Genomic DNA, 57671 nt, shown 5'->3' on the forward strand with positions numbered 1-57671 from the left:
TCCTCTTCGACCAGTTGATCTAGCAATACAAATTCGGCTTGGTGCTGAGAAGAATTTCTAGTGTGGAACATGAGAAAAACACCTTCCTTTAGTGGACTTTTCTCTATTATAAAATGAGGAGATGTAAATTTTAAGAAAAAAATAAAGCTGTCGAGATTTTCTCGACAGCCTGACTACTCTTTTAAAAGAGTAGTTTACATCATTACATAAACAGGATAAATAAAATCAGACCTAGGATAATTCGGTATATCGCAAAAGGCACCAGTTTGATTTTATTGATCAATTTTAGGAAGAATCGAACAACAAAGAGAGCTACAATAAACGCACTCACAAAGCCGACAATAAAAAATGGAAGCATATCTGTTGTTAAATATTCGGCATTTTTCACGAGTGTTAAGAAACTTGCTCCCGCCATAATCGGCATCGCCATGATAAACGTAAAGTCAGCTGCAGCTCGGTGGTTCAGACCAAGAATAACGCCGCCTGCGATGGTAGAACCTGAACGCGAGAAGCCAGGCCATAATGCCAAACATTGAAACAGCCCGATATAAAGTGCCTGTTTGTACGTCATGTTGTCCACAGAGCTTGTTTCTGTTTTACGTTTATTGATCCAGTCAGCGATAAGCATCAGCACCGCCCCTAAAATCAAACCGACAGCGACCGTTCTGACGTCAAACAAATATTTATCAATATAATCTTCAAATAAGAATCCTAAAATGACGGCTGGGACGAGTCCAACAGCAATTTGAGCAATGGTCAGCTTATGTCCACTGCGCTTTTGTTCTTCTGTGATATTTTTCTTTAAGCCTAACAAGTTCAAAATACGATCTTTGAACACGATCATTACAGCTAGAATAGAGCCTAACTGGATCACGACTTTAAATGTGTTTGCTGCCTCTGGCGTAATAATTTCCTTCGATTTTAACCAAAGATCATCGACAATGATCATGTGCCCTGTAGATGAGACAGGTGCATACTCTGTTAACCCCTCGACAATTCCTAAAACCAGTGCCACGAATAAATCCCATAAATTCATGATTTTCTTTCCTTTCAATTCTGATCTTTTGAACAGGCAAACCATCTATGTCCACATAAAGATAAGCTTTCTGTTTCGAAAGCTCGTCTTTATGATACTATATTTTTTTCAAAAAAAGATTATGACATCAAACCTTTTCTTCTTTATACAAATTGGATCGCATTTTGAACCAATCAAATAAGTGGGTCGTGATGACTTTCAGAACGGCGTACGTCGGAATAGCGACAATGATGCCGATCACGCTGAACAATTTACCAGCTGTTAAAAGAACAAAAATGATGGTAACCGGATGGATATGAAGGTTTTTCCCCATGACCTGCGGAGAAATGAATTTCCCTTCAATCAGCTGGACAACCGTCCAAACAATGATCAATTTTAACAGCATAATTGGTGACGTGACAAGGGCAATCACAATCGCTGGTGTAATGGCAATCGTTGGGCCCAGATAAGGAACGACACTTGTACATGAGGCAATGAGGGCCAGCAGTAAGGCGTAGTCTAAACCGATAATCATGTATCCAATTAAGAGAAGAACACCGATACAGAAGCTGACAATGATCTGCCCGCGAATATATGAGCTAAGGCGATGATTCATTTCATGCAGCACGATATGTGTATGATCTCTTAGCTTATTCGGAATAAATTTCAAGAAATAGTCCGGCAATTTTTTGCCGTCTTTTAATAGGTAAAATAGAATGAATGGGACTGTGACAATCGAGATAATGATTTCAGTCAGCGCACCCAAAAATGTCCCTACACCGGTGAAGGTGCTTTCCAAAATACTTGTCGCTTGGGTTGACGCTTTACTGGCTAATTCAGACACATTAAAGTTCATCGTATTTTGCACTTGATTAATGAAGTTGCTGCCTGTTAATTGTCTAATTTGATCTTCTACCGTATCGACGTATTTCGGAAGGTTATGAAACAAACTCATGGTTTGCGCTTGTAAGAAAGGAATAATGGACACAATGGTCACTGTCATAACGCCAATAATGACAAGATATAAAAGCAAAATCGAATAGATCCGCTTGATTCTAAATCTCTCTAACAAGTTGACAACCGGATTTAATAAATAATACACAACCCCCGTTAGAATAATCGGTAAGGCAATGGTTTTGACGAGTACAATGAGCGGTATGAAAATAAAAGATGTTTTCATGAAAACAAGGATATTCAATCCGATTAATAGCAGGACGAGTAAAAAGAGAACAAACTTGTTATCAAGAAAGAATTTTCTAAATCGACTGCTCCACATTTGCATAGAATTCATATCGTTCCTCCAAACACGGGCTATTTTTTAGTAAATTGTACACTACTTGATCATGATATGGTGATCATTGTTTTAGCTTTTTTTCCAATATTGCAATGGACATTGCCCATAAAATCAGAATCGGTTGTCCAATGAGCCTCATCCATAGCATGGCTCGTTCTGTGCTCTCTTGACCTGGAAATGGAATCCCCTCTCGCGCCGCAAATAGGTTTGCTGGGAAAATGAGTACAAGATAGACAGCAATCCCTTTTGCTGCCGCAATCCTGACGTTTGGCAGAAGCAGTAGAACTGCCAGCAGCCATTCCAAGCAAGCAGTAGCATAGACCATCACATAGGGAAATGGCCAGCCATTCAACATGCGGGCAAAGCCGCCTGGCTCTATCACATGAAAAACACCGGCTGCTATGAATAAAAGCGCAAAGACGTATGTACTTCCTATATGCAGGATGCGCTTCATGTTCGTTTCCTCCTCTCCCTTCTTTCTGAGTATTACCCGAATGAAGGAAGAAACTACCCACTTTTCGTACATTTATATCCTTTATGTAAGACGCATCAGCCTAGATAAAGGTTTCATCCGCTTTTCAATAAAAAGAATATTCTTTCATACAAACGCTTTCAAAGCATGTATAATCAGAGAAAAGCAGAAGGAGGGAATGACATGATTCGATTTGCTGTCATCGGAACGAACTGGATTACAGATCGCTTCTTACAGGCTGGTGAAGGAATTACGGATTTTACATGCACAGCCGTCTATTCACGTTCCGCTGAAAAAGGACAGGCATTTGCAGAAAAGTACGGAATTGATACGGTCTTTACCAGCTTACAGAAAATGGCGGAAAGTGATGCGTTTGATGCTGTATATATTGCAAGCCCAAACGCCCTTCACAAAGAGCAAGCCATGTTGATGATGGAGCATCAAAAGCATGTTTTATGCGAAAAGCCGTTAGCCTCCCATCGAAAAGAAGCTGAACAGATGATTGCCGCAGCGAAAAAACATCAAGTTTGTTTAATGGAAGCAATGAAAACAACATTTCTACCAAATTTTCTTCAAATCAAACAGCACCTGGATCAACTAGGTCCTATTCGGCAAGTGGTCGCCCATTACTGTAAATATTCCTCAAGATACGACGCCTACCGAGACGGTGAGATTCCAAACGCCTTTAAGCCGGAATTATCTAATGGCTCTTTAATGGATATCGGTGTGTATCTCGTCTTTCCAGCCATTTATTTATTTGGCCTGCCAAATCAAATCACAGCGAGAGGCTATAAGCTTTCTTCTGGGGTGGATGGGAGCGGCTCATTACTTTTACAGTATGACGGGCATCAAGCACTTCTTTTTCATTCAAAAATCTCAACGTCCCACTTATCTGCTGAAATTCAAGGAGAAGATGCCACAATGGTCATTGATCAATTCCACCGTCCTTCTCGTATCACGATCCATGATCGTCATGGACATCAAACCGACATCTCTCTCAAAGATGATCAGCCAGCCATGTATTATGAAATTGATCATTTTATTGAGTGTATTCAGCAAGGAAAGGGACAGTCTCCGGTCAATGCATTTGCCTTATCTGTTCAAACCATATCCGTCATGGACGAAGCGAGAAGGCAAATGGGCATTACGTATCCTGCCGACAGACACACTTAATGGGGCATGAGATGATGAACAAAGGGCGACAATGATGTTTATTTTCGCCCTTTGTTTTTCGTTCAGTGTGAAGACAATTATTTTGCCGCTAATACATCCGCAAATGCTTTCACATATGGCGGAAGATCCGGTGGACGTCTGCTTGAAACGAGATGTTCATCTGTGACAACTGCTTCATCAAACCAGTCCGCACCAGCATTCGTCATATCATCTTTAATACCAGGTGTACTTGTCACTTTTTTGCCTTGCAGGATTCCGGCTGAAATCAGCACCCAGCCAGCATGGCAAATTTGTCCGATTGGTTTGCCTTTCGCATCAAACGTACGGACAATATCTAATACTTCTGGATATCGGCGCAGTTTATCAGGCGCCCATCCGCCTGGAACGAGCACAGCATCATAATCGTCAGCTTGAATGGAATAAAAATCTGCATCGGATACGGCAGGCACTCCATACTTGCCGATGTACTCATGATCTGCTTTTTCTCCTACGAGATGGACGGTTGCGCCCTCCTCTCTTAAACGTAGAACTGGATACCATAGCTCTAAATCTTCAAAATCATCACTCACAAACGCAATGACCTTCTTATCTGATAAACGCATAACATCTCTCCTTTTCTTCCGATTTCCTCTATTGTACGAGATCATCTCTTAAAAAGAAAAGCGGTTCCCCTTGAGGAGAACCACTTTCATTATTCATTGATCTTGAATTTTTTAATTAAATCTCGCAGCTCTTCCGCCATTTGGGAAAGAGTCGTAGAGGAAGAACTAATCTCTTCCATAGAAGCGAGCTGCTCTTCAGCAGATGCCGCGATATCTTGGATGCTTGCTGAACTCTCTCTCGATACATCTGCAATGTCATTGACTGCTCGAGAAATTTGCTCAGATCCTTTTGAAAGCTCGCGTACCGTTGTATTCATTTCATTAATTCTTGTTGCGATTTCCGCTGTTTGCTGGTTAATTTGTGAGAAGCTTTCTTTCGTTTGGTCTGTAATAGAAAGACCATTTTTCACTTCTTCATTCACCGATTTGAACATATTTTGAGATGTTTCAATTTCAGATACAATTTCTTTCACGAGCTTTTCAATCTCTTTTGCTGAATCTGATGATTGAACCGCTAGTTTACGTACTTCTTCTGCGACAACCGAGAAGCCTCTGCCTGACTCGCCTGCACGTGCTGCTTCGATGGCTGCATTAAGTGCGAGTAAATTCGTTTGATCTGCAATGCCGTTAATCACACCTAGGATGTTTGTGATATCTTTTGATTTATGCTCTAGTCCGTTGATCACACCTTCAGCTTCTTTCACTGAATGGTCGATTGTTTTCATTTGGCCAACTGTTTGCTCCACAAGCTGTCCGCCTGTTTCCGCTACTGTTTTTGATTGAACAGATGACGCCGTGATCACATCAGAGGTTTGTGCGACTTCGTTCAGTCCTTCATTCATTTGTTTCAAATGGGCCGCACTTTGTTCAACCATTTCGCTTTGATTTTCGTTACCGTTTGAGAATGTTTCAATAGATGATGTAATATGTTCTGTTGCCTTTGTTGTTTGACCTGCGCTTGCCGTCAGTTCTTCAGATGATGAAGCCACGTTTTCAACAGATGTTTGTACGGCTTGAATGACATCTCTTAGTGACTCACTCATTTCATTAAAGCTTGTGCCAAGCTGTCCAATTTCATCTTGTGACCTGACGTCAATTTTTTCTGTCAAATCTCCCTCACTGATCTTCTTCGAAGATGAGACAAGCATGGAAAGTGGTTTTGTAATCGAACGGATGATAAAGAAGATAAGAATACCGCCAATGATGAGGGCGCCGGCTAAAATAATGGTGGCCATGTTAAAGACTGGCTGCGCAGCTTCTTCTACTTCACTTACAAACATTGTACCGACAATCTTCCAGCCAGTTGCCTTATTTGTGGTGAACTCCATTTGCTTTTCTTTTCCTTCAAACATATAACTCATAGATCCTTTATCTTGTGAATAGAGTTTTTCTAACCACTCACCAGATAATTTGGACCCAGCTTTTTTCGTTGGATGGGCAACAAAGGTACGATCAGGGCTTCCGATAAAGGCATAGCCTTGTTTACCAATGTTAATACTATTTGACTCTTTCACTAGATTCGCAATGTCTAGGTTCATCGCAATGACACCTGATCCGTCCTCTAGTTTTTTAGAGATTGTCACAACAAGAGTACCGGTTGATGCGGTTGGGTACGGAGCTGAAACAGACAGCTCACCGTTTTTCGCCCAGCCATCTTTATACCAATCTCGCTCAGTTGCGACATAGTCAGCAGGCATTTTTTTATGAGGATATCTTGAAAATACTTTGCCATCACTTGAAGCGACAAAAATGCCTTCTGTGTCATCATTCATACTCATGAACTGCTCAAAGCGTCCTTGAATATCAGTCGTTCCTTTTTGCTTGAGTTTTTTCTTCGTGATCCATTGACTAAAGAAATCGGCCGCGTCTGTTTTCACTTTCACAACCTTCGTAATATTTTTATCTAGCTGCTCTACATTTTCCTTTGCGCTTTGCATGATTTGATCATTTAAGGAGGTGCTCGCAGTATGATATGACGAGTATGCCAATACAATGATTGGGCATAAGAGAATAAATAAGAAAGAGAATACGAGCTTTTTTGAAATAGATGGCTTTCGGAAATACTGTATGAATTTCATAAAAAAGAAAACTCCTTTTAGTAAGATAGTATATATATCGGAAGTACTACTAGGTTGTTTACTTTTTTAACTTATTAAAGTCTAAATAAGTCCAAAATACCCAATTTATATGCAGTGAAAGGAAAAACACCTGACGCCAAAACGTCAGGTGTTTCACTACATCTCTTACATTTTAAATTGTTTAATGAGCTCTCTTAATTCTTCTGCCATCTGTGATAAAGTGGCAGAGGATGAGCTGATTTCTTCCATTGATGCCAGCTGTTCTTCTGCAGAAGCCGCAATATCTTGGAAGCCTGCAGAGCTTTCTCGTGAAAGCTCTTTGATCTGATTGACCGCATGTGAAATATCGTTCGAGCCATGTGAAAGCTCTTTGGCTGATCCGTTCATTTGTTTCATTTGTTCAGTCAATTCAGATGTTTTATGGGTGATTTTCTCAAAACTCACTTTTGTTTCATCTGTCATGTTTAATCCAGACTGAACTTCACCCGCTACTTGTTTAAACATTTTTTGTGATTTTTCAATTTCCTCTACAATCTCGTTCGTCAGGCTTTCAATTTCTTTTGAAGAGCTTCCTGATTGCTCTGCCAGCTTGCGAACTTCTTCTGCGACAACAGAGAAGCCTCTGCCTGCCTCACCTGCTCGTGCGGCTTCTATCGCTGCATTTAAGGCAAGAAGGTTCGTTTGGTCTGCGATGCCGTTGATGACACCTAGAATGTTTGTAATGTCCTTTGATTTCTGCTCTAAGCCTGCAATGACAAGCTCTGCTTCTTTCACTGCCTGCTCAATCGTCTGCATTTGACCTGCTGTTTTTTGAACGAGTTCTCCACCAGCCTGAGCGGTTTTGCTAGATTCGATCGACGATTCCCTCATATGAGAGGTGGTGTCGACCATGTGCGATAAGCTGCGATCCATTTCGTTGAGCTGGACTGAGCTTTTTTCAATCATATCATTTTGATGTTCAGTGCTGTTTGAGAACTGTTCAATAGATGATGTAATATGCTCGGTCGCTTGAGCTGTCTGTCCCGCACTTGCCGTTAATTCTTCAGATGAGGCCGCCACATTTTCAATTGAATTCTGGACGGCTTGGATGACTTGTTTCAGCTTTGCAGACATATCATTAAAGCTCTGCGCAAGCTTGCCGATTTCATCGTGAGTACGTACCTCAATATGCTGGGTAAGGTCTCCCTGACTGATTTTCTCAGCCGATTCAGAGAGCTCTATCAGTGGTTTTCGAATGGATTTAATAATAAAATAAATCGCCATACCGCCTACGACAATTGCAGCTGCAAGTATGATCATTGTTAAGTCGAGCACTGGCTGTGCGGCTTCCTTTACTTCGTTGACATACATCGTCCCGGCAATCTTCCAGCCTGTCGCTTCATTTGTATCAAAAAACATTTGCTTCGGCTGTCCGTTTTATGGGCAACATAACGCTTATCTGACGTGGCGACAAAGGCATAGCCTTCTTGGCCAATTTTGATGCTGTTTGTATCTTTTACGACAGTGTTCAATCGCATATTGACCCCAATCACACCAGAACCATCTGCTAATTGTTCTGATATTGTAATGAGCAGGTCATCAGATGACTTATCTATAAAAGGATCTGAAATGATGGGTTTCTCATCTCCCATCGATTGTTGAAACCATGGCTCATTTTTGATGCTCTTTGCACTGCCTTTATGGATCTTGGAATATTCTGTTAGTTTACCATTTTGATCTGCAACAAATACTTCCACCACATCTTCATCAGTTTCCGATAGTTGCTCTAATTTCACCTTGAGTAAATCTTTGTTTTTAGAGGCCAATTCATTCTTTTTCACCGATTTGGATAAGTATGACACAATGTCAATTTTAGGCTGTACATCTTTATTAATGAGTTCGTTTAATTGCTTAACACTATTTGCAGCACTAGACATAATCTCATCATTGAGAGACTTGGATGCCACCTCATAAGAAAATGCTGCCAATACGAGAATTGGCACTAGGAGAATCGCTAAGAATGCAGTAATTAATTTCTTCGACATCGTCAAGTGCTTAAAAAAGTTGATTTTTTTCATTACCCTACTCCTTTTGATTTATGATTTGTGATCTTCCTCCTCCATTCTTAGGTAATATGAATCAATTTTCAAGGTCCAATGTTCCGAAAAACATCAAAATAAGTATAATAGCCTATTTCTTTTGGTTTATTCAATTTAAAAAAGCCTCCTAGCTGGAGGCTCTTTTCATCATGTCTATTCGACTTTAAATTTGCTAATCAAATCACGCAATTCTTCTGCCATAGAAGAGAGTGTGGCAGAGGACGAGCTGATTTCTTCCATTGACGCCAGTTGCTCTTCTGCTGAGGCGGCAATGTCTTGAATATTTGCGGAGCTTTCTCGTGATACGTCTGCGATCTCACGGACAGCCTCTGAAACATGTGCAGAGCCCTTTGAAAGCTGGACCACTGTTTGATTCATCGTTTGAAGCTGATCTGAAATTTCTTTTGTCATTTCGAAAATATTGTGGAAGCTTCCTCTCGTTTGTTCAGTGAAGCTTAAGCCTGATTGAACTTCTCGATTCACCGCAGTGAATACTTCCTGTGATACATCGATGTCTTGAACAATTTCTTTGATCAAATTCTCTATTTCTTTCGCTGAATTGGCAGATTGAACAGCAAGTTTCCTTACTTCCTCTGCTACAACGGAGAAGCCTCGACCGGATTCCCCAGCTCTTGCTGCCTCAATCGCTGCATTTAGTGCAAGTAAATTCGTTTGATCGGCGATTCCATTGATGACACCGAGAATTTGTGTAATGTCTTTTGATTTACTTTCCAGTGCACTAATGACATTCTCTGCTTTTTTCACTGACTGATCAATGACATTCATTTGAGAAGCAGTTTTTTCAACAAGCTGTCCGCCTTCCCCTGCGATATCTGTTGATTTGATCGATGAAGCGGTAATCGATTCAGCAGATTCATTCATGTGCTGAAGGCCTCGGTTCATTTCCTCTAACTCGTCTGAGCTCAATTCCACTTTATCATTTTGGCTTTCATTTCCGCTGGAGAATTGTTCAATGGCTAATGTGATATGCTCTGTTGCTTTACTTGTTTGTCCTGCGCTGGCGGTCAGTTCTTCTGATGAAGAAGCGACATTTTCGACTGAGGTTTGAACAGCACCAATGAGTGATCTTAATGAGTCAATCATCGTATTAAAGCCTTTACCAACTTGTCCAATTTCGTCATCTGATTGGATCTGAAGCTTATCACGCAAATCACCATTGCTGACTTTTTTCGAGAAGCGGGCAAGGTTGGATAATCTCTTTGATATAGAGCGGACGATAAAGAAGATGAGGGTTCCTGCTACGATAAGTGTCACACTGAACACGATAATGGCTGTATGGAAAACTGGCTTTGCCGCATCTTCTACCTCTGATACGAGCATCGTTCCACCGATTTTCCAGCCGGTTAATTCATTGGTCACATACGCAACCTTTTTATCTGTTCCTTTGAGCGAGTAGCTGCCGCTTCCTTCTTTGTTTTTAAAAATAATATTCGCTAGATTTTCGTTGACTTGACTTCCTGGCTTTTGGGTTGGATCTGCTAGAACGGTTTTATCCTTTTCCATGATGAAGGCATAGCCTTTTTGTCCAATTTTGATTTCTTTTAATTTTTGAAGCAGGCTGTCAATTTCCATATCAAGCCCGATGACACCTGAACCATCTTTCATTTTTTGAGCAATGGTGATGACCATTTTACCTGTGGATGCTGCTACGTATGGTTTTGTGATGACTTGTTTGCCGCTTTCTGCATTGAGCGCCTCTTGATACCATGGCCGCTCTCTTGGATCGTAGCCATCAGGCATCTTTTGAACTGGGTATTGCATGAACAATCCCTTTTCAGAGCCTGCATAGATAGCAGAAACATCTTTTTCATTAATTTTTCCATATTGCTGCAATTCTTTAATGGTCGCATTTCTATTTTTTTCTTGAAGATTAGAAGCTTTGAGAGAGTCTGTAAACAGTGTCACAGCATCTGCTTTGTTTCCAATATTCTCATTGATTAAAGTATCAAATGCATTGACCTGACTCATAGCACTGCCCATAATCTGTTTGTCTAGCTCTGTCTTTGATGTGAAAAACGCACTAATTGTCAGTGCGACGGTTGGTAGGATAAGGACTACCAAAAAGGCAATGATTAATTTTTTTGAAATGGATGGTTTTTTGAACCATTGGATCATTTTTCCCATTTTATCTTTCCCCCTTTACTTCTCTAAAGTTATTATCGGATAAAAGGTATATTTTTAGAGACTGGAAATGACGTTTAAAAATAAAAAAATACCCAGACAATTCTGGATATTTTTTTATCGTTTTTTAATTGATTTTAAATTGACTTGTTAACTCTTTTAGTTCCTCTGCCATATTTGCAAGTGTCACAGAAGAGGACGTAATTTCTTCCATAGATGCCAGCTGCTGTTCAGCAGAAGCAGCAATGTCTTGAATGTTCGCTCCGCTTTCCCTTGAGACTTGACGAATCTCCTGCATGGCTTGTGACACAAGCTTTGAACCGCTCGATAGGTCAATCGCCGTATCGTTTAATTGGGTCAGTTTTTTCGACATTCCTTCTGCCGCCTCATAAATGTTCTGGAAGCTTTCTTTTGCCTCTTCTGTCATGCCGAGTCCTGCATTTACTTCTCGATTGACCGTTTTGAACATATCTTGAGATTTAGCAATTTCTAACACAATTTCTTGGATCAGCTTTTCAATTTCTTTCGCTGAATCTGCGGATTGGACAGCTAGTTTTCTCACTTCCTCTGCAACGACGGAGAAGCCGCGCCCCGATTCACCTGCTCTTGCTGCTTCGATTGCTGCATTAAGCGCAAGTAAATTCGTTTGATCCGCAATGCCGTTAATCACATTTAAAATACTCGTAATATCTTTAGATTTGTATTCTAATTCTTTCATGACTTGTTCTGCTTCTTGTACAGATGTATCGATATGTTTCATTTGGTTGGCTGTGCTTTCAACAATGCGGCCGCCTTGACCAGCAGCCTCTGTCGATTGAAGTGAGACAGCAGCCACTTCTGATGAGGTATGTGACATGCCTTGTAATCCTTCATTCATCGCCACAAGCTGATTCGTACTAGATTCGAATTTCTCGTTTTGCGCTTCATTTCCATTTGAAAATTGTTCAATCGACATCGTGATATGCTCTGTTGCTTGACTCGTTTGGCTGGCACTTGCGGTCAGCTCCTCTGAAGCAGAAGCCACATTGTCGACAGAATGTTGTACAGCTCGGATGACTTCGCGAAGGGATTCACTCATCTTGCTAAAGCTTCTTGTCAGATCCCCTATTTCATCCTTCGATTTGGTTTCAAGAGTTTCGGTTAAATCGCCTTCACTCACTTTGTTTGAGAAATCAACCAGCTTTCTAAGCCCAATTGTGATGGAGCGAACGATGAAAAAGATTGCGATGCCGCCAAGGATAAATGAAGAAATTAAAAGAATAATGGCAGAATTCCAAACTGGCAGTGCTGCTTCTTCTGTTTCTGATACAAACATCGTTCCAGCAATTTTCCAACCTGTTAAATCATTCGTGACAAAAACGAGACGCTTTTGCTCTCCTTTATTCTCATAAGTTGCATTTCCTTCTTTGCCGCTGTAAAGGATAGATGAAATATTTTCTGTGACCTTAGAGCCTGATTTTTCTTCTGGATGAGCCACAATTTGTTTGTTTTTATTTGCAATAATTGGATAGCCTTCTCGTCCAATTTTAATTTCCTTTATTTTATCAACAATGTCCTGAACATCGATATCGATCCCGATGGCTCCCGACCCGTCCTTCAGGCGCTGAGCGATCGTGACAACCATGCCATTTGTTGTAGCAGAGATGTATGGATTGGTGACAACAGGTTCACCTTTTTCATCCTGCATTGCTTGTTGATACCAATCGCGTGTTGTTGGATCATAGCCTTTTGGCATGTCTACTTTAGGAAACTGAACGAAATCACGCTTTTTACTTGCTGCATAAAAACCAACTACGTCTTCTTCATTGATTTTGCTGTATATCTCAAAATGCTCATAAAGTTCATGCTGGTTTTTCTTTTTAAAGTCGTTTGCAGTGGACGTTTCGGTAAAGAGTTTCACCGCGTTTTCTTTGTTCAAAAGCTTTTGCTCGATCAAGTCATTCAGCTCATTGACTCTTGCATTCGCTCCGTACATGATTTCATGATCTAATTCTTGTTTGGCAATCTGATATGAAATCGCACTTAGTGTAATGATTGGTAAGACGAGAACAAGTGTGAATGAAATAATCAGTCTCTTTGAAATCGATGGTTTTTTCAACCATTTTATTGCACTTTTCATGGTTTTCCTCCTTTTAAACGTTATGTTTTATATCGGACAACTTCATATTATTTTCATGTTTTTCAAATAAAAAGGATGCTTTTTTGTTTATTTTCACTAATTGATTCCTTGCCCAAGCATCGCGCATACGCTAATACAAAAGGGGGCGATTTTCATATGATTATCCTTTCAGGACAGCCAGTGACAAATGATCAGCTGGCATCGTTTCAGCTAGAGGGACAAAAGCGAATCATTTTGATGCAGTTACAAGCTTCAAATGATACGTTCCGCTATAGGCAAGCATCAGATTTGTTATTTGAGGTGACCTTAAGATCGAACATTATGAATGCCGCAAGAGATTTGCATAAAAGTGGTGCCTCATTTGCCGTCTTTCAAAGGTCTCGTGCAAATGACGCATTTTGGCGTGTATCAGAGGCAGGAGCACTAGAACTGCGCTATCAAGTTGAACCATCTAGAGGGATCAAAGACATTTTTGAAAATGGCTCAAAATATGCGTTTGAATGTGCAACGGCGATAGTCATTGTATTTTATATGGGGGTCCTGCAAACGGTAGGAGACGAGAAGTTCAATCGAAGGCTTCGAAGTTTAACACTGTATGACTGGCATTATGATACATTGTCGATTTATACAGAACGTGGAAATGACTTTATTTACGGAGATTGTTTATATTTCGAGAATCCGGAGTTTAGCTATCAGCAGTCACAATGGCGCGGGGAAAATGTCATTTACTTAGGAGAAGATCAATATTACGGACATGGGCTTGGCATTTTAACAGCAGCAGAAATGATCGACAAATTAAACAACAGAAGGCGGCCAGGTGCTGTTCAATCCGCTTATTTATTGCCGCAGACCACCCGGATGGATGTCATTTATCTCAGGCAAATGTTCGGCAGCTAAAAAAGGCCTCTTGTCTATTGGTTATGACAAGGGGCCTTTGTATGCCTTGCGTTTGCGATAATCTTGGAGCGTGCCAAGCATCGTGTTCGCAAGGATCTCCATTTCTTCTAGATCGTTTCTTGTGACCGGAGGGTCGTGGCGGCTCCATTTCACGTAACGAACAAAATAGTAATGACGAATGGGGGTAAGGACGGCAGGAGAGTGCGGAAAATCATCAAATACAAATTCGATTTGTCCTTTTTTCCGGTACGAATGTTTTAAGATGTCTATCCTGTCACACCCCCCTCATGAATTTATGTCTGCGTGAGTTCGTGCATGATGTCTTCAACGGTTAAAATTGAATGAATGCGGCCAACGCCCTGTCCTGCCCAAAGAGCCATTTGCTCAGGGTTTCCCGCAGCGGCTGCCGCTTTTCGCATAGGCGTTGTCCATCCATGCTGTACTGGATAGGGAAGAACCTTATCTTCATGCGGCTTTTCTGCCTCCATCCACTGATTCACAATGCCTCTTGCTCTTTTCCCAGAAAAAAGCCTTGTGACCTTTGTTTCACTGCCTTCTGCCTGTAAAATGGCCTTTTTGTACACTTCCGCTGCAGCGCTTTCCTGACTGGCTAAAAATCGTGTACCGATTTGAACGGCATCCGCTCCAAGCTCCAGGGCTGCTTTCACACCTGCTCGATTCGTGATGCCCCCTGCGGCGATCAAAGGCACATGACATATCTGTTTGACGTCAGAAATCAGACTGATCAATCCCTGCAAGGCATCTCCTTTTGATGGTAAAAAGGTGCCGCGGTGTCCCCCTGCTTCACTTCCTTGCAGGACAATGGCATCCATTCCTTTTTCCTCTAAAAGCAGTGCTTCCTCTTTTGTTGTGGCCGTTCCGATTAAAAAGATCCCCTTTTGTTTTAAGCGATGAATCGTTTGTTCATCTGGACAGGCGAATGTAAATGAAAGGATTGGCACATCTTCTTCTTGAAGAATGTTGATTTTCTGTTCAAAATCACCCCATAATTCCTCTTCGCTAGGCATCATATGCGTTTTTGGTAATACAGGCAGCCGCTTTTTCCAAAATGCCACATCCTCTTGTTTTATATCTGGAATTGGTTCTGGCACAAAGACATTGACCTGAAATGGACGGGATGTGAGCTGTTTGACCTGTCTGATTTGCTGTCTCATGTTTTCAGGCTGCACATAACCACTTGCTAAGCTGCCAAGCCCCCCATACTGCGAAACAGCTGCTGCGAGCTGTGGCGTCACGGCGCCTCCTGCCATTGGCGCCTGGATGATCCCATGTTTGATTTGAAGTAACGCTGTGAATTCCCCCATCTATTTCCCCACCTCACTTGTTTGATGACACCTGAACATAAAAATGCCGATGCCTTGGCCCGTCAAACTCACAGAAATATATTCCCTGCCATGTTCCAAGCACAAGATCACCGTAATTGATGAGAACATGCTGAGATGCGCCCATATAACTGGCTTTCATGTGTGCTGCTGTATTTCCTTCCATGTGCCGATCCTTTGGATGTTCCCACGGAAAGACTTCGTCAAGCCGGCGCAGCATATCTCGTTTGACATCTGGGTCCGCATTTTCATTAATAGTGATCCCTGCTGTCGTATGTGGACAATAGACAATGACGGTTCCGTTTTGGATGCCGGTTTCCCGGACATATTGATGGACTTCGTGCGTGACGTCTATCATGTCATCGCGTCTGTCTGTTTGTAAATCGATTTTTTTCATATGAGCTGCTCCTTTTTGTCATTTCTATAAAACCATACCCTTTTTATGTGAAACAAATCTCTGACAATAGGCAGACGATCCCCTCACCTAAAGTTTACCAAGCAAAAAAACCTCGTCAAGAGCTCCGAGGTTTTTAGAAAAAGTGAATCTTTTTTATTTCAATGGTACGAATATGATGGTCTTCTGCCTCTAAGATTTTAAATTCACAGCCTTCTGCTTCAATCGTATCTCCAATCTCAATATCGAATTTATGCGTCATCATCCAGCCAGCAATCGTATCGACATCATCATTTTCAATGGCTAAATCCAATAAATCGTTTACTTCATCAATCAAGGCTTTCCCATCCATCACATAGTGGAAGTCCCCTTTTTTGACAATATGCGGAGTCTCATCCTGGTCATATTCGTCCCGAATCTCTCCCACAATTTCCTCTAATATGTCTTCTACTGTGACGAGTCCCGCTGTTCCGCCGTATTCGTCTACAAGCATCGACATATGGATCCGTTCCTTTTGCATCAAAATAAGCAATTCTTGAACAGGGGTACTTTCAATCACCCGAATCACCGGACGCATTAAGTCTTCAATGGAAACCTCTTGATTCAGGAAGCTTGCTTTAAATACATCTTTGCTGTTGATGACACCAATCACGTGATCTTTGTCTTCTTTGATGACAGGATAGCGTGTGTACCTTTCGTTCAGCATATAATGCGTGATATCCTCAAGCGTCTGCTCAATGTCGATGGCTGAGATTTCTGTGCGAGGAATCATGATCTCTCTCGCCACTCGGTTATCAAATTCAAATATTTTATTCACATATTTATATTCAGATTGGTTGATCTCGCCCTTCTCGTAGCTTTCAGATAAAATGAGACGCAATTCTTCCTCACTAATCGCCACTTCATGTTCTTTGACAGAATGAAAACCAAATAATTTCACAATGCCTCGCGCAGCCCCATTTAATGCTTTAATAAACGGGTACATGACTTTATAGAAAAAAATCAGTGGTTTTGCTGTCACAAGACTGACGGCCTCTGCCTTTTGAATGGCAATCGTTTTAGGCGCCAGTTCTCCAACGACGACATGTAAAAACGTAATGATCACAAATGCGATGATAAACGATAAGATGTCTGTCAATGCGGAATGAAGCTCTAATTTTTCAAAAAGCGGATGCAGGAAATGCTCCACCGTCGGCTCTCCTAACCACCCTAAGCCTAATGCAGTGATGGTAATCCCCAGCTGACAAGCGGATAAATATTCGTCGAGATTTGAAATGAGTTTTTGAACATGGATGGCTCTCTTATCACCGCTTTCGATCAGCTGATTGATTTTGGAGCCTCTAATTTTCACAATCGCAAATTCAGTGACAACAAAAAATGCTGTCGCAGCAATGAGTAATATGACTAAAAATACGTTTAAAATGTACAAAAAAACCCTTACCTAACATTGGTAAGGGCTCACCTCCTCTGGCGTCAATTAATCATTACGGCCATTTAGGAAGATCATTACAAAACGAAGCAATTCAAACAGGGAGACAAGAGCTGCTGCTACGTACGTTAGAGCTGCAGCATTTAATACCTTGTTCACACCTCTTTCTTCACTGCTTCTAATGATTCCTTCTGAAACAATGATATCTTTTGCACGAGAACTTGCATTAAACTCGACAGGCAATGTGACAAGCTGAAAGAACACAGCCGCTGAAAACAAAATGATCCCAAGCCCGATTAAGTTAAGGCTGCCTAGCAATAATCCACCCAGAAATAAAAGCGGGGCAACACCAGATGCAAAGTTCACGACAGGGAATATCTTATGTCTCAAGACAAGCGCACCATAGGATTCCTGATGCTGCAAGGCATGTCCGACCTCGTGTGATGCGACTGAAATGGCCGAAATCGAATGGCCGTAGTACACTGGTTCAGATAAACGAACCACACGCTGCGTCGGGTCGTAATGATCAGTCAAAGTTCCTCTTACCGGTTCAACAGGCACGTCGTATAACCCGTTGCGATCTAAAATATATCGAGCGGTTTCAGCGCCTGTTTTCATACTGGCTGCCTCGACCTTTGAATACTTTTCAAAATTATTCTTCACTTTAAATTGTGCCCAAAATGACAATCCCAATGCGGCAAATGTTAAAAAATAAAAAAACAGCATGCTCATCAGCTTCCTTTTTATTTTATATATTTATTTACAATTTTAATGACTTTTATGTAACGTGTACAGCAAAAAGCACTAGGTCTTTTTAAGGGGGAGGACAGCGCCAATGAAAAAGAAGAACACACCTAAGCATGCTGTATAAAAGGTCACCGTTCCGTATAGGTCTTGAAAAAAACGCAGCCACGAGAAATCATTCATGAAATGATTCACAGCATTTAAGTCAAACACAAGCAAGATCACAGCAGATGACAAAAAGTGGGCGCCGATAAAAAGAAGTACGGTCTTTTGAACGAACGACATTCGAATCCCTCCTTCTCCTCTCTTATTTTAAGATATGGGATCTATTTCAATACATGACGAAGATGAAAAAATGTTCCTCAATCGGGCATACTGACATTAGCAGTCTCCTGAAAGGAAGAGTCCGATGAAATCAAACCGTATCTTTATCGCTTGGCTAAGGTGGCCTCTTTATCTTCGCATTGCCATCATCATTTGTTTCATACTTCTCTTTTTTGGTCAATTAATCGTTTTAGTTGAACCAAAGCAGTACCATACGATCTTTGATGGGATCTGGTGGGCGCTCATTACTATCTCTACTGTTGGATACGGTGATTTTGTGCCGCAAACCATGCCTGGACAAGTGGCTGGTATGGCTCTCATTTTTATCGGTGCAAGCTTTGTCACGGCTTACTTCGCCACGCTTGCTGCCGCTGTGTTTAGCAAGCAGCACCATTATGTAGAGGGGAAAGTTACTTTTAAGGGAAAAGGGCACCTGATTATCGTCGGCTGGAATGAGAAAACGAGCAAACTGCTTCAATCGTTTCAAACGATTGATCCAGCCATGCCGATTGTACTGATTGATGACTCCTTGAAGGAAGGGCCTCTTTTAGAAAATGTTCATTTTATTAAAGGACATGGTACGGAAGATGTCACACTTCGCAAAGCCAATATTACAGGCGCAGATACACTCATGATTACCGCAGATCAGCATGAAAATGAATTGACAGCCGATATGCAGAGTGTCTTAACATTGCTCGCAGCAAAAGGATTAAATCCTTCGTTATACTGCCTAATTGAGATTTTAACAGATCGTTACGTGAAAAATGCCGAGCGTGCTGGAGCCAATCAAGTCATCCATACATCTGATGCTGTGAATCATTTAATGGTCGAACATTTTCTTTTAAAGGAACAGCTCATGACGTTAAAGAAAAAACGAAATATGACACTGCATAAACATGTCACCATCATTCCTGTACCAGCTTCATTAGCGGGAGAAACGTTCTTAACAGTGCTCCATCACTTTCTAGAGCATCATGTGATCATCGTAGGCGTACAAAAAAAAGAAGGACCCATGATGAATCCTCCCTTTGGATATGAGCTTCATCCAGAGGATGAGCTGATCAGCCTTTAAAGCAGTGCATCTTCTAATTCCTTGACGAGTGAAAAGCCAACTTCGGTATAAGCTTTAGACACATCTCCATCTTTCTCTTTTGGTTCTTGGAATTGGTTAAAGGATGCTCCCACATTTCCAACCATCGCATGGTCATCTAATTTGTCTTGATATACATGCTTTAAGAGAAATGGATGTCCCACTTTCACCACAACACCTGGCTGATCCAGCTGTCCTTTCTCGGCTGTAAAAGGAACTCTGAGAAAGGTATAGCCATCACGGTTATCAATTTTATAATCAAAATACCCGTGATCATAATCCCAATTGCCATTAATGACGTAGCCGAGCGGCTTCATGGTTTCTTCCAAATGATATAGTGAAAAGCTTTCACCAGTCAGCCTGGATGGTACATGAATCATACGAAACCCTCCTTTTTGCTTAGGGTTCGTTAAAGAGAGGAATTCATGCATCTTCCTTTCGTCATTTGCACATTGTTTGTAAAAGCGGCATCGAATAAGCTTTGATTGAAAGATGGATTGGTCTCATTCGCACTGCCAGCGCCTTCTGTATCCTTCACAGCACTCATCGGACAAATGCGTCCAACATTGCCAAAGTTGACGATCGCCTGACCAGAAATATCGTGAATATAAATATGATTCGTTCTCATCGATTCTTCACTCTCCTCCACTCATTATTCTATGTACAAAGCATGGGGAAGCTTACACATGAACCATAAGAAAACAAAAAAGGCACACCTTTATCAAAAGGTGTCCCTTGTCGTTCTTATGATTGTTTTAGACGACTTTCAAGCTCTGCCTTTTTCTCTTCGAAGCCCGGTTTTCCTAATAAAGCAAACATATTCACTTTATAAGCTTCTACACCAGGCTGATCGAATGGGTTGACGCCTAGTAAATAACCAGACATCGCACATGCTTTCTCGAAGAAGTACACGAGATATCCGAATGTATAAGCATCCATCTCAGGAATGGTGACAATCAGGTTCGGTACTTTCCCATCAGTATGGGCAAGCATTGTCCCTTCAAATGCTTTTTTATTGACGAAATCGACCGTTTTTCCTGCTAGATAGTTTAAGCCATCAAGGTCTTGTTCTTCTGTTTCAATTACAAGCTCATGTCGAGGCTTGTCTACATTCACGATTGTTTCAAACAAGTCTCTTCTTCCCTCTTGCACATATTGACCAAGTGAATGAAGATCGGTTGAGAAGTTGGCAGAAGAAGGATAGATCCCTTTTTCATCTTTCCCTTCACTTTCGCCGAATAATTGCTTCCACCATTCTGCGAAATATTGTAGGCCTGGCTCATAGTTAATCAGCATTTCAATTGTTCTGCCTTTATTGTAAAGGACATTACGGACTACAGCATATTGATAAGCCGCATTTTCTGACAGCTCAGATGAAGCGAAGTCTTCGCTTGCTTTCGCAGCACCTTCCATCATTTGATCAATGTCTGCTCCACTCACAGCGATTGGCAATAGACCAACTGCCGTTAAAACGGAATAACGCCCACCTACATCATCAGGGATGATAAATGATTCATAGCCTTCTTCGTTTGCTAATGTTTTGAGTGCCCCGCGTGCTTTGTCAGTTGTCGCATAAATACGTTTTTTCGCTTCTTCAGCACCATATTTCTCAATGAGGAGCTTTTTAAAGATGCGGAACGCAATGGCTGGCTCTGTTGTTGTTCCAGATTTTGAGATTACGTTAACGGAGAAGTCTGCATCTTCCAGCAGATCCATCACATCTGTTAAATAAGAAGAACTGATGTTGTTACCAATGAAAATGATTTGCGGTGTCTTGCGTTTGCCTTTTGGTAAAGTGTTATAGAAAGAATGGTTCAAAAATTCAATCGCCGCACGTGCGCCAAGATAAGAGCCGCCGATTCCTACAACGAGTAAAACATCAGAATCAGACTTAATCTTTTCTGCACTTTTTTTAATACAGGCAAATTCTTCGCGATCATATTGCTTAGGCAAGTCAACCCAGCCTAAATAATCACTGCCTGCACCCGTTTGCTCATGAATATTATGATGGGCTACCTTCACAAAATCTTTTAAATATGTAAGCTCATGTTCTTGAAAGAAAGGTAACGCTTTCGAGTAGTCAAATTGAATATGTGTCATCGCTTGTAAGCCCTCCATTACGTTAGTTCTGTCTCTTTCACTTTAGCGGAACTAGCTATTGAAATCAAGTGATCGTCACTGGTGCAGCAAAAAGCCGCTGCTCATGAAGAGAAGCGGCAATCCGAATTATAAAGAGGCTTTCAAAATAGATAGAATGTCATCACGGTTTAATTTCATAAAGTTACCAAAACCACCGTATTCCATTTCTTTCGCTGCAATGTCGGCAATTGTGTCTAGTTGCTCTTCACCAATGTCATAATCAGCTAAACGGCTTGGTGCACCTAGGCTTGTCCAGAAGGCTGACAGCTTATCGATTCCTTCTAATGCGATGTCACGATCTGATTTTCCTTCTGTCTCGATGTCAAACATGCTCAGCATGAGATGTTTAAAACGTTCCACATTATGATCGAGTGTATGGCGCATCCAATTTGGGAAGAGGATCGCAAGTCCACCTGCATGCGGAATGTCATAAACAGCCGATACAGCATGCTCAATCGTATGAGACGCCCAGTCGCCAAAGTAGCCCATTTGCAGCGTACCATTTAAAGCAATGGTTCCTGCATAAAGAATGGTTTCGCGATGCTCATAGTTTTGTAAGTCTTCAAGCAGTTTTGGTGCTGTCTCGATCACCGTTTGAAGAACAGCAAAACACATCCGATCCTGTAAAGGTGTGTTTTTTACATTATGGAAGTATTGCTCGAAGACATGGCTCATCATATCGACCATTCCATAAACAGTCTGGTTTTCTGGGACAGAATACGTATGCTCAGGGTCTAGAATAGAAAAGGCAGGGTGAGTTACTGAACTGCCCCACACATATTTTTCATTCGTTTCCCAGTTTGTGATCACAGAGTCTGGGTTCATTTCTGAACCTGTCGCCGCAAGCGTCAGCACTGTGCCAAACGGCAATGCTTTTTGAGCAGTTGTTTTCTTTGAGATAATATCCCAAACATCACCTTCATACTCTGCTCCAGCTGCAATCGCTTTTGTACAATCGATGACACTTCCGCCTCCAACTGCTAATAAGAAATCAATTTTTTCCTTTTGGCAAATGTCGATTCCCTTTTTCACTGTTGTGAGGCGAGGGTTCGGTTCAACGCCAGACAGCTCAAATACTTCAGCTTCTGCTTCATTTAACGCGCTGATGACATTGTCATAAAGACCATTTTTCTTAATACTGCCTCCGCCATATACAAGTAACACTCGTTTCCCATAACGAGCAAGTTCGCTTTTGAGTCCTTCTAGTTGTCCTTTTCCAAACATTAATTTCGTTGGATTATAGTAAATAAAGTTCTCCATCTATTACAACATCTCCTTATGACGAATATATCCAAAAACATGAAAGACTACTGTAACATAAGTACACGTCGAACTCAAAAAAAGATAACTGCTCGAAAGCAGCTATCTTAGATTGCTGACAAAGGGCTAAAATGAAGTTTATTTTAGTCCTTTGTCTTCTTTTCAGCGTGATAGAAAACCTTTGCAGTCTAGGAAGAACGAGCACTGGCGCGGAGCGAATTTGACATTCGTGAGCACCAGCGCGCAGGACTGACAACGAATGCGAGGGTTTGTCTACACGCTGAGATAACTGCTCGTAAGCAGCTATCTTTTGTTGTTCGATTATAAAGAAGCGTTCAAAATGGCTAGTACATCTTCTTTGTTTAGCTTTTTAAATTGACCAAATTCACCGCGTGCCATTGCACGGTCTGCAATTAAATCAATTTTCTCATCGTTGATATCATAATCAGCTAAACGGCTTGGTGCACCTAGGCTCGTCCAGAAAGCAGACAGTTTTTCGATACCTTCTAAGCCTACTTCTTCGTCTGTTTTGCCCGCAGGGTCCACATCGAATACACGCACCGCTAATTGCTTAAAGCGGGCTGGATTTTCTTGAATGACATGCTTCATCCAGTTCGGGAACAAGATCGCAAGTCCGCCTGCATGAGGAATATCATAGACAGCAGATACTGCATGCTCAATATTGTGAGATGCCCAGTCACCACGTGCGCCCATTGAAAGCATTCCATTTAGTGCAATTGTACCAGTGAATAAGATGGTTTCACGCAGCTCATAGTTCTCTAGATCGTTGATCAACTTCGGCGCCGTTTCAATGACGGTACGTAGAAGTCCTTCACACAGACGATCTTGATAAGGTGTATTTTCAGTGTGATGGAAATATTGTTCAAACACGTGTGACATCATGTCGACCATTCCATAAATCGTGTGATTTTTCGGAACAGTGAATGTGTTTACTGGATCAAGAATAGAGAATTTAGGGAAGACTGCTGGACTGCCCCAGCCATATTTCTCATTTGTTTCCCAGTTTGTGATGACGGATCCAGAGTTCATTTCAGAGCCTGTTGCGGCAAGTGTTAAAACCGTACCGAATGGGATGGCTTCCATTGGGACATGCTTTCGAGTGACGATATCCCAAGCATCTCCATCGTACTTCGCACCAGCTGCGATCGCTTTCGTTGCATCAATGACACTTCCGCCGCCGACTGCCAAAATAAAATCAACTTGGTTCTCTTTGCAAAGCTCAACCCCTTTTCTTACAGTTGTTAAGCGCGGGTTCGGCTCAACCCCAGCAAGTTCAGTGATTGCAGCTCCTGATTCTTTTAAAATGCTGACAACTTGATCATAAAGGCCGTTTCGTTTAATACTGCCTCCACCATATACGAGCAATACGTTTTTTCCGTAGTGTTTGAGTTCATCTGAAAGGGCTGAAACTTCTCCCTTTCCAAACATTAATTTCGTTGGGTTCCAATAAGTAAATCGATCCATGTGATCTCCTCCTCGCGCTACATTATGCGCCTCAATCATTCCAAAAGTAAAGTAATTTGCTTTAATCCATTTTCTTACGCATAGTTTGGCTAAAAATCTGCAAAATATAAATGTATTGATGCTGTAGCGAAAGGAGGAATCACGATGAGTGCTATTCAGCGTATTGCCCTCGTGCTCACGATTATCGGTGCTATTAACTGGGGACTAATCGGCTTTTTTCAATTTGACTTAGTAGCAGCGATCTTTGGCGGACAAGGTTCTGCATTATCACGTATTATTTATGGTCTTGTTGGAATTGCAGGTCTTGTTAACCTTGGTCTGTTGTTCAAGCCAAGCGAAGAAGCTGTTCGCCGTGACGAGCCGAATCCAGAGGTTCGCTAAACAAAAAGACATAAAAAAGGCTGCCCATGAGGCAGCCTAAGGCACCGTTTGAAGCGGTGCTTTTTTTATTTCTTGATTAAGTCTTTACGGTTAGATTGCTCAATCCACTCTTCAAGTTTATCTTTAAGTGTATTGAAACCTTGTGGCGTAGCAGCTTCTTCTTTCACTTGCTGTGGTCTTTGTTTCTTTGGTTTACTTTCTTTTCTTTCAGGTGCTTCTTGTGTAGCACGGATAGAAAGGCTGATTTTACCAGCTTTTTCATCAACAGAAAGAACTTTCACTTGAACTTCGTCACCAATTGAAAGATGCTCGTTGATGTCTTTTACGAAGCCATGCGTTACTTCAGAAATATGCACAAGTCCTTGAGTTTCTTCATCTAATGCAACAAACGCACCATACGCTTGTAATCCTGTTACTTTACCAGTGTAAACACTGCCTACTTCAAACTTTGTCGCCATGATAACAACTCCTAAATAAATGTTTTAATATTCGTTTATACGCAATTAAAAACTATATCATAGAACGGCCAGTTACGCAAAATATTTTTTAAAAGGGTTTAGATGATATCAAAAGGGGGAATACCTGAAAACAAGAATGCTTTCTAGTATTCCCCCCTAATTTGAGAGGCATGAATCCATATGGACTCATGCCTTTTTTTATTTTAAAATGACCGGTGCTTCTTTTTTCACTTGTCTATCCTGCAAGAAGCGCTGGATTCTTGATAGTGATTCCTGAAGATGGTCGAGTGACGAAGCATATGAACAGCGAATATGACCTTCACCGCTTGGACCGAATACATTTCCAGGGACAACTGCTACTTTTTCGCTTAGCAGCAACTCCTCAGCAAATTGTTCTGAGGTCATGCCCGTGCTTTTAATGGATGGGAAAGCGTAAAACGCTCCGTTTGGCTGATGACATGTCAGTCCTAGTTCATTGAGGGAGCCAACAAACAAATTACGGCGTCTTCTGTAGCTTTTCTTCATTTTCTCTACATCTTCAAGTCCATTTTTCAGTGCTTCTTCTGCCGCATATTGTGCCATAGCCGGAGCACACATCATAGAATATTGATGTATTTTCAGCATGGCATCGCGCAGGACAGGTGGTGCTGCCACATATCCTAAGCGCCAGCCTGTCATAGCAAATCCTTTTGAAAAGCCTGAAATCAAGATCGTTCTTTCCTTCATATCTTGAATCGCCGCAACGCTTGTAAAAGCTTCATCGTACGTCAGTTCAGCATAAATTTCATCAGTGATGATTAAAAGGTCATGCTCTTTTGCAAATTGGGCAATATCTTCGAGCTCTTCCTTTGAGTAAACAGATCCTGTTGGATTTGATGGAGAGCACAGTAAAATGGCTTTTGTTTTCGGTGTCAGCTTCGTGCGAAGATCAGCAGAATCTGCTTTGAAATCTTTTTCAGCCGATGTACTTAAATAGACAGGTACTCCGCCTGCAAGTGTCGTAAGTGCCCCGTATGCTACAAAACAAGGCTCTGGAATGATCACTTCATCGCCGCCGTTTAAAATTGCGCGAAAGGCCAAATCAAGAGCCTGGCTTCCGCCTACCGTAATAATGAGTTCTTCTTCAGGACTGTAATCGATGTGAAACCGCTTATATAAATAGTGGCTCAGTTCTTTTCGCAAAGATAACAGACCTGCATTCGCCGTATAAGAGGTAAGCCCTTGTTCTAATGACATAATGCTTGCTTCTCTGACATTCCAAGCTGTCACGAAATCTGGTTCGCCGACACCAAGGGAAATAACCCCTTCCATTGTGGCTGCGAGATCAAAAAATTTCCGAATACCTGACGGCTGAATGCTTTGTACCGTTTCAGATAAATAAGACTTTTTCATTTAAGGAGACACCACGATTCTTTTGTCATCGTCTCCTGTTTCAAACACTTTCCCATCATGTTTATATCTTTTCAAAATGAAGTGGGTAGTTGTTGAAACAACGGAATCAAGTGTCGATAATTTTTCAGATACGAAGCGGGCAATGTCAGACATGGATCTCCCGCGGATCACAACAGATAGATCATATACACCTGACATTAAATACACAGACTCCACTTCCTGAAACCTGTAAATGCGTTCAGCAATTTCATCAAATCCGACACCTCTTTTCGGTGTCACTTTCACATCAATCATGGCTGTGACGCCTTCGTGACCATCCACTTTACGCCAGTCAATCATGGTCGAATAATCAATAATGACTTTTTGATCTTCAAGTTTTTGAATAATGGCTTCGGCTTCTTCTGCTGTCACACCTGCCATTTTCGCAATTGTATTTAAATCGGTGCGGCTGTTTTCATCTAAAATCTCTAATATTTCAGTTTCTTTTTCTGTTAGTTTCATTTGATTTCACACCTCTGATTGTAAAAGCTAGTTTTAAAAAATCTTCTGAACATTATAGCACGTTTTTCCCATTATGCTAAGCAGGGAAAAGATTCTAATCGTAGCTTGAAATCCACTTTTTAGGGTACAATACAGTCACCTAACAGAGAGTGAGTATCAAGTAACGGAGTGATGAGTGTGGACATTGTACAGCCAGCTTATATGAAAAGTAAATTCGGTTTAGATATCTATTACGAACACTATCCAAATGTGGGAAAGAAGACATTGATCTTAATTCACGGTCTCTTCTCTTCTACTTTCAGCTATCGAAAGCTCATCCCGCTTCTGAAACAAGATTTCAATTTAATTGCGATCGATCTGCCTCCATTTGGGCAGTCCGAGAAGTCGAATACCTTTATCTACAGCTATCGCAACATGGGCAAAATCATTATTGAACTAGCAGGTTACTTGCAGATTCAGCATGCGATTCTAGTCGGTCATTCAATGGGCGGACAAATTGCCTTATACGCTGCCTCTGAACGCCCAGACCTATTTGAAAAGGCGGTACTTTTATGCAGCTCAGGGTATTTGAATAAGTCCAAAAGATCGCTTGTTTACAGCACTTATATTCCTTATTTTTATCTATTTCTAAAAAGACAGCTTTTAAAGCAAGGCATTATGAAAAATTTAACCGCTGTTGTGCATGATCATTCGATTATTGATCAAGAGATGGTGGACGGATATTTAAAGCCTTTTTCTGATGATAAAATTTTTAGAGGTCTTTTACGTTTGGTACGGCACCGAGAAGGTGATTTGACGTCAGATGTCCTAAAGAAAATGGAGACACCCGTGCTGCTCATTTGGGGCAAGGAGGATCGGATCGTTCCCATTCAAGTAGGCGAAAGACTGCACAAAGATTTGCCGCACTCGACCTTACATGCATTAAAAAAAACCGGGCACCTCATTCCTGAGGAAAATCCGGTCTTTGTGTCTGATCAAATCGGCAATTTCAGCCTGTCTTAGCGTGAGCAGAAGCTGCTGTCTCTTATGACAAAAAGCTGATTCGCTGTATCTTGACAGCTCTCTATCGGAAGAAGCTGCTCAAATGAGTGGTGGTAAATGGCTTGAATCTCTTTTGCTAAAGATAACGGGTTCTCTGCGTCGTATAATGCACTGATGACGTCAGCAGGCTCCGTTTCATAAAAGTCCTCTCCATAATGAAAAGGGTCCCATGCCTTAATGAATTGAATCATCTCTTCTACAGCTTGACTATCTTTCATGGGTATCACCGCTTATAATAAATTTTGTGATGTTTATTTTAGCACAACCAACAATGGTTGAAAAACGGCTAGAGGTGGTTTTCATGAATTTCGACGAACAGATCATACGTAAAGGTTCAAAATCAGTGAAATGGGATCAAGCAGAGTCTTTGTTCCTCACAACAGATGCACTGCCGATGTGGGTGGCAGATATGGATTTTAAAGCGCCCCAGGTCGTCCTTGATGCATTAAAAGAACGATTAGATCACGGCGTATTTGGCTATGCATTTCAGGATCAGGATACGCAGCAGGCAGTGGCTGACTGGCTCAAAAGAAGACATGGATGGACGATTCAGACAGATGCTGTCACCTTCACACCAGGTATCGTGACGGCACTTAGTTTTGCTGTCCAAGCCTTTACAGCACCGAATGATGAAGTGGTCATTCAGTCTCCAGTGTATACGCCTTTTTATCAAATGATTGAAAGAAATGGACGTACTGTCTCAACCAATCCTTTAAAAATAGAAAACAACCGCTACATGATGGATTTTGATGATTTAGAGAAAAAACTAAGTAGACCACAAGCGAAGCTGATGTTCCTTTGTCATCCGCATAATCCTTCTGGGAGAGCGTGGTCAAAAGACGAATTAAAACGAGTGGGAGACTTATGTGTGCAGCATGGTGTCACAGTCGTTTCAGATGAGATTCATTCTGATCTGATGCTTTCCGGGAAGCCGCATGTGCCTTTCGCTAGTCTTTCTGACAACATAGCAAATATCACAGTGACCTGTATTGCGCCGAGTAAAACATTTAATTTAGCTGGGCTTCAGGCATCTGCCATTATCATTTCTGATGAAGAAAAAAGAACCCTTTTCACCAATGAATTACAAAGAAACGGGCTGGCCAAACTGAATGCATTTGCCATTCCTGCGATGGAAGCGGCATATCGTCTTGGAGATGAATGGCTTGATTCACTTGTTCTTTATCTCGAAAACAATATGAAGATTGCGATGGACTATATTGACGAACATCTTCCGAATATGCGTTATATGAAACCAGATGCTTCTTATTTATTGTGGCTGGACATTCGTGATTATCAATTGACTCAAGCGGAATTGAAACGGAATTTGCTAAAAAAGGGGAAAGTCATACTAGAGCTTGGACACGTGTATGGGCATGAAGGAGACGGCTTTATTCGGATGAATATCGGCTGTCCTGCTCTAACGGTGAAAGAGGGTTTAAAACGCCTTCATCAAGCGTTCACTCTATCAACCACATAAGACCAGTTATCAAAAGAACATCCTAGCGGGTGTTCTTTTTAAAGAAAAAAACCCTCCTTTTATCATATCTACTTTGTACATGAAATGATATAATGAGAGGAATTACAATTATTTACGAGGAGAGCATTTAAATGGAAATGTTCAAGGATTTTCTGCTCCATGTATCTTTTATTCTATTTCCAATCTTTTTATATCATGCGCTATGGCTAAGCCGGACCCCTGCTCATTTCCCAAAAAGGAATAAACTGCTCATCACAATATTTGCATCCATCTCTTCAGCACTATGTATTATGTATCCAGTTGGTTCGATTTTAGATTTGCAGACTGGGCTTCAATCGATTCCCCTTGTACTTGCCATTTTATACGGAGGGTACACTGCTGGAATCGTCGCTATCTTGTTTAGCTCCATTGTCAAATTCGTGATGTATGGCTCTTTCTTATGGGTTGGACTCATCGTTGTACCGATTTACTTTTTCATCCCTTTCCTGTTCTACCGGAAATGGCGTCAATATTCGAAAATGAAAAAGCTGTTATACGGAGTACTCATTGGTCTGTCCAAAGGAATCTTCATTTACATTGGACTGTTTGTGGTCAGCTTAATGGAATACAGCCCAGCTTTTATTATGCAGCAAAAGTTCCTTGAGTTATTTTTCTCAACTCTTTACTACATATTCTTTCTTGTGCTAAGTATCTATTCCATTGAATTCGTCAAAGAAAATGCGCAAATGAGAACACAGCTCGTCCAGTCAGAAAAGCTGACCATTGTAAGTGAACTCGCTGCAAGTGTCGCCCATGAAGTACGCAATCCGCTTACAGTTGTGAGAGGGTTTATTCAATTGCTTTTTTCTAGCGACAATGCAAAAGAACCGTCGACCAATAAAGATTATAAAAACCTCGTTCTGTCCGAGTTAGATCGCGCGCAGGACATTATCACGAGTTATCTTGATATTGCAAAACAAAACTATTATCAAATTGAATCTCTCAATCTGTCTAAATTACTTGAGGAATGTGCATCACTGATGACATCCTATGCGAATTTTAAATCGGTCACGATTCATCAATCCATTGAACCAGACTTATACATTCAAGGTGATGAAACGAAGATCAAGCAAGTCATGATTAATTTAATCAAAAATGCGATTGAAGCAGCCCCCGATCACGAAGGGAAAATTGAACTTTTTGCTTCAAAAGAAAATCATAAAATATGCCTTTATTTCGTTGATAACGGTGTAGGCATGACAGAAAACCAAATGAAAAAGCTTGGCGAACCATATTACACCTTGAAAAATAAAGGGACTGGACTTGGGCTGACAGTGACTTTTTCTATCATAGAAAATCACCATGGAACCATTCGTTTCAAAAGCTCGCTGCAGTCTGGTACAACAGTCACCGTGAAGTTTCCTGAAGACACAAGGAGAAAATGATCAATCCATTTTTTTTGTCCTTTTTTCGTCTATCTGCTCCTGCTTCTTAGACGCACGAACGATCAGACGAAAGCAAATAAATGCAGCAATAAAGAAAAGCACCGTAGTGATTGCCGCTGGGATGTACTCCCTTTTATCTTCAGGAAAATACAGTAGAAAGAGTGCGATGAACGACATCATTCGCCATTCCCCCTTTTGCTCGTTTACTTCACTATATTGGCTAAAAGAAATGAAATACCTTCCCGCGAGAAGGAAATGGAGGAATTTCACATGACAGACATTCAAATTGGACAAGTTGTGAAAGGTTTTTACAAAACAGGTGTTTACGTTGGGGAAGTGACCGCAGTTAAACCATCGACCTATCTCGTGCAAGTAAAAGCGGTTCTGACACATCCCACTCAAGGCGACCTGCATCATCCTAAAGAAGCAGACGTGCCTTTTTTTCAGGAGAGGCGAGCTTTGGCCCATAGAGAACAGACGAATATCCCTCATCATATGGTGAAGCCTTACGATGGCGACATACCCGATTATCAATCGTCACTGAAAGAAGCCGTAGACAAATTGAAAAAAGCGCTTAGTGCGGATGATTCCAAATGGGCTGAAAAATCAAGAGCGTGCCTATCTTCTCTTGAAAAAGATTATTTTCCAGAAGACGCCCGCTAATCAGTCGAATCAAAAAAGTGAGAGAAATCGATGAGTTCACCAATTTTGGTTGTTTGCGGATTTTCCACATAGGCTCTGTCTTTTTCAAAAAGGGTTAACAGCTGATAAGTGGTCATGGCATCATCGAGTGCTTTATGATGCTTACCAGCTCCTTCACTGCCGTACTCCTTTGCCGCTTTTCGCAGCCCTGTAAGTGTTCTATCACCAAAAAAGGTTTTATATTCAAAAGCGAGGTCCCGCAGCTTTCCTTTAAAAGGAAAGGCAATGTGATTGAGCATACAGTTTTGCTTCAATACCTTCATGTCCATATTTCCCCACGTGATAATTTCACAGTCTTCGCCCCCATCAAGTGACACGAGCTTCTCGATAAACGCCTCAAATGAAATCCCGCTCTCTACATCCTGCTGCGTAATTCCGAGAAAAGTTTTACAACGCTTTGTCAGCTTCGGGAACTTTTTCGGTTTGACGTAGCTTGAGAAGGTGTCTATGATCGTTTCACTTGTTGCTTTCACTACCCCAGCTTCAATAATTTCAGGGAAAAAATTTTGTGGATGATATTTTCCATCAGGCATCGTAAATTCAAAATCGACCACAAGCAGCGTCTTCTGTTCCACCAGTCTCACCCCACTTTCTCGTCTGTTTTTCATCCTGATATCATTATATTAAGACGGATCTTGAAATCACTTCATTTTCTTGAAAATAATGCAGATTCACTATGCCCAACCTATTCATCAGATGAAAGATCGTTTATTTTCCTTTATAATTATTAAGGAACACGAAATAAATAAAGAAGGTGGTCTCTATCACAAACAGGAAAAAAAACTTGTACATCATGTGGTTTGTGAACTTTTTTGTATCTGCCAGCATTACAATGATCGTCCCTTTTTTATCACTTTACATAGAATCTCTTGATAGCAGCTATTCGAATGAATTTGTCCAAAGATGGAGCGGCTATGTCTTTGGGGTCACGTTTTTAACGGCCTTTCTGATTTCTCCAATTTGGGGACGGATTGGTGACAGGCACGGCTATAAAAAGATTTTGCTGATTAACGGCATTGGGATTGCCACAAGTATTCTATTAATGGGGCTTGTTCAAACCGTTTATCAGCTATTCGCACTGCGGCTCTTCATGGGGCTTGTAACAGGCTTTATCTCTACTTCAATGGCGCTGATTTCTGCTCAGACTGAAAAGGCAACTGCCGGTAAAACATTAGGAACCATGCAGATGAGTAATGTCGCCGGAGGATTGTTCGGTCCATTAATGGGCGGACTCATGGCAGACAGCGTTGGCTTCATTTATACGTTTTTCTTAACAGCCGCTGTCATTTATGTGTCTGCTTTTGTCATTATCTTCGGTGTGAAGGAACAGCCGATTCGGTCAAAAGAATCAAAGCGCGTTTCTTACTCACGAAAAGATGTCATCGTTCATATTTTCAAACAGCCTTTGCTTGTGGTCACGATGCTTTTAACGTTTATTACGCAAGTGGGGAACTTTAGTATCCAGCCGCTTTTAGCTTTATACATTCATGATTTGCACGGCCCAGTCAATCTCGCCTTTTATGCGGGACTGGCGTTTTCTGCAACAGGACTTGGAAATTTGCTGTTTACGCGAAAATGGGGAGATCTTGGAGATCGAATCGGACACGATAAGGTGCTGCTTGCCCTTCTCATCCTCTCCTCTATTTTATTCATCCCGCAAGCAATGGCGGACTCCTACGTGATGTTAGTCATTTTCCGTTTTCTATACGGGATGGCACTAGGCGGGATTATTCCGTGTACGACGGCGTATATTCGAATCAAAGCACCTGCCTCCATGCAAGGGGAAGTGCTCGGATACAATGTCAGTTTCCGATTTCTCGGGAATGTCGTCGGTCCAGTCATTGGCGGCATTGTAGCGAGCCATTACGGGATTCCAGCTGTCTTTTATGTGACCGCCGTCATTTTTCTTTTTGGCGCGTTATTTTTATGGGGGGTTCGCTCACACTCAAAGGCAAAAGAAAGGAGTGTCTGATCCATCATCAGATACTCTTTTTTCATGTCTAGATGCCTTCTCTACTAGACTTCACGCCCGTTCTTTTCTAAAAATAACCTTCTCGTATTCGCAAAAGAATGGTACGATATGGCTAGAAATCTGAAGAAAGTGAGTGACCTCATGTTTCGTGCAATCATTGGTTGGTTATTACTTGCTGCCCTCATCCCACTATTTGTTCTGACTTTTTATCTATCAAAGGAAGAAGCTGCAAGTGTAAAGCCTGTTAACAAAGTGCTTGATCAAAAAATCAAGCTGGAAAAGATAGATTTTTCCCAAAACAGTTATATGTATGATCGGGATGGTTCTCTTATCTCCGAGATCGTATCGAACGATGAGAACCGCGTTTTCGTGAAATACGATAAAATCCCTGATCCTGTGAAGGAGCTGTTCCTCCGCTCAGAGGACCGCAACTTTTATGACCATAAAGGCATTGACTTTATGGGAGTTGTTCGCGCCCTTGCCGCAAATGTCAAAAACCAAGGCATTAGCCAAGGAGCCAGTACCATCACACAGCAGTTATCCCGCAACTTATATTTAAGCCATGAACGTTCGTTCAGCCGAAAGTTTACAGAGCTGCTCTATTCCTATGAACTAGAGCGTAAATTCACTAAAGATGAAATTCTCGAAAGCTATTTAAATACGATTTATTTCAGTAACGGTGTTTACGGTGTAGGTTCTGCGGCTAATTACTATTTTGATAAGCCGCTTAGTTCTTTGTCGCTGGCACAGATGGCATTTATCTCTGCTATTCCAAACAACCCAACGCTGTATGACCCATTGAAACAATTCAAACACACAAAGAAACGCCAAGAACGGCTGCTCGGTATTTTGAAGAAAGATGGCGTCATCACCAAGAAGCAATACAAAAAAGCCGTCAAAGAAAAAATCAGCTTGTCCTTAAGTGAAAAGAAAAATCTTTACCCTGACTATGTGACATATGCCAATGAGGAATTTACCGATCTTGTGTCTGATCAGGAAGGCTTTACAAAACGATTGAAGAAGGCCAAAACAGCAGGAGCGAAAAAAGCCATTCAAAAAGATTTATCTGAAAAGGTCAGTGCCCTGCTCCAGGATGGCGTGAAGATTTATACAGCACTTGATCCTTCCTTACAGCAAAGAGCGGTCTATCAGCTCAATACTCAATTGCCTTATCAAGGTGTGGAAGGCGGATCAGCAGTCATTAACCATGAAACCCATCAAATTGTTGCACTTGCTGGCGGGAAAAACTACAAAAAGTTTGATTTCAACTACGCCTATCAAGCGCAAAGACAGCCCGGTTCTGCGATTAAGCCGCTTTTAGACTATGGTCCTTATATTGATCAAACCGGGGCAACGGCTTCAAGCACCATCAGTGCCGGCAAGTTTTGCAGCAGCGGATACTGTCCGCAGAACTATAATCATAAAACGTATGGAACGGTCACACTTGAAACAGCCTTTAAGAATTCTTACAATACCCCTGCAATCCGAATGCTGGATACAGTCGGTGTCAAAAAAGGCTTCAGCTATTTAGAGAAATTCTCATTCGAGCATATTGTAGCGGATGATTATCGTCTTCCTTCTGCACTTGGAGGATTTACGAAAGGCTTCTCACCGCTAGAAATAACGGATGCGTATACCGTCTTTGGCAATCAAGGTGCCTACACGCAAAGTCATTCAATCACAAAGGTGACAGACTTAAACGGCAAAACCCTTTACAAGTGGAAGGAATCGCCGAAGCAAGTGTATTCTCAGCGTACAAATGAAACGATGCGCAAACTGCTTACCTCCGTTGTGCAAAGTGGAACAGGAAAAAAAGCGAATTTCAATTCCCCATACATCGGTGGTAAAACGGGGACATCCAATGACTACAAAGACATTTGGTTTGTTGGGCTGACCGATCAATACACAATGGGTGTATGGGTCGGAAGAGATAGAGGAACCGTTGAATCCATTTATAGCTCAAGCCCGCACTTACGTATTTGGAAAAATACGATGCAATACGCCAGATAAACAGGAGGTTTGATTGCGATGCATTCAACACATCCACCCCATTTAATTTTATTTGACGGTGTCTGCAACGTGTGCAGCGGCGCTGTTCAGTTTGTGATTAAGCGTGATCCGAATGAGCGGATGATGTTTGCTTCATTACAATCAGATACAGGGCAGCGAATTTTACAAGAACATGGTTTGCCTTTAGATGAGTTCAATTCATTCATTTATATTGAAGAAGGCACTCTTTATATGAAGTCGACAGGCATTTTAAAAGCTGCACGGCATCTAACAGGAATATACCGGTGGAGCTATTTGCTCCTCGCCATTCCGCGTCCAATCCGCGATTGGTTTTATCAACTGATCGCGAAAAACCGCTACAAATGGTTTGGTCAAAAAACATCCTGTATGATGCCTACACCCGATATTCAAAAACGATTTCTTTCATAAAAAAAGCACCCTCCATCATCAGAGGATGCTCAGATTGTTGACAAAGGGCTAAAATGATCTTTATTTTAGCCCTTTGTCTTCTTTTCAGCGTGATAGAAAACCCTTGAAGTCTAGGAAGGACGAGTACCGGAGCGGAGCGAATTTGACATTCGTGAGCACCGGCACGCAGGACTGACACCGAATGCGAGGGGTTGTCTACACGCTGAGCATCCTCCATCATCGGAGGATGCTTTCTTTCGTCTGTTTAAGCAGGCAGACTCGCCATCACACTGTTATAAAGCTTAATAAATAAGTACAAAATGCCGATCAAAAACGTGGCCCAAAATAGCAAAATAAACATCATAAATCCAATTAAATTCAGCATAGAGAGCGATTGATAAATGCGTACAATAACCCAGATAAAATAAACAAGACTTGCTAAAACAAAAAGTCCCACAAGCAGAATCAGCTGCTGCGTCAACAGAAAGGCAAGTAAGCTGGCAAACAAATAAACAACGGATGCAATCCGAATTTTCTTTAAGTTCTCCCCTTCAGGGTCCTTTGCGAAAAAAAGTAGCGCCAGCTCTAACACCGTATCTGCAATCAGTTTTAAGGCAGATAAGATCATAAAATAAATAAGTGCACATGCGGCAAAAAGAGCAAGACGGATGCCCTGTTCTGAAAAGAACTCCAGCATTCCTTTTAAAATACCTGCCTGAGTCAAGAAATCAGTGATGATGCCTACTGTAAAAATCGAAAAAGCAGAGCTGAATAGTAAAATAGAAATCAGCGGAAAATATCCAGTCAAATATGTATTTTTCATAAATAGTTCCTTTCTCATAAGCTCACATTTATTATGGCTCACTTAAAACGGATTGACAAGATACTTTCAACGTAAAATGGGAACAGCATCAAATTTGTGTTTTTGCACGTACATTCCTTCACAAACTTACATTTTCCCGTTAAAGTATTACTATTACGAAAAAATCGTGAGTTAGGGGTATACTCGTGAAAAAAACTTTAAGACTGCAAACACGGCTGACGATCTTTGTCTGTATCGTTGTCCTGATCTCCATTTGTATCACATTCTTTACGATATGGTCGGAAACAGCCAAGAACATTCATCAGCAGGAACGTGACATTGCCCTCTCCACTGCCAAAATGGTCGCAGAGGCACCGATCACGGCGGAATCATTAGAAAATCATTCATACTCAGCACTGCGTGAATATACAACAAGTGTTCAGCGAATCACCAAAACTGAATTTGTTGTCGTCATGGATATGAACGGCATCCGCAAAACACATCCGAATCCGCAAAAGATCGGGAAGCCGTTTGCTGGCGGTGATGAAAAACCGGCATTACACGGTAAAGAACATATTAGTACGGCTTCTGGAACACTAGGCAGATCCATGCGTGCTTTTGTTCCTGTTTATGATCAAAACGGAAAGCAGCTCGGGGCTGTAGCAGTAGGGATTACGTTAAAGGAAATTGATTTGATTATTCATCAAAGCTTACTTCCGCTCTACTTCGTCACATCACTTAGCCTTCTGTCTGGCATTATCGGTGCACTCATTGTTGCGCGAAAAGTGAAGAAGATTATGTTTGGGCTGGAGCCGGATGAGATCGCCACATTATTAAAAGAAAGAAGCGCCATGCTAGAATCAACAAAAGAAGGCATTCTTGCCGTTGATCAGCACGGTAAGATTAAGCTCGCCAATCTAGAAGCCAAACGCCTCTTTCATAATATGGGCATTCAAGTTGATCCTAGAGAACAAGATGTTCAGACTCTCCTCCCTTCAAGCGGCTTAAAGCAAGTGATTGAAACACGCAAGCCTCTGCTTGATCGTGACGTGAGAATGAATGGACTGGAACTTGTCTTTAACGAGGTGCCGATTACGGTAAAAGGTGAGATTGTTGGGGCGATTGCTACCTTCCGTGACAAAACAGAAGTCAAACACCTCGCTGAGCAGCTAAGCGGCGTCAAGATGTATGCCAATGCCCTTCGTGCCCAGTCACACGAATTTATGAACAAGCTTCATGTGATTTTAGGATTGGTCCAGCTCAAAAATTACGAGGACCTTGGCACCTATATCAAAGATATAGCAATTTATCAGCAAACAGAAACAAATGAAATCATCAACCATGTGAAAAACTCTGTCTTAGCAGGATTTTTACTAGGAAAACAAAGCTACATCAGGGAACAAGGCGCTACCTTAGAAGTCATTTGCAGCACACAAGTCCCAAACACAGAGGACCCAGCAGTGACGCATGATCTCATTACCGTTATCGGCAACTTGTTAAATAACGCACTCGATGCTGTTTCTCATACAGAAATCAGAAATATCTCGATCTCATTCCGATACGTCCAGGAGCAGCTTCATATTGAAATCACGGACACAGGTGTCGGTCTGACAAAAGAAGAACAGAACATCATGTTTGATCAAGGCTTTTCAACAAAAGGAGAAGACAGAGGATTCGGGCTCTACTTCGTTGACCAAAGCATCAAAAAATTGAACGGACATATGATTGTCACGAGTGAAAAAGGAGAAGGAACGACCTTTAGTCTCCGCATTCCGTATAAACAAAAGGAGGATTCACATGATTAATGTGTTAATAGTAGAAGATGATCCAATGGTTGGGGAGCTAAACAAACGCTACTTGAGCCAAATAGATGGCTTTGAGTTAAAGGGAATCGCCACCTCCTTTCAGAAGGCACTAGAATGTTTAAAAACAGAAGTCATTCATCTTGTACTGCTCGATATTTATATGCCTGGACAAAATGGGCTGGCGCTATTATCAGAAATTCGTCAGCAAAATCATTCCGTTGATGTCATCGTCATTTCTGCTGCGAATGAAGTCGACGTTGTGCAGCAAACGATGCGAAACGGAGCCGTTGATTATTTAATCAAGCCCTTTGAATTCGAACGATTCCAATCAGCTTTAGCAGAGTATAAAAGAAAACACGCCTTGTACCAATCGATGAACAGCATCTCGCAAAATGATTTAGATGCGAAGCTCTTTCATAAAAAAGCAGAGGCGGAAAAAGTCCTTCTGCCAAAAGGCCTGACCAAAAGCACCCTCAAACTTATCTGGACAAGCATTCAATCATTTGGTCAGCAGGCTTTCACGACCGAAGACCTAGCCAATCATACAGAAATCTCTCAAGTCTCTATTAGAAAATACTTGAAATTCCTTGAGGACATCGAAGTAGTTGATGTGGAAATGGCATATGGGACAATTGGACGTCCTGTTTTCCAATATAAACTCAATACAAGCAATATGAATTTAATCCAGCAATATCTATAATTTGACGCATCTGACCTTTCACAAAGGCCAGATGTTTTTTTATGGCATGCGATGTAACAAACCCCTTGATATCAGTAGTTCCACTGTAATAGAGCACATTGCAAAAGCGGCATTATATCATATTTCAGTCTATAAAAAAAGACATCGAATGAAGCCTTTTAACATTTTTTTTAAAATAAAACAAATTTCTATTTATTTATTCGATCGGAAATGATAAATTATGATTGATTAGTTCAACGAGATATAAGTCTGATGTCTTACATCTTCTCTCCTGCACTCCATAAGTTTCTTGAGAAAGCAGGATAAAATACCCTTTTCACAAGGAAGAGAAGATAGAGGTCGGTCATTTTTCGCGAGACTTTTCTGAAACTTTTAAATTTTATAGGGGGTTATGTTTTGAAGAAGCGCAAAATTGGACTAGCATTGTCCTTAGTCGTAGCAGCAGGAACCATCCTTGGAGCATGCGGCAACTCCGGCTCAAACAGCGGTGAAAGCAAAAAAGATAAAGATCAATTCACTGTTGCAATGGTAACTGACGTCGGTGGTGTCGATGACAAATCATTTAACCAATCAGCTTGGGAAGGTCTACAAGCATTTGGGAAAGACAACAATTTAACAAAAGGTAAAAACGGTTTTGATTACTTACAATCTAAATCAGATGCTGACTATACAACAAACTTAAACACACTTGCTCGTGAGAAATTCGACCTCATTTATGGAATTGGTTTCTTAATGCAAGATTCTATTAGTGAAATCGCAGATCAACGTAAAAAAAATCACTTTGGTATCGTTGATGCAGTAGTGAAAAAAGACAACGTAGCAAGCATTATGTTTAACGAAAACGAAGGATCATTCCTTGTTGGTGTTGCAGCTGCTCTTTCTACAAAGTCGAACAAAATCGGTTTTGTTGGCGGCGTTGACTCTGAATTAATCAGAAAATTCGAAGTTGGATTCCGCGCAGGCGTTGAAGCAGCTAACCCGAAAGCAAAAGTTGAAGTGAAATATGCTGGGGCATTCGATAAAGCAGACATCGGTAAAGCAACAGCTGAAAGTATGTACAAATCTGGCGTCGACATCATTTATCATGCAGCTGGCGGCACTGGAACTGGTGTCTTCACAGAAGCGAAAAACCTGAAAAAAGCTGATCCTAACCGTAAAGTTTGGGTCATCGGTGTAGATAAAGACCAGTATGACGAAGGAAAGGTACCTGGAACAAAGCAAAGTGTCACTCTTACTTCTATGATTAAGAAAGTAGACACAGCAGTACAAGACTTAACGACGAAAGCAAAAGAAGGTAAATTCCCTGGCGGCGAAGTGATCACATACGGTCTGAAAGAAGGCGGCGTTGACATCTCTCCATCTCAGGACAACCTTGACAAAGATGTATTGAAGAAAGTAGAAGAATGGAAACAAAAGATCATCAAGGGCGAAGTCAAAATCCCTGCAACACGTGATGAACTAAAAGATTTTAAAGCTTAATTTGAGCATCGGGATAAGCGCCTTATCCCCTTGCCTCTCCTTTACCTCCTCTTTATTCGTAAAAGGTGGTAAAAGAAAAGCTGCAGCCTTGATTTGCAGCTTTTCTTTTGCTAGTTTTTATCTTCATCAGCACCCTAAAAAAGGAGCGGTTAAACCTGTGGATTATGTCATTGAAATGTTGAATATACGCAAAGAATTCCCTGGCATTGTAGCAAACGACAACATTACGCTGCAGCTAAAAAAGGGCGAAATTCATGCGCTGCTTGGTGAAAACGGCGCTGGAAAATCAACGCTCATGAACGTACTTTTCGGACTATATCAGCCTGAAAAAGGTGAAATCAAGGTACACGGAAAACCTGTGACCATCTCTAGTCCAAATGATGCTAGTGATTTAGGCATCGGAATGGTGCATCAGCACTTTATGCTTGTCGATACATTCACTGTTGCTGAAAACATCATTTTAGGGAAAGAGCCAAAGAAGTTTGGAAAGATTGATAAAGAACAAGCCATACAGCAAGTGCAAGAGCTTTCTGACCGCTATGGTTTGAAAATAGACCCTGCCGCAAAAGTATCTGACATCTCTGTCGGAATGCAGCAGCGTGCAGAAATCTTAAAGACACTTTACCGCGGCGCTGACATTTTGATCTTCGACGAACCAACAGCCGTCTTAACACCTCAAGAAATAAAAGAACTCATACAAATTATGAAAAATTTAATCAATGAAGGCAAATCCATTATTTTAATTACCCACAAGCTGAAAGAAATTATGGATGCCTGTCATCGCGTCACCATTATTCGAAAAGGCCAGGGCATTCGTACACTTGATGTGGAAAGCACCAATAAAGACGAGCTTGCAAGCTTAATGGTCGGCAGGGAAGTTTCATTTAAAACAGACAAAAAAGCAGCCTCTCCTGCTGAGGAAGTGCTTCAAATTCAAGATCTGACAGTAAAAGACGCACGAGGAATCGAAGCAGTCAAACAACTGAACCTCTCAGTGAAGGCTGGCGAAATTGTAGGAATTGCTGGGGTAGATGGCAATGGTCAATCTGAATTAATTGAAGCCATTACAGGTCTAAAAAAATCAGAATCCGGCACGATCATGCTAAACGGGAAAGCCATTCAAAACCTCCCGCCTCGTAAGGTCACCGAATCTGGTATTGGACATATTCCTCAAGACCGTCATAAGCACGGACTTGTGCTCGATTTTTCAATAGGAGAAAATATTTCCTTACAAACATATTATCAGCGCCCTTACTCGAAATTTGGCTTGATGAATATGAAAAACATTTATCAAAAAGCAAAACGAATCATAACTGAATATGACGTACGGACACCGAGTGAATATACAGAAGCACGCGCCCTGTCAGGCGGTAACCAGCAAAAAGCCATTATCGGCCGTGAAGTTGACCGAAATCCTGATTTATTAATTGCCGCTCAGCCGACACGTGGACTTGATGTTGGTGCGATTGAATTTGTTCATAAGCGCCTCATTGAGCAAAGGGACACAGGCAAAGCCGTCCTCCTCATCTCATTTGAGCTTGATGAAATTATCAATGTCAGTGATAAGATTGCTGTGATTTTCGAAGGCAGCATGATTGCCATTGTTGATCCAAAAGAAACAACAGAGCAGGAGCTTGGTCTATTAATGGCTGGAAGTACGCAACAGGAAGTGGGGAAAGAAGCAAATGTCTAATCGCTTAACAAATCTGCTGATTCCGCTGATAGCCATTGTACTTGGTCTTTTCGTTGGGGCCATTATTATGCTTGCAAGCGGCTATAGTGTCATCGAAGGCTATGGCGCCCTTTGGAATGGCGTCTTCGGTGAAACATATTATATGGGAGAAACCATCAGACAAGTGACACCTTATATTTTATCAGGACTTGCTGTTGCCTTTGCATTTCGGACAGGCCTCTTTAATATCGGGGTAGAAGGTCAAATGCTCATTGGCTGGGTAGCTGCTGTATGGGTCGGAACAACCGTCCATGCACCTGCCTATATCCACCTGCCTCTCGCACTCATCACGGCTGCTGCCGCAGGTGCATTATGGGGCTTTATTCCTGGATTTTTAAAGGCACGTTTTTATGTCCATGAAGTCATTGTCACCATCATGATGAACTACATTGCCCTTCATGTGACGAACTATTTGATCTCAAATGTCTTAACAAACAATAAAGATAAAACAGAAAAAATTGATGCCACTGCCTCGCTTCGCTCTGGATTTTTTGAGCAAATAACCGATTTCTCACGAATGCATAACGGCATTTTTGTTGCCATTATTGCGGCAGTCGTGATGTGGGTCATTATTCAAAAAACCTCTAAAGGCTTTGAATTACGGGCTGTCGGGATGAACCAGCAGGCATCACATTATGCCGGCATGAACGTTCGCCGCAATATCATTTATGCGATGCTCATTTCAGGTGCTTTTGCAGGGCTTGCAGGCGCAATGGAAGGTCTTGGCACATTTGAATATGCCTCTATTAAAGGCTCGTTTACAGGCGTCGGTTTCGACGGAATCGCTGTTGCCTTATTAGGTGGAAATACAGCCATTGGTGTCGTTCTTGCTGCACTATTACTTGGTGGATTGAAGGTCGGTGCTTTAAATATGCCGCTTGAATCTGGCGTACCGACTGAGGTCGTTGATATTGTCATTGCGATCATTATTCTTTTCGTCGCCTCAAGCTATATTATCCGTCTTGTCATTCAACAAATGAAGAAAAAGGGGGGAAAATAAGTGGGATTTCTGCAAATTCTTGAAATCATCGTCCCAGCTACACTTGTTTATGCTGCACCACTTATTTTAACCGCTCTTGGAGGCGTCTTTTCAGAAAGATCAGGTGTTGTCAATATCGGTCTTGAAGGTTTGATGGTCGTCGGAGCATTTTCCAGTATTATCTTTAACCTATTTTTTGCTGATACGTTTGGGGCCTTGACCCCGTGGCTTGGGCTTCTCGTCGGAATGGTCATTGGCGGATTGTTCTCACTTATTCACGCTGTTGCGACCATTACGTTTAGAGCAGATCAAACGGTTAGTGGTGTTGCCATTAACATGCTTGCGCTTGGCGCTACACTGTTTGTCGTGAAACTTATTTACGGGAAAGCACAAACTGATAAAATTACAGAGCCTTTTTATAAAGGAGATATTCCCCTTTTAAGTGATATTCCGATTATTGGTGATATCTTCTTTAAAGATGTCTATTATACATCCATACTTGCATTAGTTCTTGCGGTTGTTGCTTGGTTCGTTTTATTTAAAATGCCGTTTGGTCTTCGTCTCCGTGCAGTCGGTGAGCATCCAATGGCTGCTGATACAATGGGGATCAAAGTGTACCGGATGCGCTATATTGGCGTCTTCATTAGTGGTCTGTTTGGCGGTCTTGGCGGAGCTGTTTATGCTTCAACCATCGCGCTTGATTTCTCACACGCGACCATTACTGGTCAAGGATTCATCGCTTTAGCTGCGCTTGTATTCGGTAAATGGCATCCATTTGGCGCAATGGGCGCTGCTTTATTCTTTGGATTTGCACAAAGTTTAAGCATCATTGGCTCTCTCTTACCGCTGTTTCAAGATATACCGAACGTGTACATGCTCATTGCCCCATATGTGCTTACGATCCTAGCACTTACTGGCTTCATCGGACGTGCAGATGCACCGAAAGCACTTGGCACACCTTATTTAAAAGGAAAACGATAAATACGATGTATGATCAATCCCCTGAAGGACAAACTATCTTCAGGGGATTTTTGTATGATAAAAACGATAAAACCCCCTGTTTATTTTACTTTTATTACACTTAATTTAGTTTAATAAATAGAAGAGTGTCATTGAATCTTCTACAATTGAGTCAAATAGCATTTGGGGGTGTTTATGTGGCTAATGCACAACAATTGAAATCGATTACAAATGATTCTGACAATAATAAAAGCGTTTTCCGAAAGATCATGTCTTGGAAAATTGGTGTTATTGATCTTCCTGTGTATTTAGTACTTGCAGCGATTATTTTAACTGCCGCTTATTTTAATAAAATTCCAGCAAATATGCTTGGTGGTTTCGCTGTTATTATGATTTTAGGGATTTTCCTTGGAGATGTAGGACAACGTATTCCAATCTTAAAAGATATTGGTGGACCAGCGATTCTTTCTTTATTCGTACCATCGTTCCTGGTCTTTTTTAATGTTCTGAATCCGAACTCGTTGGAAGCGGTTACGTCTCTTATGAAAACGTCTAACTTCCTTTACTTCTATATTTCTGCTCTTGTAGTAGGTAGTATTCTTGGGATGCAGCGAACGGTTTTAGTACAAGGCCTTATTCGTATGTTTGTTCCTCTTGTTGCAGGTACAATTGCAGCTGTGAGTGCCGGAATTCTTGTTGGTCTTTTAGTTGGTTACACACCGCATCATTCGTTCTTCTTTATCATTGTACCGATTATTGCCGGTGGTGTTGGAGAAGGGATTTTGCCATTATCTATTGCTTATTCACAAATTATTGGTGTATCAGCAGAGTCATTAATTTCTCAATTAATTCCCGCTGCTGTTATTGGGAATGTCATTGCCATTATCTGTGCTGGCGCAATGAAGAAGCTTGGTGAAAAACGCCCTGAACTTAACGGGAATGGTCGTCTTGTAAAATCGAAAGAAGCAAACGAAATTTTCGAGCAGCCAGATATGGACGCAAAAGTTGATTTCGGTTTAATGGGTGCAGGTGTACTCGTTGCTTGTACAACCTTCATCTTTGGTGGTTTGTTAGAAAGCTTTGTTCATATTCCAGGTCCAATCTTAATGATTGTTCTTGCAGCATTAATCAAATACTTAAATGTGATGCCTCAGCATCTTCAAAATGGCTCACAGCAGTTCTACAAGTTTGTTTCAAGAAGCTTCACATGGCCTCTTATGGTTGGTCTTGGTATTCTGTACATTCCGCTTGATGATGTAGCAACTGTGATCTCTATTCCATTTGTATGCGTATGTATCGCTGTTGTACTTGCAATGGTTGGTTCTGGTTACTTCGTTGGGAAATTAATGAACATGTATCCAGTAGAATCTGCGATTGTGACTGGCTGCCACAGTGGACTAGGCGGTACTGGTGACGTTGCGATCCTTTCAGCTTCTGGAAGAATGGGGCTTATGCCTTTCGCACAAGTATCTACACGTCTTGGCGGAGCAGCAACTGTTATTTGCGCAACGATCTTACTTAGAATGTTTACTTAATCCATCCAACACTAAAAGCATGAGCCCTCATGAAGGGCACATGCTTTTTTATATTTCTTTTCTCCTATACGACTTTATTCCTCAGCAGAGACCACTCGTATATATTCTCTCGGCTGGAATGGATATTGTCTTGCTTCTTGATAGGTCATATAGAGAAGATGCTCTGAAAACATCGGCCATTCACTTTCTGACTGCCACCTTTTTTGATCATTTCGTTCTATTAAGAATGCTCCTCCTAAAATCGTGCAGAATATGCTTAAGCTGATGCCCGCTTTTAGTTTCATGTAATCAGCCCCTTTAAGAAAAGCATGTACGAAATACAAAACAATATACAACGAGTTTCATTTTTGATAAAATATTTTTTGTGGTCAAAAGAACTCAAAACAAATGCAGTTGGCTGTAAATCAGTTCAAACCAATGCACTATCTCTGTATTTACGCTATAATTTTATTTACCAGTTCTTTAGAACGTGAATTTATATTGATCGAAGGAGGTTTATTTTCTTGCAGCTTATTCACTTCGCCATCCTATCACCTTTTTTGCTTGCGTTTGTTGTGCCCTTTCTTTTTAAATACGTAAGGCGAATACATACGGGGTGGTTTGTTCTTATCCTGCCTATTCTTTTATTTATCTATTTTGTCCAAATGATCACAATCACATCAAATGGGCGAACGTTGTTCTCACAGGCCGAATGGATTCCTTCTCTTGGAATGAATTTCACTGTATATGTAGACGGTCTTAGTTTGTTATTTGCGCTATTGATTACAGGTATTGGCGCACTTGTCGTCTTGTACAGTATTTTCTACTTATCAAAGGAAAAAGAGCAGCTTGGCTCTTTCTATACGTATTTGTTAATGTTTATGACCGCTATGCTTGGGGTCGTTCTATCTGACAACATGGTGGTTCTTTATTTATTTTGGGAGCTAACGAGTATCTCTTCCTTCCTTTTGATTGGGTATTGGTATAAGCGGGAACGCTCTCGTTACGGAGCAACCAAATCACTGATTATTACTGTTTTTGGCGGATTAGCTATGCTTGGCGGCTTTATCCTTATCTACCTGATCACTGATTCATTCAGTATTCGTGAAGCAGTCAATCAGCTTCAGCTCATTATGGCATCGCCTTATTTTATCCCTGCCATGATCCTGATCTTACTAGGTGCCTTTACGAAATCAGCGCAGTTCCCATTTTATATTTGGCTGCCTGATGCAATGGAAGCACCAACCCCTGTGAGCAGTTATCTGCACTCTGCTACTATGGTGAAAGCCGGCATTTATCTTGTTGCCCGCTTCAGTCCAATCTTTGCTATTTCAGAAGTGTGGTTCTGGACCATTTCTATCGTCGGACTTGTCACATTATTCTGGGGATCATTCCATGCCGTCCGGCAAAACGATTTGAAAGCCATTCTGGCCTTTTCTACCGTTAGTCAGCTTGGCATGATTATGCTCATGCTTGGAGTAGGTGCAGCTGCGATTCATGAAAACAATCCTGCCTTTTTCGGTGCAGCCGTTCTGGCCGCTATTTTTCATTTAATCAACCATGCCACGTTTAAAGGCAGTCTCTTTATGGCAGCGGGCATTATTGATCACGAAACGGGCACTCGTGACATTCGTAAATTAGGCGGATTAATGACCATCATGCCTATTACTTTTACGATTACGTTAATCGGTACATTCTCAATGTCTGGACTTCCGCCATTTAATGGTTTCTTAAGTAAAGAGCTATTTTTCACAAGCATGATACGGATCTCTGAAATCAGCTTTACCGATGTTTCCACATGGGGTGCGATCTTCCCAGCCATCGCTTGGCTCGCAAGTGTGTTTACGTTCATTTACAGTATGATGCTCCTCTTTAAAACATTTAGAGGTCGTCTTCATTTAGATCAATTGGAGAAAAAGCCGCATGAGGCACCGATTGGTATGCTCATCCCGCCAATTATTCTTGCTGCACTTGTGGTCACCTTTTTCTTTTTCCCAAATATTCTAGCTTATTCTGTCATTGAACCTGCTATTGCTTCGATTATTCCTGAAGCGATTGAACCAGGAAAACGTTTTGTCGTGAAAATTGGAGCGTGGCATGGATTCCAGCCAGAGCTTTATATGACAATAGGTGTTATTGCTCTAGGGATTATCGGTTATTTGACGTTGTCAAAATGGCGGCCAATGTACAACATATTTAAAGAAAAATGGTCATTTAACTCTTTATATGATCGTTCGCTGACAGGCTTAGAAAAAGGCTCATATCGCCTGACAAACAGCTACATGACAGGTTTCCTTCGTGACTACCTTGTCTATGTGTTTGGTTTCATAATAATCGTGCTTGGTAGCGTGATGTTCTATCAGCAAGCCTTCTCATTTCAAACGGAGCAAGCAGCCCCGATCGGTACGTACGAAGCCATTCTTTCTCTTGTCATGGTGGCGGCGACCCTCACGACTGTGTTTGCCCGGTCTCGCTTAACGGCCATTATTGGGCTAGGTGTCATGGGATACACGCTGTCATTATTCTTCGTGATTTTCAGAGCACCTGACCTTGCGCTCACACAGCTGATTATTGAAACGATTTCTGTCGCGCTGTTTTTACTTTGCTTCTATCATCTGCCACAGCTGAGCTTGAAGCAAAAAACGAGAAGGTTCAAATTGACCAATTTGATCATTTCATTAGGCGTTGGAGTTGTTGTCACCTGTCTTGCTTTCGCTTCAACAAGTCAGCAGTCACTTGACACCATTTCATCCTACTTTATTGAAAATAGCTACAAGCTTGCTGGCGGCGACAACATTGTCAATGTCATTCTTGTAGATTTCAGGGGCTTTGATACACTCTTTGAAATTACCGTGCTCGCCATTGCGGCACTCGGTATCTATGGGTTATTAAAAGCTCAAGGAAAACGGAAGAGAGGCGTGCGGCGATGAGAAAGATTGATACGAATGATATGCTCTTACAAGTCACAACAAAAATCACAGCATTCATCATCTTGCTTTTCTCACTTCACCTATTTCTTGCGGGGCATAACAATCCTGGCGGGGGGTTCATTGGCGGCCTGATGAGTGCTGGGGCTGTCGTCCTTCTGCTCTTAGCCTATGACCTGAAAACAGTGAGACGCATTCTGCCGTTTAACTTTATTTATGTTGCAGCGACGGGGCTGCTCGTTGCGATCCTGACAGGAATGGGATCATTTCTATTCGGTGCACCTTTTCTATCCCATACTTTTGGTTATTTCCAATTACCGTTTCTTGGAAAAACAGAACTGGCAACGGCCGTACTGTTTGATATCGGTGTGTATTTAGTTGTTGTTGGTGTCACCATGACCATTATTCAAACGATTGGAGAGAAGGAATAATGGAATTTCTAATGTCTATTATCGTCGGAATTATTTTTATGGCGGCGACCTATTTATTGCTTTCAAAAAGCCTTCTGCGGGTCATCGTCGGTACTGCCGTTTTGAGTCACGGCGTCCATTTGCTTCTATTAACAATGGGCGGCTTGAAAAAAGGAGCACCTCCTATTTTAAAAGAGGGGCTCACATCCTATGTAGATCCATTGCCACAAGCATTAATTTTAACAGCCATTGTCATTGCTTTTGGTGTGACATCCTTTTTGCTCGTCATGGCCTTCCGTGCCTTTCAAGAGCTTCGAACAGATGACATGGATCAAATGAGAGGAAATGATCAGCATGAATAATCTCGTGATCCTGCCTATTTTAATTCCATTACTAGCCGCGACACTATTGATTTTTATGAATAAGAACATCATGCTGTCGAGAGGCTTTAGTGTCTTCGCCTCTCTTTCAGCCATTATCTGTAATCTCTATTTGGTCCAAACGATTTTCACAAGCGGCATCCAAACACTTTATTTGGGCGGCTGGAAAGCCCCATTTGGGATTGCCCTTGTTGCCGACCAGTTTGCTGCACTCCTTGTGCTGACCGCTTCCATTGTTGGACTTGTCACAGTTCTCTTCTCCTTTCGAACAATTGGTAAAGAAAGAGAGCGGCTGTTCTATTACTCTGGCGTGCAGTTCTTGTTAGCTGGCGTCAGCGGTGCCTTTTTAACGGGAGATATTTTCAACCTGTTTGTGTTCTTTGAATTACTGCTAATGGCATCTTACATGCTCATTGTGTTAGGCGGATCAAAGCCTCAGCTTCGTGAATCATTGAAATATATTGTATTTAATATCATCTCGTCGGCATTATTTATTGTCGGTGTGGCTTGTTTATATGCAGTCACTGGTACACTGAATATGGCTGATTTAAGTGTAAAAATAGCTGAATCGGGGCAAACAGGGTTAATTACTGTCATTTCCATTCTGTTCCTGATTGTATTTGGCTTAAAAGCTGGAGTCTTCCCGCTTTATTTCTGGCTGCCAGGATCGTATCATGCACCGCCGGCAGCGATTTCGGCTTTGTTTGGCGCACTGCTGACAAAGGTCGGCTTATATGCGATTGCCAGAGTCTTTACGTTAATGTTTATACATGATACAGGGTTTACACATACACTCATGGCTTGGCTTGCCGCACTAACGGTCATATTCGGTGTCATTGGGTCTATCGCCTATTCTGATGTGCAAAAGATCGTGATTTATAACATTGTCACAGCTGTTGGGGTCATTTTGTTTGGAATTGCAGCCAATACACCTGCATCACTCCAAGGCGCCATTTATTATCTCATTCACGATATGGTGATCAAAGGCGCATTATTTATGCTGGCAGGTGCACTGTTTGTGTATGCTGGTACCAATAATCTGAAAAAAATGGGCGGGCTGATTCAATCCCAGCCTCTCCTCGGCTGGATGTTCTTCATATCGGCTTTATCCCTTGCAGGTATTCCGCCGCTTAGTGGATTTGTTGGCAAGCTAAAAATTGTTGAAGGTGGATTTTCTGCTGGACACATGACATTTTCTATCCTTGTCTTACTGTCCAGTCTTCTTGTCCTTTATTCGATTATGAGGATTTTCATGCTCGCATTTTGGGGAGAAGAACAGGATCTGCCAAGAAAAAAACCATCGATTAAAGGAATGGTGTACCCTGGAGTACTGCTTGTCCTCTTATCGCTTGCGATTGGATTAGGGACAGAATTCATTGCCCCTTATATCAATCAAGCTGCGGAAATGCTTTCAACACCAGAAAAATATATTCAAGCTGTGCTGAAGGAGTAGATAAACATGGCCTTTCAAATATTATTAAACGCTCTCCTCGCCTTTACCTGGATGTTTATGAATGATACATACACAGCCTCAGGCTTTGTATCAGGCTTTGTACTAGGGATGGTCACCATTTTTATACTGCGGCGATTCTTCCCGCAGCGTTTTTATGGCTATGCCCTTTATGCGATTTTCAAGCTCTTCATCATATTTATCAGGGAGCTGCTTCTTGCCAATTTGAGTGTACTAAAGACAGTGTTATCTCCAAAGCTTAAGATCAAGCCTGGTATCTTCGCCTTTCGTACAGACTTAAAAACGGATTGGGAAATCACCATACTTGCTAATATGATTACATTGACGCCAGGTACACTGGTCATTGATATTTCGGATGATCGTTCGATTCTATACATTCATGCGATGGATATTGAAGATGCTGAAAAAGCCATTCATGACATCCGTGTATCATTTGAAAAAGCCATTCAGGAGGTGAGCAGTAAATAATGGAACTCATATTACAAATTTCACTTGGCATTCTCGCGCTATCTACCCTGCTTTTTGTCATCAGGGTCATCAAAGGGCCTTCAATTCCTGACCGTGTGAGTGCACTTGATGCGGTGGGAATCAATTTAATTGGAATGACAGCCATTGTTTCAATATTACTGAAGACGACCACGTTCTTTGAAATTATTTTACTGCTCGGTATCCTTGCTTTTATTGGCACTGTCGCTTTTTCTAAATTCCTTGAGAAAGGGGAAGTGATTGAAAATGATCGTCATCGCTAAAGCCATTGTGATCTTTTTTATCCTGCTTGGCGCGATCCTGTGTCTCATCTCAGCTATTGGTTTACTTCGCTTACCAGATGTTTACACACGTATGCATGCTGCATCAAAAGCATCGACACTTGGCGTTGTCCTCATTTTAGTTGGTGTGTTCTTTCACGAGTGGTTTCTTGCAGGCATTATCTCTGCGAAAATCCTGCTTGGGATTGTTTTTATCTTCCTGACAGCACCAGTCGGCGCTCATTTGATCGGAAGAGCCGCCTACAATACTGGAGTCAAGATGGACAAACGCAGTGTACAAGATGATTATGGCGGTTTTCGTAACTTTGTGATTAAGCGGAAAGAAGATTCTTATTTATAATAGACCTGTGATTCCTTTTATGGATGACCGAAAAAATGAAGGACCTAACATGTTAGGCCCTTCATTTTTTTCTAACGAGACATCAATATCATTCATATCTCCTTAAAATGTCTAGTGTAACAGCAGTCCAAGATAGTCATCGTTTTGCATTGATTGACATTCAAATGATAAAAAAAGTAGGTGCATCCAGTTCCACGTTCAAATATCAATCTTATCGAGATTAAAAAAAGCTTCCGCTGCACCGGGAGCTTTTTATATGCGATCAATGACACCAAGTGTGCATCTTGACGTACAGATGTGCCGATCTCGATCATCTTTTATATCGATTTGAAATACCATTGTACGACGCCCTACATGTACAGGAACAGCAGTCGCTGTCACCACTCCATCACGTACAGATTTTAAATGATTGGCATTGATTTCAATACCTGAGCAAACCTGCTGAGTTAAGTCTAAATGAGCAGCAGCCCCCAAGCTCGCCACCGTTTCTGCTAGAGCAGCAGATGCCCCTCCGTGCAGTAAGCCAAATGGCTGTTTTGTTCGGTGATCAACCGGCATTGTCGCAATGCATCGTGACTCATTGCACTCGACAATCTCAATCCCCAGTGCCTCAAGTAGTGTATTTGATCCACTCACATCCATCAAGGCCCTCTCCCTTCATTCGTTTACAGCACACTTTCAGATTTTGCAATTAACACCGCTTCTGTTCGAGATCCAACATTCAGCTTATTAAAGATGGAGGTCAAGCTGTATTCAATCGAGCGTTTGCTCAAATGAAGCACATCGGCAATCTCTTGGTTCGTGTACCCTTTTTCCACTTCTCTGAGGATTAGACACTCTCGCTCTGTTAACAGCTCGTGATCGGTCTGCTGCGCTTGTTCTGGCTTTTCTTGCTGCTGTGAAATTAATTTCTTTAAATAGGATAGCTGAATGACAACTTCTCCTTGCAATGTGCGGTGTATGTATTCAATAATTTTGTCTTTTGTCTCTGTTTTACTAATTGCACCATGCAATCCAGCCCGAATGGCCTCTTCAAAATAATCATCTACTTCATACCCGGTATAAATGATAATTTTCACTTGTTGGTTTGTTTCTAGAATTTGTTTCGCAATGTCCATTCCATTGATATCCCCGAGATTTAAATCCATCAAAATCACATCATAGATGGAAAAGTCATGCGTCTTTAAAAAGGCGGCTTCTGCATCAGGACTTAAACAATCGACTGATAGCTGCTGATCTGATTCTAATATGCTTTTTGTCCCTTCCATGACAGCCGGATGATCATCAATGACCAATATCTTCTTCATGTCTTCCTCCCTTTAAATCACTCACTTCCATTTTATATAAAAGACTTGGCAGATGCCAAGTCTTAATCCTTAATAAATCGTTACAATTCCATTTCAATTTTCACTTTGAGCCCTTTTTCGGGGGCTGTGTGAATTTGAAGCTTTCCATTTAACGCCTTGACACGTTCTCTTATTCCCGATAGGCCCATGCTTTTTGTGTGCTGATCAAGCTGGCTTGCATCAAATCCTACTCCATCGTCCTCGTAGTGAAGAACAACCTGATCTTTAATACAAATGAGCATCACTAACACTTGATTGGCTTTGGAGTGCTTCAACGCATTGGATAACAGCTCCTGAACAATCCGGTAAATATTGAGCTGGGAGTCAATATCAATGTCCAGCTCTTTATCAAAGCGTGTCGTATTCAGCCTAATATGAAACGGTGCTTCCTCTTGAATTTGAGAAATCAGCTTCGATATCGCCTTCACTAAACCTAAATCATAAAGCAACTGCGGCCGAAGCTCATGACATGTCTCTCTCGTGGTTTGAATGACCTTAGACATTTGTTCATTCCATGAAATGAGCGAATGTTCAATAGACGTTGGGCATTGGTCGTTTTGGAAATTCGTTAAAAACATTTCTGACTGCCTTTTCAGCGAAATCAAATCCTGCAGCACGGAATCATGTAGATCCCTCGCTAAATCGGAGCGCTGCTTTTCTTCCATCGCAAACATGATCTTTTTCAGCCACGCGGGATTGGCTTCACGCTGTTTCAAATCTTCAAGATGCTCCATCAATTCTTCGATCTTGACGACATTTTCTAAGCTGACACTTGTGTAAAATGCCAATGTTTTCAGCCAAGAAATCTCATCACGAGTCAGCTTCGGTGTCTGTAAATTTGATAAACAGCAAATCACAAACGAGTGACCGCCCCGCTCGCCAATTTTCATCATAAACCCTTTATCAAGCTCAATAATTTTCCCTACTTCACCTAAAACATCTTGAAATTGATCCACATACTCTTTCCATAGGTTGCTGTCATCTGTCGACTCATCAATTTCATCAATTTGTCCATCAGCCTTGACCTCAAGCACAAAGGCTTTATTCACAACAAGCACTTCTAAAATGGTGTATTTCAAATGATACAGCACTTGATTTAGTGACGAGGCCTCACGAATGAGCTGCGTAAATTTAAATATGCTGTCCTGATAATTATGCTTCTCTGAAAAACGCTTCAGACGAAAGCGGAAATCTAGGATTTCTTTGAAATAGAAGACAGCAAGCATGAGTGTATAGGTGATTAGTGCGAGCTTCAGTGTGTACTTCAGATCTTCTGGTTTCTGCAGAATGTAAAATGTGACTACAACAAAAATGGTCGGTGTGATTGCTAGAAAGCCATAGTACCTAAGTCTGCTAATCAAAAAGTCCATATTATAAAGTTTGTTCGTCATGAATTGATACACGAGTGAAAAAGGAATGAGTAGGACAAAAGAAGTCAAGAAAAATGGATCTATCACATAAATACGAAACAAAACATAAGGGATTGCAAATAACAATATAAATGGAAAGAATGCTATTATATTAATCATGACAAAAAACTTTAAAACAGATCCCTGCTCTGTCTCTTTATATTTCCGCATTCCATTGATAATAACTTTGAATGAAATGATTATAGAAGCGAAAAAGAATACAAGATTTAAACTTGGCATATATCTGGCTATCACCGAATCAATAGGAACAAAAGCCTCTATCACCAGATTCATTACTGGAAGACTATATAAAAAGCGTATCGTTTTTTGAGTCGTTATATGCAGATCAAATTCTTTGAAATATTGATAAATGAAATGAATATAAAAGATAAATACACTGGATAAACAAAATACGATCACATAATGGCTAAATCTATCGCCAATTCCTGAAGTACCTGCACTAAGATACCCGATACAAATAGTTAATAAGAATAAAACTAAAAGAAATGCTGATTTTCGTTGGGCTTCTTTGTTAATTCTAATGATAAAGAAGATACAAAACAAACAAATTGAATAAAGTATAAGAGGAGTTAAGTAAACAAATAAACTTTCTTGACCAATCAATGTCTTATTTTTCAGTGTGATGATTTGATTGCCTCTTTGAATATCAATTCTTTGCACATTTCTAAGCTCACCATTGATCATATGATCTTTGTTGAGGGCAGATTCACCATTGATCTTAAGTATAATATCTCCTTCTTCTAATCCTGATGTGTAGGCTAAAGAAAGATATTCAACTTCGACAACCTCTGCTTGACCGTTCTTGTTCTCCGCTACACGTGCTCCATTAAAAATATCAAATACATAAATATATGAAACATAGATCACAAATAAAAAAGACAGAAAAACCAAAAAAACAGATAGTTTCGTATAAGTTAACTTCATGTATAAAACATCCTTAACTGGAGAACTTTTAAATCACTTTAGAATGAATAGTATCATTTATAGTACCATATATATTCTGCAGACATTTGCCCTTTTTTTAATCCTTGAATGATTGCTTTCATTGTTTGCTCATCTGTATGAATTAAACTTGCATTCCCTAAGTCCAATTCATTCACAACACTAGGATTTTTTATTAAATATGCAATGATATTTTGAATGTTCAATCATTGCCCTCCTCCTTTGTCATAAATTCATATAATTGTTCCTTCTTTTTTTTAGGTAAATCAAGTTGTTCGATTCCTTGCCTCATTTTTAACAGCATAATCTCTCTCATGGATACCATGTACTGAGTCAAACCAGCCTCAAGTAATTTCTGCTTCAGTTGAAAAGGTTCTTGCTCTGACTCATCTAGTCGACCAGAAAAGTATTCAAAAAGCTCATGACTGGCATCGTTAAAACGCCTTTTTAAATAACTGAATGCCAATGTTTGTTTTTTTTGCAAATCTCCATTTTTTTTCGAAAATACCGCAAAAAAATCGTTACTGATCTGTTCAGCAACACCATAATATATCGAATAAGACTCGACAATTGAATTGATTTCTCTTGTCGCTAAATAAACACCTAGCACACTCGAAAGAGCTGTTAATGAGCCTGATTTTTTCCTTAAAACCTCTAAACACTCTTCTTCAGTTCCATGCATATGACGCAAATCCTCATGTTGCCCTTCCATTGACATCTTTATGAGGTGAAACAGTTTCTCTATTAGTTGAGAATTATTTTCACATATTGATGTGATGAATTGAATGCTTAATGTGTACAAATACGTAGAAGCATTGATGGCCACCCCTTGGTTAACGTTCATCCAAGGATACGAATCATTGTCCTGATCTTCAATATCATCTAATATATCGGCTGATAATATGAGAAGTTCAATCCCTGCTGCCAGTTTTGTAATCGCTTGCTTGTCTTTTCCGCCAAATGCCTCATAATGCTGATAAGCCAATTGCCCAAAAGGAAATTCATTCTTTATATCTGTAAATTCATGAAGCAGCTTTTGTAAATCATTCTGCCTGACTGCATGTTGAATAAAATCAGACATATTCTGCTTGATTTTTGTATTCTCTAGATAGTTTAGCATACTCGGTCTTGTACCTCACCCTCTCGCCTCTTATTTTACTAAAAAGACATAAGCAAATGTCCACTGACATCACTATTTAACAATTATATAATAATATATCCTTTTTTTGTATGTATTTGGATAAAAAAAAGACTTGATGATTATCAAGTCTTTAAGAAATTTTCACATATTCATATTTGTCGTATTGATCAATGCTTTTGTTAATGTTATGAAGAGAAGCCGTTGTTTCTCTAATTTCGTTTTCAAGTTTCCACAATAATTGTTTAAGTTCTTCGATTTCATACTTTTCCATCGATTCCACTCTCCTTTTTTGGAAGATCAATGTATTTGTGTATGGTGATTGGGTCATAAGTATTTGATCTGTTACTAACAGTGTAAATGCTATTGAGTATTTTTTCACCGAAAAGTATGCACAAAACGTGTGCGTGATACCGCAAAATTCAATAGGTCTTTTTTCATCATTTTCTGACTTTTCAAATCATACTTTTATCTCAATTTCAAAGGAGTTGCGTCATTTTTGCGACAAGAATAGGCATCATTCGTCACACTTCTCTCACAACCGAACGTACGATCCCTTTCATTTCCTCGGTTTTACGTGTCATAGGTCAGACGACAGACTCTACTGTGGACACCGCAATTTTTTTGTGACATTCACCGAAATTGACCGCAAAAGTACCTATTTTTATGATGAATTTCCAAAGATAGAAAGATCATTTTGATTCT

General features: G+C 41.1%; 59 protein-coding genes and 3 pseudogenes. 25 read left to right on the plus strand and 37 right to left on the minus strand.

From position 1 onward, the window contains the following. Positions 1 to 202: 202 nt before the first annotated feature. From R0K30_RS16625 to R0K30_RS16635, 3 genes are all read right to left on the minus strand, one after another. Positions 203 to 1036, minus strand: a complete 834-nt coding sequence (locus R0K30_RS16625; RefSeq protein WP_099727153.1) for an undecaprenyl-diphosphate phosphatase — start codon at positions 1034 to 1036, stop codon at positions 203 to 205. Positions 1037 to 1163: 127 nt separating this feature from the next. Next, positions 1164 to 2306 carry an AI-2E family transporter gene (locus R0K30_RS16630; protein WP_099727134.1) on the minus strand — a complete coding sequence of 381 codons (1143 nt, stop codon included), beginning with the start codon at positions 2304 to 2306 and terminating at the stop codon, positions 1164 to 1166. Positions 2307 to 2370: 64 nt separating this feature from the next. Then, positions 2371 to 2763, minus strand: coding sequence for a hypothetical protein (locus R0K30_RS16635; protein WP_249705105.1), 393 nt, complete (start codon positions 2761 to 2763; stop codon positions 2371 to 2373). Between the two features lie 201 nt (positions 2764 to 2964). Here R0K30_RS16635 and R0K30_RS16640 point away from each other — a divergent pair, with 201 nt between their 5' ends. Further along, the gene (locus R0K30_RS16640) at positions 2965 to 3954 is read left to right on the plus strand and encodes a Gfo/Idh/MocA family protein (RefSeq protein ID WP_099727131.1); all 990 of its coding nucleotides are present in this window, start codon (positions 2965 to 2967) and stop codon (positions 3952 to 3954) included. Between the two features lie 77 nt (positions 3955 to 4031). Here the strand turns inward: R0K30_RS16640 and R0K30_RS16645 are convergent, their stop codons facing one another. The 9 genes and pseudogenes from R0K30_RS16645 to R0K30_RS16685 form a co-directional block, all read right to left on the minus strand. Beyond that, complete coding sequence (locus R0K30_RS16645) at positions 4032 to 4556, minus strand: type 1 glutamine amidotransferase domain-containing protein (protein ID WP_099727130.1); 525 nt, start codon at positions 4554 to 4556, stop codon at positions 4032 to 4034. Between the two features lie 89 nt (positions 4557 to 4645). Beyond that, positions 4646 to 5599: a methyl-accepting chemotaxis protein gene (locus R0K30_RS16650; RefSeq protein ID WP_370461117.1), complete on the minus strand. Its 954-nt coding sequence runs from the start codon at positions 5597 to 5599 to the stop codon at positions 4646 to 4648. After that, a pseudogene (locus R0K30_RS16655) lies at positions 5591 to 6634 on the minus strand (HAMP domain-containing protein); the annotation flags it as partial. The gene R0K30_RS16650 and the pseudogene R0K30_RS16655, both read right to left, overlap by 9 nt. A 165-nt stretch (positions 6635 to 6799) precedes the next feature. Further along, positions 6800 to 8032, minus strand: a complete 1233-nt coding sequence (locus R0K30_RS16660; protein ID WP_410611778.1) for a methyl-accepting chemotaxis protein — start codon at positions 8030 to 8032, stop codon at positions 6800 to 6802. Then, on the minus strand, positions 7966 to 8691 hold the full coding sequence (locus R0K30_RS16665) for a cache domain-containing protein (protein ID WP_410611780.1): 726 nt from the start codon (positions 8689 to 8691) through the stop codon (positions 7966 to 7968). Before R0K30_RS16665 ends, R0K30_RS16660 begins: the two co-directional genes overlap by 67 nt. A 174-nt stretch (positions 8692 to 8865) precedes the next feature. Next, positions 8866 to 9816 carry a methyl-accepting chemotaxis protein gene (locus R0K30_RS16670; protein ID WP_370461115.1) on the minus strand — a complete coding sequence of 317 codons (951 nt, stop codon included), beginning with the start codon at positions 9814 to 9816 and terminating at the stop codon, positions 8866 to 8868. Next, a pseudogene (locus R0K30_RS16675) lies at positions 9811 to 10857 on the minus strand (HAMP domain-containing protein); the annotation flags it as partial. The gene R0K30_RS16670 and the pseudogene R0K30_RS16675, both read right to left, overlap by 6 nt. Before the next feature lie 124 nt (positions 10858 to 10981). After that, on the minus strand, positions 10982 to 11932 hold the full coding sequence (locus R0K30_RS16680; RefSeq protein WP_371930242.1) for a methyl-accepting chemotaxis protein: 951 nt from the start codon (positions 11930 to 11932) through the stop codon (positions 10982 to 10984). Continuing rightward, positions 11924 to 12973 (minus strand): annotated as a pseudogene (locus R0K30_RS16685) (cache domain-containing protein); the annotation flags it as partial. The pseudogene R0K30_RS16685 and the gene R0K30_RS16680, both read right to left, overlap by 9 nt. A 156-nt stretch (positions 12974 to 13129) precedes the next feature. On the opposite strand from R0K30_RS16685, the gene R0K30_RS16690 reads away from it, so the two are divergent. Continuing rightward, entirely contained in the window at positions 13130 to 13870 is a 741-nt protein-coding gene (locus R0K30_RS16690) for a protein-glutamine gamma-glutamyltransferase (RefSeq protein ID WP_099727125.1), read from the plus strand. 21 nt (positions 13871 to 13891) lie between these two features. Here the strand turns inward: R0K30_RS16690 and R0K30_RS16695 are convergent, their stop codons facing one another. The 6 genes from R0K30_RS16695 to R0K30_RS16720 all read right to left on the minus strand — a co-directional run bounded on the left by R0K30_RS16695 (position 13892) and on the right by R0K30_RS16720 (position 18065). Continuing rightward, positions 13892 to 14140, minus strand: a complete 249-nt coding sequence (locus R0K30_RS16695) for a hypothetical protein (RefSeq protein WP_410611836.1) — start codon at positions 14138 to 14140, stop codon at positions 13892 to 13894. Between the two features lie 23 nt (positions 14141 to 14163). Beyond that, complete coding sequence (locus R0K30_RS16700; RefSeq protein WP_410611783.1) at positions 14164 to 15195, minus strand: NAD(P)H-dependent flavin oxidoreductase; 1032 nt, start codon at positions 15193 to 15195, stop codon at positions 14164 to 14166. Positions 15196 to 15208: 13 nt separating this feature from the next. After that, positions 15209 to 15610, minus strand: coding sequence for a secondary thiamine-phosphate synthase enzyme YjbQ (locus tag R0K30_RS16705; RefSeq protein WP_099727122.1), 402 nt, complete (start codon positions 15608 to 15610; stop codon positions 15209 to 15211). Positions 15611 to 15743: 133 nt separating this feature from the next. Then, the gene (locus R0K30_RS16710; protein WP_099727121.1) at positions 15744 to 17036 is read right to left on the minus strand and encodes a hemolysin family protein; all 1293 of its coding nucleotides are present in this window, start codon (positions 17034 to 17036) and stop codon (positions 15744 to 15746) included. A gap of 48 nt (positions 17037 to 17084) precedes the next feature. Further along, complete coding sequence (locus tag R0K30_RS16715) at positions 17085 to 17759, minus strand: zinc metallopeptidase (RefSeq protein WP_034317468.1); 675 nt, start codon at positions 17757 to 17759, stop codon at positions 17085 to 17087. Between the two features lie 81 nt (positions 17760 to 17840). Further along, positions 17841 to 18065 (minus strand): YuzI family membrane protein, encoded by a 225-nt coding sequence (locus R0K30_RS16720; protein ID WP_099727120.1) that lies wholly within the window; start codon positions 18063 to 18065, stop codon positions 17841 to 17843. A 124-nt stretch (positions 18066 to 18189) separates the two neighbouring features. On the opposite strand from R0K30_RS16720, the gene R0K30_RS16725 reads away from it, so the two are divergent. Next, a complete protein-coding gene (locus R0K30_RS16725; protein WP_099727119.1) occupies positions 18190 to 19176 on the plus strand; it encodes a potassium channel family protein in 987 nt (328 codons plus the stop codon). On the opposite strand, the gene R0K30_RS16730 is transcribed toward R0K30_RS16725, so the two are convergent. From R0K30_RS16730 to R0K30_RS16750, 5 genes are all read right to left on the minus strand, one after another. Continuing rightward, positions 19173 to 19574, minus strand: a complete 402-nt coding sequence (locus tag R0K30_RS16730) for a YugN-like family protein (protein ID WP_099727118.1) — start codon at positions 19572 to 19574, stop codon at positions 19173 to 19175. The genes R0K30_RS16725 and R0K30_RS16730 overlap by 4 nt on opposite strands. Before the next feature lie 29 nt (positions 19575 to 19603). Further along, on the minus strand, positions 19604 to 19822 hold the full coding sequence (locus R0K30_RS16735; protein ID WP_099727117.1) for a spore germination protein: 219 nt from the start codon (positions 19820 to 19822) through the stop codon (positions 19604 to 19606). Positions 19823 to 19938: 116 nt separating this feature from the next. Continuing rightward, positions 19939 to 21294: a glucose-6-phosphate isomerase gene (locus tag R0K30_RS16740; RefSeq protein WP_410611788.1), complete on the minus strand. Its 1356-nt coding sequence runs from the start codon at positions 21292 to 21294 to the stop codon at positions 19939 to 19941. Between the two features lie 126 nt (positions 21295 to 21420). Next, the gene (locus tag R0K30_RS16745; RefSeq protein WP_099727116.1) at positions 21421 to 22593 is read right to left on the minus strand and encodes an iron-containing alcohol dehydrogenase; all 1173 of its coding nucleotides are present in this window, start codon (positions 22591 to 22593) and stop codon (positions 21421 to 21423) included. A 321-nt stretch (positions 22594 to 22914) separates the two neighbouring features. Next, on the minus strand, positions 22915 to 24078 hold the full coding sequence (locus tag R0K30_RS16750; protein WP_410611790.1) for an iron-containing alcohol dehydrogenase: 1164 nt from the start codon (positions 24076 to 24078) through the stop codon (positions 22915 to 22917). Positions 24079 to 24222: 144 nt separating this feature from the next. Between R0K30_RS16750 and R0K30_RS16755 the strand changes: the two genes are divergently transcribed. Next, positions 24223 to 24459, plus strand: coding sequence for a DUF378 domain-containing protein (locus tag R0K30_RS16755; RefSeq protein WP_003212952.1), 237 nt, complete (start codon positions 24223 to 24225; stop codon positions 24457 to 24459). Positions 24460 to 24524: 65 nt separating this feature from the next. Here the strand turns inward: R0K30_RS16755 and yugI are convergent, their stop codons facing one another. The 3 genes from yugI to R0K30_RS16770 form a co-directional block, all read right to left on the minus strand. Further along, on the minus strand, positions 24525 to 24917 hold the full coding sequence (yugI, locus tag R0K30_RS16760; protein WP_003213420.1) for a S1 domain-containing post-transcriptional regulator GSP13: 393 nt from the start codon (positions 24915 to 24917) through the stop codon (positions 24525 to 24527). 198 nt (positions 24918 to 25115) lie between these two features. Further along, positions 25116 to 26309 (minus strand): aminotransferase, encoded by a 1194-nt coding sequence (locus R0K30_RS16765; RefSeq protein ID WP_099727113.1) that lies wholly within the window; start codon positions 26307 to 26309, stop codon positions 25116 to 25118. Beyond that, positions 26310 to 26810, minus strand: a complete 501-nt coding sequence (locus tag R0K30_RS16770) for an Lrp/AsnC family transcriptional regulator (protein ID WP_410611793.1) — start codon at positions 26808 to 26810, stop codon at positions 26310 to 26312. A gap of 177 nt (positions 26811 to 26987) precedes the next feature. Here R0K30_RS16770 and R0K30_RS16775 point away from each other — a divergent pair, with 177 nt between their 5' ends. Next, on the plus strand, positions 26988 to 27812 hold the full coding sequence (locus R0K30_RS16775; RefSeq protein ID WP_099727111.1) for an alpha/beta fold hydrolase: 825 nt from the start codon (positions 26988 to 26990) through the stop codon (positions 27810 to 27812). On the opposite strand, the gene R0K30_RS16780 is transcribed toward R0K30_RS16775, so the two are convergent. Then, positions 27809 to 28069: a DUF1871 family protein gene (locus R0K30_RS16780; protein WP_249704929.1), complete on the minus strand. Its 261-nt coding sequence runs from the start codon at positions 28067 to 28069 to the stop codon at positions 27809 to 27811. The two genes, R0K30_RS16775 and R0K30_RS16780, sit on opposite strands and share 4 nt — an antisense overlap. Before the next feature lie 83 nt (positions 28070 to 28152). On the opposite strand from R0K30_RS16780, the gene R0K30_RS16785 reads away from it, so the two are divergent. Continuing rightward, the gene (locus R0K30_RS16785) at positions 28153 to 29328 is read left to right on the plus strand and encodes a MalY/PatB family protein (RefSeq protein WP_410611796.1); all 1176 of its coding nucleotides are present in this window, start codon (positions 28153 to 28155) and stop codon (positions 29326 to 29328) included. 131 nt (positions 29329 to 29459) lie between these two features. Next, complete coding sequence (locus tag R0K30_RS16790; RefSeq protein WP_410611798.1) at positions 29460 to 30752, plus strand: ATP-binding protein; 1293 nt, start codon at positions 29460 to 29462, stop codon at positions 30750 to 30752. Here the strand turns inward: R0K30_RS16790 and R0K30_RS16795 are convergent, their stop codons facing one another. Beyond that, the gene (locus tag R0K30_RS16795) at positions 30753 to 30932 is read right to left on the minus strand and encodes a hypothetical protein (RefSeq protein ID WP_034317217.1); all 180 of its coding nucleotides are present in this window, start codon (positions 30930 to 30932) and stop codon (positions 30753 to 30755) included. A gap of 90 nt (positions 30933 to 31022) precedes the next feature. Between R0K30_RS16795 and kapB the strand changes: the two genes are divergently transcribed. Beyond that, positions 31023 to 31415: a kinase-associated lipoprotein KapB gene (gene kapB / locus R0K30_RS16800; RefSeq protein ID WP_230030816.1), complete on the plus strand. Its 393-nt coding sequence runs from the start codon at positions 31023 to 31025 to the stop codon at positions 31413 to 31415. On the opposite strand, the gene kapD is transcribed toward kapB, so the two are convergent. After that, complete coding sequence (kapD, locus tag R0K30_RS16805) at positions 31412 to 32029, minus strand: 3'-5' exonuclease KapD (protein ID WP_099727106.1); 618 nt, start codon at positions 32027 to 32029, stop codon at positions 31412 to 31414. The two genes, kapB and kapD, sit on opposite strands and share 4 nt — an antisense overlap. 218 nt (positions 32030 to 32247) lie before the next feature. On the opposite strand from kapD, the gene R0K30_RS16810 reads away from it, so the two are divergent. From R0K30_RS16810 to R0K30_RS16820, 3 genes are all read left to right on the plus strand, one after another. Beyond that, complete coding sequence (locus R0K30_RS16810) at positions 32248 to 33426, plus strand: MFS transporter (protein WP_410611838.1); 1179 nt, start codon at positions 32248 to 32250, stop codon at positions 33424 to 33426. A gap of 108 nt (positions 33427 to 33534) precedes the next feature. Continuing rightward, positions 33535 to 35436 (plus strand): transglycosylase domain-containing protein, encoded by a 1902-nt coding sequence (locus R0K30_RS16815; RefSeq protein WP_410611801.1) that lies wholly within the window; start codon positions 33535 to 33537, stop codon positions 35434 to 35436. 18 nt (positions 35437 to 35454) lie between these two features. Further along, positions 35455 to 35865, plus strand: a complete 411-nt coding sequence (locus R0K30_RS16820) for a thiol-disulfide oxidoreductase DCC family protein (RefSeq protein ID WP_099727103.1) — start codon at positions 35455 to 35457, stop codon at positions 35863 to 35865. A gap of 244 nt (positions 35866 to 36109) precedes the next feature. On the opposite strand, the gene R0K30_RS16825 is transcribed toward R0K30_RS16820, so the two are convergent. Next, complete coding sequence (locus tag R0K30_RS16825) at positions 36110 to 36667, minus strand: YufK family protein (protein ID WP_099727102.1); 558 nt, start codon at positions 36665 to 36667, stop codon at positions 36110 to 36112. 185 nt (positions 36668 to 36852) lie between these two features. Here R0K30_RS16825 and malK point away from each other — a divergent pair, with 185 nt between their 5' ends. The 7 genes from malK (at position 36853) to R0K30_RS16860 (ending at position 45836) form a co-directional block, all read left to right on the plus strand. Next, entirely contained in the window at positions 36853 to 38451 is a 1599-nt protein-coding gene (malK, locus tag R0K30_RS16830) for a malate sensor histidine kinase MalK (protein ID WP_410611804.1), read from the plus strand. After that, entirely contained in the window at positions 38444 to 39151 is a 708-nt protein-coding gene (locus tag R0K30_RS16835; RefSeq protein WP_099727100.1) for a response regulator, read from the plus strand. The genes malK and R0K30_RS16835 overlap by 8 nt, the downstream gene beginning before the upstream one ends. A gap of 396 nt (positions 39152 to 39547) precedes the next feature. Beyond that, complete coding sequence (locus R0K30_RS16840) at positions 39548 to 40630, plus strand: BMP family lipoprotein (RefSeq protein WP_099727099.1); 1083 nt, start codon at positions 39548 to 39550, stop codon at positions 40628 to 40630. A 157-nt stretch (positions 40631 to 40787) separates the two neighbouring features. Beyond that, the gene (locus R0K30_RS16845; RefSeq protein WP_099727098.1) at positions 40788 to 42323 is read left to right on the plus strand and encodes an ABC transporter ATP-binding protein; all 1536 of its coding nucleotides are present in this window, start codon (positions 40788 to 40790) and stop codon (positions 42321 to 42323) included. Beyond that, the gene (locus R0K30_RS16850) at positions 42316 to 43362 is read left to right on the plus strand and encodes an ABC transporter permease (RefSeq protein WP_410611807.1); all 1047 of its coding nucleotides are present in this window, start codon (positions 42316 to 42318) and stop codon (positions 43360 to 43362) included. Before R0K30_RS16845 ends, R0K30_RS16850 begins: the two co-directional genes overlap by 8 nt. Continuing rightward, on the plus strand, positions 43363 to 44322 hold the full coding sequence (locus tag R0K30_RS16855) for an ABC transporter permease (RefSeq protein ID WP_099727096.1): 960 nt from the start codon (positions 43363 to 43365) through the stop codon (positions 44320 to 44322). Positions 44323 to 44498: 176 nt separating this feature from the next. After that, on the plus strand, positions 44499 to 45836 hold the full coding sequence (locus R0K30_RS16860; RefSeq protein ID WP_410611810.1) for a 2-hydroxycarboxylate transporter family protein: 1338 nt from the start codon (positions 44499 to 44501) through the stop codon (positions 45834 to 45836). A gap of 74 nt (positions 45837 to 45910) precedes the next feature. On the opposite strand, the gene R0K30_RS16865 is transcribed toward R0K30_RS16860, so the two are convergent. Continuing rightward, a complete protein-coding gene (locus R0K30_RS16865) occupies positions 45911 to 46120 on the minus strand; it encodes a hypothetical protein (protein ID WP_099727094.1) in 210 nt (69 codons plus the stop codon). 219 nt (positions 46121 to 46339) lie between these two features. On the opposite strand from R0K30_RS16865, the gene R0K30_RS16870 reads away from it, so the two are divergent. The 7 genes from R0K30_RS16870 to mnhG are packed head-to-tail and all read left to right on the plus strand — an operon-like array spanning position 46340 to position 52110. After that, positions 46340 to 48745, plus strand: coding sequence for a Na+/H+ antiporter subunit A (locus R0K30_RS16870; RefSeq protein ID WP_410611812.1), 2406 nt, complete (start codon positions 46340 to 46342; stop codon positions 48743 to 48745). Next, positions 48742 to 49173: a Na(+)/H(+) antiporter subunit B gene (locus tag R0K30_RS16875; protein ID WP_099727092.1), complete on the plus strand. Its 432-nt coding sequence runs from the start codon at positions 48742 to 48744 to the stop codon at positions 49171 to 49173. Before R0K30_RS16870 ends, R0K30_RS16875 begins: the two co-directional genes overlap by 4 nt. Beyond that, positions 49173 to 49514 (plus strand): Na(+)/H(+) antiporter subunit C, encoded by a 342-nt coding sequence (locus R0K30_RS16880; RefSeq protein ID WP_099727091.1) that lies wholly within the window; start codon positions 49173 to 49175, stop codon positions 49512 to 49514. The genes R0K30_RS16875 and R0K30_RS16880 overlap by 1 nt, the downstream gene beginning before the upstream one ends. Beyond that, positions 49507 to 50985 (plus strand): Na+/H+ antiporter subunit D, encoded by a 1479-nt coding sequence (locus tag R0K30_RS16885; RefSeq protein WP_099727090.1) that lies wholly within the window; start codon positions 49507 to 49509, stop codon positions 50983 to 50985. Before R0K30_RS16880 ends, R0K30_RS16885 begins: the two co-directional genes overlap by 8 nt. Positions 50986 to 50991: 6 nt before the next feature. Then, the gene (locus R0K30_RS16890; protein ID WP_099727089.1) at positions 50992 to 51471 is read left to right on the plus strand and encodes a Na+/H+ antiporter subunit E; all 480 of its coding nucleotides are present in this window, start codon (positions 50992 to 50994) and stop codon (positions 51469 to 51471) included. Next, positions 51468 to 51752, plus strand: coding sequence for a Na(+)/H(+) antiporter subunit F1 (locus R0K30_RS16895; protein ID WP_099727088.1), 285 nt, complete (start codon positions 51468 to 51470; stop codon positions 51750 to 51752). The genes R0K30_RS16890 and R0K30_RS16895 overlap by 4 nt, the downstream gene beginning before the upstream one ends. Then, complete coding sequence (gene mnhG / locus R0K30_RS16900; protein WP_099727087.1) at positions 51736 to 52110, plus strand: monovalent cation/H(+) antiporter subunit G; 375 nt, start codon at positions 51736 to 51738, stop codon at positions 52108 to 52110. Before R0K30_RS16895 ends, mnhG begins: the two co-directional genes overlap by 17 nt. 252 nt (positions 52111 to 52362) lie before the next feature. Here the strand turns inward: mnhG and R0K30_RS16905 are convergent, their stop codons facing one another. The 6 genes from R0K30_RS16905 to degQ form a co-directional block, all read right to left on the minus strand. Next, entirely contained in the window at positions 52363 to 52752 is a 390-nt protein-coding gene (locus R0K30_RS16905) for a hotdog fold thioesterase (protein ID WP_410611816.1), read from the minus strand. Positions 52753 to 52775: 23 nt separating this feature from the next. Beyond that, positions 52776 to 53417, minus strand: a complete 642-nt coding sequence (gene comA / locus R0K30_RS16910) for a two-component system response regulator ComA (RefSeq protein WP_058013793.1) — start codon at positions 53415 to 53417, stop codon at positions 52776 to 52778. Between the two features lie 80 nt (positions 53418 to 53497). Further along, complete coding sequence (locus R0K30_RS16915; RefSeq protein ID WP_410611818.1) at positions 53498 to 55810, minus strand: ATP-binding protein; 2313 nt, start codon at positions 55808 to 55810, stop codon at positions 53498 to 53500. Between the two features lie 53 nt (positions 55811 to 55863). Beyond that, on the minus strand, positions 55864 to 56034 hold the full coding sequence (gene comX, locus R0K30_RS16920; protein WP_099727085.1) for a competence pheromone ComX: 171 nt from the start codon (positions 56032 to 56034) through the stop codon (positions 55864 to 55866). After that, on the minus strand, positions 56031 to 56948 hold the full coding sequence (locus tag R0K30_RS16925; RefSeq protein ID WP_099727084.1) for a polyprenyl synthetase family protein: 918 nt from the start codon (positions 56946 to 56948) through the stop codon (positions 56031 to 56033). Before R0K30_RS16925 ends, comX begins: the two co-directional genes overlap by 4 nt. A gap of 151 nt (positions 56949 to 57099) precedes the next feature. Beyond that, entirely contained in the window at positions 57100 to 57240 is a 141-nt protein-coding gene (gene degQ / locus R0K30_RS16930; RefSeq protein WP_003213123.1) for a degradation enzyme regulation protein DegQ, read from the minus strand. Positions 57241 to 57671 lie beyond the last annotated feature (431 nt).

The sequence above is a fragment of the Bacillus sp. SIMBA_154 genome (genome assembly GCF_046536015.1).
Taxonomy (GTDB): Bacteria; Bacillota; Bacilli; order Bacillales; family Bacillaceae; genus Bacillus; species Bacillus pumilus_P.

What these genes read in the sequence shown, in the direction of transcription:
- R0K30_RS16625 (WP_099727153.1), bottom strand. Translation starts at nt 1,036, where the DNA reads ATGAATTTATGGGATTTATTCGTGGCACTGGTTTTAGGAATTGTCGAG.
- R0K30_RS16630 (WP_099727134.1), bottom strand. Translation starts at nt 2,306, where the DNA reads ATGAATTCTATGCAAATGTGGAGCAGTCGATTTAGAAAATTCTTTCTT.
- R0K30_RS16635 (WP_249705105.1), bottom strand. Translation starts at nt 2,763, where the DNA reads ATGAAGCGCATCCTGCATATAGGAAGTACATACGTCTTTGCGCTTTTA.
- R0K30_RS16640 (WP_099727131.1), top strand. Translation starts at nt 2,965, where the DNA reads ATGATTCGATTTGCTGTCATCGGAACGAACTGGATTACAGATCGCTTC.
- R0K30_RS16645 (WP_099727130.1), bottom strand. Translation starts at nt 4,556, where the DNA reads ATGCGTTTATCAGATAAGAAGGTCATTGCGTTTGTGAGTGATGATTTT.
- R0K30_RS16650 (WP_370461117.1), bottom strand. Translation starts at nt 5,599, where the DNA reads ATGAGTGAGTCACTAAGAGATGTCATTCAAGCCGTACAAACATCTGTT.
- R0K30_RS16660 (WP_410611778.1), bottom strand. Translation starts at nt 8,032, where the DNA reads ATGTTTTTTGATACAAATGAAGCGACAGGCTGGAAGATTGCCGGGACG.
- R0K30_RS16665 (WP_410611780.1), bottom strand. Translation starts at nt 8,691, where the DNA reads ATGAAAAAAATCAACTTTTTTAAGCACTTGACGATGTCGAAGAAATTA.
- R0K30_RS16670 (WP_370461115.1), bottom strand. Translation starts at nt 9,816, where the DNA reads ATGATTGACTCATTAAGATCACTCATTGGTGCTGTTCAAACCTCAGTC.
- R0K30_RS16680 (WP_371930242.1), bottom strand. Translation starts at nt 11,932, where the DNA reads ATGAGTGAATCCCTTCGCGAAGTCATCCGAGCTGTACAACATTCTGTC.
- R0K30_RS16690 (WP_099727125.1), top strand. Translation starts at nt 13,130, where the DNA reads ATGATTATCCTTTCAGGACAGCCAGTGACAAATGATCAGCTGGCATCG.
- R0K30_RS16700 (WP_410611783.1), bottom strand. Translation starts at nt 15,195, where the DNA reads ATGGGGGAATTCACAGCGTTACTTCAAATCAAACATGGGATCATCCAG.
- R0K30_RS16705 (WP_099727122.1), bottom strand. Translation starts at nt 15,610, where the DNA reads ATGAAAAAAATCGATTTACAAACAGACAGACGCGATGACATGATAGAC.
- R0K30_RS16720 (WP_099727120.1), bottom strand. Translation starts at nt 18,065, where the DNA reads ATGTCGTTCGTTCAAAAGACCGTACTTCTTTTTATCGGCGCCCACTTT.
- R0K30_RS16725 (WP_099727119.1), top strand. Translation starts at nt 18,190, where the DNA reads ATGAAATCAAACCGTATCTTTATCGCTTGGCTAAGGTGGCCTCTTTAT.
- R0K30_RS16730 (WP_099727118.1), bottom strand. Translation starts at nt 19,574, where the DNA reads ATGATTCATGTACCATCCAGGCTGACTGGTGAAAGCTTTTCACTATAT.
- R0K30_RS16735 (WP_099727117.1), bottom strand. Translation starts at nt 19,822, where the DNA reads ATGAGAACGAATCATATTTATATTCACGATATTTCTGGTCAGGCGATC.
- R0K30_RS16740 (WP_410611788.1), bottom strand. Translation starts at nt 21,294, where the DNA reads ATGACACATATTCAATTTGACTACTCGAAAGCGTTACCTTTCTTTCAA.
- R0K30_RS16745 (WP_099727116.1), bottom strand. Translation starts at nt 22,593, where the DNA reads ATGGAGAACTTTATTTACTATAATCCAACGAAATTAATGTTTGGAAAA.
- R0K30_RS16750 (WP_410611790.1), bottom strand. Translation starts at nt 24,078, where the DNA reads ATGGATCGATTTACTTATTGGAACCCAACGAAATTAATGTTTGGAAAG.
- R0K30_RS16755 (WP_003212952.1), top strand. Translation starts at nt 24,223, where the DNA reads ATGAGTGCTATTCAGCGTATTGCCCTCGTGCTCACGATTATCGGTGCT.
- yugI (WP_003213420.1), bottom strand. Translation starts at nt 24,917, where the DNA reads ATGGCGACAAAGTTTGAAGTAGGCAGTGTTTACACTGGTAAAGTAACA.
- R0K30_RS16765 (WP_099727113.1), bottom strand. Translation starts at nt 26,309, where the DNA reads ATGAAAAAGTCTTATTTATCTGAAACGGTACAAAGCATTCAGCCGTCA.
- R0K30_RS16770 (WP_410611793.1), bottom strand. Translation starts at nt 26,810, where the DNA reads ATGAAACTAACAGAAAAAGAAACTGAAATATTAGAGATTTTAGATGAA.
- R0K30_RS16780 (WP_249704929.1), bottom strand. Translation starts at nt 28,069, where the DNA reads ATGAAAGATAGTCAAGCTGTAGAAGAGATGATTCAATTCATTAAGGCA.
- R0K30_RS16785 (WP_410611796.1), top strand. Translation starts at nt 28,153, where the DNA reads ATGAATTTCGACGAACAGATCATACGTAAAGGTTCAAAATCAGTGAAA.
- R0K30_RS16790 (WP_410611798.1), top strand. Translation starts at nt 29,460, where the DNA reads ATGGAAATGTTCAAGGATTTTCTGCTCCATGTATCTTTTATTCTATTT.
- R0K30_RS16795 (WP_034317217.1), bottom strand. Translation starts at nt 30,932, where the DNA reads ATGATGTCGTTCATCGCACTCTTTCTACTGTATTTTCCTGAAGATAAA.
- kapB (WP_230030816.1), top strand. Translation starts at nt 31,023, where the DNA reads ATGACAGACATTCAAATTGGACAAGTTGTGAAAGGTTTTTACAAAACA.
- R0K30_RS16810 (WP_410611838.1), top strand. Translation starts at nt 32,248, where the DNA reads ATGTGGTTTGTGAACTTTTTTGTATCTGCCAGCATTACAATGATCGTC.
- R0K30_RS16815 (WP_410611801.1), top strand. Translation starts at nt 33,535, where the DNA reads ATGGCTAGAAATCTGAAGAAAGTGAGTGACCTCATGTTTCGTGCAATC.
- R0K30_RS16820 (WP_099727103.1), top strand. Translation starts at nt 35,455, where the DNA reads ATGCATTCAACACATCCACCCCATTTAATTTTATTTGACGGTGTCTGC.
- R0K30_RS16825 (WP_099727102.1), bottom strand. Translation starts at nt 36,667, where the DNA reads ATGAAAAATACATATTTGACTGGATATTTTCCGCTGATTTCTATTTTA.
- R0K30_RS16835 (WP_099727100.1), top strand. Translation starts at nt 38,444, where the DNA reads ATGATTAATGTGTTAATAGTAGAAGATGATCCAATGGTTGGGGAGCTA.
- R0K30_RS16850 (WP_410611807.1), top strand. Translation starts at nt 42,316, where the DNA reads ATGTCTAATCGCTTAACAAATCTGCTGATTCCGCTGATAGCCATTGTA.
- R0K30_RS16865 (WP_099727094.1), bottom strand. Translation starts at nt 46,120, where the DNA reads ATGAAACTAAAAGCGGGCATCAGCTTAAGCATATTCTGCACGATTTTA.
- R0K30_RS16875 (WP_099727092.1), top strand. Translation starts at nt 48,742, where the DNA reads ATGAGAAAGATTGATACGAATGATATGCTCTTACAAGTCACAACAAAA.
- R0K30_RS16880 (WP_099727091.1), top strand. Translation starts at nt 49,173, where the DNA reads ATGGAATTTCTAATGTCTATTATCGTCGGAATTATTTTTATGGCGGCG.
- R0K30_RS16885 (WP_099727090.1), top strand. Translation starts at nt 49,507, where the DNA reads ATGAATAATCTCGTGATCCTGCCTATTTTAATTCCATTACTAGCCGCG.
- R0K30_RS16890 (WP_099727089.1), top strand. Translation starts at nt 50,992, where the DNA reads ATGGCCTTTCAAATATTATTAAACGCTCTCCTCGCCTTTACCTGGATG.
- mnhG (WP_099727087.1), top strand. Translation starts at nt 51,736, where the DNA reads ATGATCGTCATCGCTAAAGCCATTGTGATCTTTTTTATCCTGCTTGGC.
- R0K30_RS16905 (WP_410611816.1), bottom strand. Translation starts at nt 52,752, where the DNA reads ATGGATGTGAGTGGATCAAATACACTACTTGAGGCACTGGGGATTGAG.
- comA (WP_058013793.1), bottom strand. Translation starts at nt 53,417, where the DNA reads ATGAAGAAGATATTGGTCATTGATGATCATCCGGCTGTCATGGAAGGG.
- R0K30_RS16915 (WP_410611818.1), bottom strand. Translation starts at nt 55,810, where the DNA reads ATGAAGTTAACTTATACGAAACTATCTGTTTTTTTGGTTTTTCTGTCT.
- R0K30_RS16925 (WP_099727084.1), bottom strand. Translation starts at nt 56,948, where the DNA reads ATGCTAAACTATCTAGAGAATACAAAAATCAAGCAGAATATGTCTGAT.
- degQ (WP_003213123.1), bottom strand. Translation starts at nt 57,240, where the DNA reads ATGGAAAAGTATGAAATCGAAGAACTTAAACAATTATTGTGGAAACTT.